Raw genomic sequence first — 57671 nt, 5'->3', positions numbered from 1 at the left:
AAAGCTTTGCGGTCGCCAATGCATTGGGTTACAGCCATTACCGGCTGAATATCACTAAAAACAAAGGTGATAGCGCCTTAATGCAGGTAGCAGAAATTGAGCTGATAGGCCCGCAGGTACAGGCGCAGGATCACAGTGATAATGGTGCAGCACAGGTTACTGAGCGTGCGGCTATCAGTGATGGCGAAGCGGGCACTATGGCGTTTGATAATGACCCGGCAAGCAAATGGCTGGATAACGGCGGTGTACCGTCGGTTGAAGTGCCATCCTGGTTGGAAATCAGCCTGCCAGAACCGGTGATCGTGAATACCTTTGCTATGACCAGTGCAAACGATGCGCCGGAGCGCGATCCGGAGAACTTCCGTCTGCTGGGTTCAAACGATGGTGAAAGCTGGCAGCTATTGGGAGGCTGGGCAGGTGAAAGTTTTGCCGCCCGTGCTGAGCGGCGCAGCTTCAGCCTGTTAAATGGCCGCAGCTTCAGCCACTACCGCATTGAGATCACAAAAAACAAAGGTGATACCAATTTAATGCAGGTGGCAGAATTTGAGCTGATTGGGCCGGTGCTATAAGCTAAAACATTGTTGTTATATAAAAGGCGCAGCTAAGTCTGCGCCTTTATCATAAAGGTAATCTGATCGATGTTAACTCTAAGCTCTGCACTGTTTGCCGGTATCGATGCCGGCGGCAGCCATTGCCGGGTGCGGCTGGAAGATGAAAGCCGCAATCTGCTCGGCGAAGGCCACGCCGGCGCCGCAAACCTGGGACTGGGCTGGGCACAGGTTGAAGCCAATGTTTGGCAGGCGCTAAATGCCGCTTTGCTGCAGGCCGGGCTGGATAACCGTGCATACACGCGCTTGCATGTGGGGGCCGGTTTTGCCGGTGCCCATCTGGTTGGCTTAAAAGCTAAGGCGCTGCAGTGGCAGCACCCTTTTGCCAGCTGGCACGTTACCACCGATTTACACGCCGCCTGCTACGGAGCTCACAGTGGCGAGCCAGGCAGTGTCATTATCCTTGGTACCGGCTTTAGTGCGATCGGGCTGACGGAGCAGGGCGAGACGCTGCTTGGTGGCTACGGCTTTCCCATTAATGCGGTGTGCAGTGGTTCCGGTTTGGGTTTACAGGCGGTACAGGCAGTATTGCTGGCACTGGATGAACTGGCACCAAAAACCAAGCTGACTGCCTTACTGCAGCAACATTTTAATGGTGGTGCGGCACAAATAGCAGAGCAACTGCTGCAAGCTACACCGCAGCACTATGCTGAGCTGGCGCCGCTGGTGTTTCAGGCGGCAGACAACGGCGATAACGTTGCGCTAAATATGCTGCAACAGGCATTCGATTTTATAACAACGCTTAACCAGCAGCTACCGCCAGGTCGTTGTTGCCTGCTAGGTGGCGTCGGCCAGCGCTTGCTAACTTATTTGCCGCCGGTGCAGCGCAGCCGCTTTAGTGCGCCGCTGGCCCCAGCAACGGTAGGGGCTATTTATTATGCCCGCCGCCATCTGGCCGTTGCAGCGCAGGAGGCTAAGCCGTATGGCGCAAATTGAAGTTTGTCTTGATAGCGACAGCCGTTACCTGACGCAGAATATCCGCACGGTTTGCGCCGCCGGTATTGACAGCATTGAGCTGTGCAGTCAAATGGCGCAGCAGGGCTTATCTGTCAGTGCGGACGCTCTGCGTCAGGCGCGTGCGGCCTGTAATTCGCATACGCAGCTGCGGGTTATGCTCAGGCCCAGAGCTGGTAATTTTGTCTATTCGGTTACAGAGCAGCAGCAAATACAAGTGCAGTTACTGCAAGCAGCAGAAATGGGCGCTGATGGCATAGTGGTAGGTGCATTAACAACAGATGCGCAGCCGGATCTGCCATTTTTAACTCAGTTGCTGCGACAGTGCCGCCAACTGGGCCTGACTTGCACTTTTCACCGCGCTTTTGACGCCTGCGCCAGTCCGGCAGAAACGGTAGAGCAACTGTTGGCATTAGGCGTACAGCGGCTACTCAGCAACGGCACACCCTGGCAGCAACAGCAAAGCATAACGCAGGGTGTACGCCAGTTAGCGACGCTACAGCAGTATATTGCCGGGCGCCTGGTGCTGGTGGCCGGCGGCGGGGTTACGCTGGCTAATTTGCCACAGCTGCAACAAACACTGCACGGCAATACGCAGCTGTGCTGGCATGTGCATTCGGCGGTGCTTACCGAAGGTAAAGTCGATAGCGCTAAGCTGGAGCAACTACAACATTGCCTGACTGAACAGGCTGGGTCAAACCCGCAACAAGGAGAGCCACATGCTTAAGCGCCGGTATTTTTTAAAACTCAGCGCTATGCTTGGCGCCGGAGCAACAGCTTCAGCCTTGTTGCCGGGGTGTGCGGCTGTGGCTGCGCCGGCACGTAAACCTGTGGTGATCAGCACCTGGGATTTTGGCTTACAGGCGAATAAGGTGGCGTTTAATTTACTGCAGCAAGGCAAGCGCGCCGTCGATGCGGTGCAGCAAGGCGTAATGCTGACTGAAGCCGACCCGACCGAGCGCAGTGTCGGCTATGGCGGCCGGCCGGATCGTGACGGCAAAGTCACGCTGGACGCCTGCATTATGGATGAATTTGCCAATATCGGCGCGGTGGCGGCGCTGCAGCAGATTAAACACCCGGTGGCAGTAGCGCGGGCGGTAATGGAGCAGACACCGCATGTAATGCTGGTTGGCCAGGGCGCGCTCGATTTTGCGCTGGCGCAGGGCTTTGTCGCCGAAAACTTACTCACCGCAGAATCACAGCAGGAATGGCGGCAGTGGTTAAAAGATGCTAACTACCGGCCAGTCGTTAATATCGAAAATCATGACACCATAGGTATGTTGGCGCTGGACAGCCACGGCAATTTAGCCGGTGCCTGCACCACCAGTGGCATGGCGTTTAAACTGCACGGCCGGGTCGGTGATTCGCCGATTATCGGCGCGGGGCTTTATGTCGATAACGAAGTGGGCGCGGCCACCGCCACCGGCCATGGCGAAGAAGTGATCCGCGTAACGGGATCTTTTCTGGTGGTAGAGCTGATGCGGCAGGGCTACAGCCCACAACAGGCGTGCGAACAGGCGGTGCAGCGTATTTATCACAAACTGCAACTGCGCAAAGGTAATATAGCCGACACCCAAATTGGTTTTATTGCGCTTAATAAGCAAGGCGAGCATGGCAGCTACTGCCTGCAACCTGGGTTTAACTTTGCTGTGCAGCATCAGGGCGAAAGCAAGCTGCACGCTGCGGCAGCATTGCTACGCCGGTAAAGCCGCCTGTGCCAGAGCCTGCCGGCATAAAACTGCCAACTGTTGCAGCGCAGCAGCTAATTCCGGCTGGCTGCTGTTGGCAATACCCAGCACCAGGCCATAACGTGGCTCACCGGCAAACAAATAACGGCTTAGCGGCTGAACTTTAAACTGCTGCTGCGCCAATAGCTGTTGCAGCGCCACCTCATCCACTGCATGTGAAAATTCCAGCACTAAATGCAGCCCGGCATCTAAGGCATGCAAACGACATTGTGGCAGTTCCTCTTGCAACAGCTTTACGGCAAACTGCTTATTTTGCTGATAGTGGCGGCGCATTTTACGCAAATGCCGGCCAAAATGGCCCTCAGTGATAAAATCGGCCAGTGCCGCCTGTGGCAACAACGCCACATCGCCATGCAGTGCCTGTAGTATGGCCGCCGCCTGCGCTATTACCCGCCGCGGCGCCACCAGATAACCGAGGCGCAGCGCCGGAAACAGCGTTTTACTGAACGAGCCGGCAAATAATACGCCCTCGCCGCCAGCCAAACCCTGTAAGCTGGCAACCGGGCGGTGACGGTATTGAAACTCGCTGTCATAGTCATCTTCTACCAGCCATACCCCTTGTTGCCGTGCCCAGTCCAGTACAGCCATTCGCTGTGGCAGTGGCATAATGCCGCCCAGCGGGTATTGATGGCCCGGCGTTAAAAACAGCGCTTTTGCTGCTGTGTTGTCGGGCAGTGCGCTGATATCCAGGCCATCAGCACCGCCGGCATCCAGATGCTGCACTTGCAGTTCGCACAGCTGCAATGCCTGTTTTAAGCGCGGGTAGCCCGGACTCTCCATCAGTACCTGTTCACCGCAGCGGGCGACTAACTTAGCTGCAATAAACAGCGCCTGCTGGGCACCGGCAGTGATCAGAATGCTTTGCTCATCACACACCACCTGCCGTGCCTGGCGCAGGTACTGCACCAGCGCCTGGCGTAGCGGCAAATAACCCTGTGGATCAGCAAAACCGCCCAGCGCCGCCCGCTGACAATGGCGTTGCAACATGCGCTGCCAAATCGCATAAGGAAACTGCTGCAGTGCAGACACGCCGGGTTGCAATAAGCCATTTACCGCCCCGGTTTTATTGGCCAGGCCATACTGTTGCGTAGCCAGCTCAGGTAAGCGGCTGGCGCTGGCAGCTGCAGGTTGAAAATGCTGCTCGGGTAAGGCGGCTACCCGGTAACCCTTGCCGGGCAGGCCTTCAATGTAGCCTTCGGCGACCAACTGCTGCAGTACCTGATTGACGGTATTGCGGCTAAGGTTTAAATCGCTGGCCAGCATCCGGCTGGATGGTAACAAAGCACCGCTGGGCCAGACCGCCGTTAATAGTTGCTGTTGTAACAGCAAATACAGCTGCTGGCGCAAACTGCCTGTGCCACTAAGTTGCAAGCCATCAGTCACTAAGCGCAACTGGATCTCCTTATTTGTTAAAACCGGTACTTTTTATGATACCAGTTTAGCCGCTATGCTAACGGCAACACAACAGGAGGCCAGGCAATGACGATAGTGTATCAACAGGAAAGCAGTTTTAAGCTGGACGAAATGCTGGCGCTGTACCGCGCATCCGGCATTAACCGGCCAACGGACGACAGTGCGCGCATGGCAATTATGTTGGCCAGCAGCAATTTGCTGATCAGCGCCAGATTGGATGGCAACCTAGTCGGGTTGGCGCGCTGTTTAAACGATAAAGCTTATGTGGTGTATATCTGTGATTTATTAGTCGATAAAGCTTACCAGCAACAGGGCATTGGCAAGGCGCTGCTGACCGCGGTGCAACAGGCTACCGGACCGCAGGTGCAGCAGCTATTACGCAGCGCTCCGTCTGCTATGCAGTATTATCCGGCAGTGGGTTTTACCGCGATAGATAATGCTTTTCATATTCAGCGTCAGTGCTGATAAGGAGGCTGCAGTGTATCCACCACCGTATTATCACACAACAAACCGTGCGCAATTACAGAGGTTTTTACAACAGCATTACTTTGGCCTGCTGCTAAGCAATAATGCCAGCTTAAGCTATACACCACTGCCGTTTTTATTTGCCTGGCACAGCAGCGGCGATAAGGCGTACTGCCATCTGGCACGCAATAACCCGCAGCTTAAGCAACTGGATGGGGCAGAGGTGAGCCTTATTATTCAGGGGCCGCATGCTTTTGTTGCCGCCAGCTGCTACAGCAAGCAACCGGCCGTATCAACCTGGAACTTCGCCATGGTTGAACTTAAAGGTATAGCTCGTGTGCTGGATAACGAACAAACTTTGGCGCTGGTGAGAAAACAGGAGGCACACAGCGCACCCGCTATGCTGCAATCTGAGATCTATCAGCAACAGCTGGTCAAGGCGATTGCGGGCATAGAGATAAGGCTGAGCAATGTAAGCGGCCGCTTTAAGCTGTCACAAAATAAAGCGCCGGCAGAGCAGCAAGCGGTAATCGACTATTTGCAGCAAACCGAACAGCCCGCCACAGTGTGGCAGATGATGCAGAATTAAGCGGGAAAAAAGCCCGGCAAAGCCGGGCATCTTTATTACATCACGCTGGTAATAGCGTCACGTGCACTGCGATACAGCGCACCAACGGTTTTTTCAAATACCCAGCGGATAAACTTAAAGGTCAATTCGGTTACGGTAGTTACTGCTTGTCTGGCAAAAGCCAGCATATGGCCTAACAAGCCTTTTGCTTGTTCTGCAAATTTTGCTGATGCTTTGGCAATACTTTCCAGTGATCGCGCAAGCATGTCATAAAATGTCAGCCCGGTGCCAATAGCCGCTTGTGCCATAACAGCCGTGTAGTAACCGGCATCTTTGAGCAAGGTAATTAATGCACCACTGATTTTATCCGCCCAGTAGGAGGAAAATGATGCTTGATTCCGGTTCTCATACTTTAATCGTATCTGCTCCAAATTAGCTGAAGAGCGCTGATTTAGCGCTTGCCAGCTACGCGTATTAGCAGTATTCAGATAACCCGGTGATTTATTTTCAGCCATACCGTGCGCTTCAACACTGATGCCAGAACCAGAGTCCAAACGGTATTCAGTGCCTTCATAGGGTGCATGAATAAAAGGCCACAATGGGATCATTGGTACAGGATCCGCGCCATGAGTGCAGCGGTAAATCGCATTTAAGGTACCGGTATGCTTCTTCGAAAAAGCATACATACCTACCCGGGGGGCGCCGAACGTATATAAATTTACATTGCACTTGTACTTATTTTTTAGCCAATCAGCGGTGAGAGATGCCAATGCACCTCCTAAGCTGTGGCCGACACAATGCACTGTTGCGCCGGCATTGCCGGATAACAGTGGTGCTAAGATCTTTTCCAGTGCGATCTTCATTGAACCAAATGTCTTGTTAAAACCAGCATGCACCATAGTGCCATTGTCGCCGCCGGTAACGCCAATGTTGCCGTTGGTGAGCCAATCCCGATTAATATGAGTACCGCGTATAGTCACAACATAATCTTTAGCAAACTGGTTAATACCTTTACCCACCAGTGCAAAGCCGGTTGTTTTGTTAAACAGGCTAAATAAGCTACCGCCGGAAACACCTTTAACCGGGCCTTGCGACAAATCAAAATTAAAGCAGTTACGGGCTTCATAATTGCCCATATTCAAGCGATAAATACCAGAAGCAGATGGGCGTTCGATCTGATAAACGATATCTGCCAATTCGGCAGCCACGCGAGGGGTTAGTGCAGACACAATTAATCTCCTTATTCGGATACGCTAGTAAGCGGTTAGTCAGTCCAGCGACAAATGCTAAATGTGCTGTGTGGAAAGTCAGGTTTTTCTATATTTGGGAATACGTGTTCAAGTTCTTCATTACTAAGGTCACAATGCAGTGCAGAAAGCTTTTTCACTACGGCTTGTTGTGGCGTAATGCTTGAGGTTGTTAAATACCACAACAGGTACTGCTTATTGTCGTAACGTGCGCTGATCACCTGGCGCGTGCGCATCTCCGCCAGGCTACCGGGTTTGCCGGAGCGAATACTTTTTGCTGAGAACATAAAACTACCATCCGCAGCAGTAGTTGTTTTATCAATAAAGTCATCGTCGTAAGTGAGTTCGCGTGATACTTCAATACCTGCAACAGGCTTACCATCCAGAGTAATAGTACCCTGTACTGCGGGTGATAAATGCACATCGTATTTTTTAAACCAACTAAACATATCTGCCATAACCTGTTGTGAGAAAACAATAAATACCAGAAAACTCAGTGCTGCTGTCAGTAGCAACAACGGCTTTCGCCTGAACATAGATGATTGCATTTGCGGCTCAGCTGAAATGACGTTGCTAAAAGATATATAAATAATGCAATTTTGTAAATTAATTATTTATGAATGTAGGGTGGAAAAGCGGAGGGAATTGGCGCTGCCGCTGGTGACAGCGCCGGGAGTGAGTAATGTTAATAGTCGAACTTATGCGCACTAAACAGCTGTTGCACGGCCAGCCAGACATCGCCAACTTCGCCGTTGCCAACCGGTTTGTCATTAACATACAGCACCGGAGCAATTTCTTTGCTGGAGCTGGTAAGCCAAATTTCATCGGCGGCCAACACTTCGGCTTCGCTGATATCGCGCTCTTCTACTTTGATGCTGCTGTGTTTGGCCAAAATGGCCAGCAGCAGTTGCCGGGTAATGCCGGGTAGCAGCTTATGGCTTAGCGGCGGCGTGGCGATAACGCCGTCTTTTACCACAAACACATTGACTGCGGCGCCTTCGGTTAAGTTGTTGTCTTTATCAAACAGCAGTATTTCCTGGGCGCCCTGGCTGTAGCTTTGCTGGTAATGCAGCACGTTGCCAAGCAGCGAGGTGGATTTAATATGGCAACGCTGCCAGCGTAAGTCCTGACCGGTAACTACGGCATAGCTGGTGGCTTTGCTTTTGTCGGCTATCGGCTCAGGCGGTATAGCAAAAGCAAAACCGAATACGGTAGGGCTGATATTGGCCGGAAAAGCATGGCCGCGTTTGGTGTCGGTGCCACGGCTTACCTGAAAGTACACGCCGAGGTTGTCGCCCAGCTCTGCACGGTTATCAGCCAGCAGTTTATCAGCAATATGCTGCCAGTCAGCCTGGTTTAGTTTGGGGTCAATTGACAGCTGGGCCAGGCCGCTGTGCATCCGCTCAATATGCGGGCCAAAACCAACAAAGTGACCGCCGTAGCTGGGGATCACTTCATAAATGCCGTCGCCGAATAAAAAGCCGCGGTCCATCGGCGATATCTTAGCTTCGCTGGCCGGTACAAAGGCGCCGTTTAAATATACTGTTGTCATAGCACTTCTCTCATCAAAGCTACTCAGATGTATGTTGAGCGGAATCGATATGCTNGGTACAAAGGCGCCGTTTAAATATACTGTTGTCATAGCACTTCTCTCATCAAAGCTACTCAGATGTATGTTGAGCGGAATCGATATGCTCTAAACCAACCGTTGAAGGCATGGATGCTGACAAATTCGTCAGGAACGAATTTGAACAGCTCCGCTGGCCCGCCAGGGTGAACTTCATGGATGAAGTTCATAACCGAGCCTACAGGGACGTATTCACGGCGTGTTGGTGTGGGCATACCGGTTCTGCGATTAGTCTGCACCCTGTATTAAGGTGGATAAATCATCAATAAGTTGCTGGCCTTCAGTATGCGCCAGGCCATCTTCGGTTAAGGTATTTAACCGGGTTACGCCATCGACACTGCCTTTGGCCGATAAATACTGCAAAATAGTCAGCGGTTCTGCCCCCGCCAGCAGGTTTTCGCCGCGCAATAGCGACACCATGGCAGCTATACCCCAGGCTGCCCAGTTTGAAACATCGGCGACAATCAGCTCATCGCACTCTGTCACGCAGGGCGTAATATTCAGCGCACTGACCGCCTGCAACAGATTTCCCATACCAATTTCATTGCCGCCATCGCCAATGCCAATGGTCGGGCAGGGGGCTTGCGTTAAAAAGTAGTCAAAGCTGGCGCAGCGCGCAGAAATATCCTCGCCGCGCATATTGGCGTAACGCTGCTGCGCATTAAAGCCAGGCCGTTCAATTGAGATAACCAATTGCGGTTTAAGCTGTGCCAGCGCCGCTTCGGCAATGGCCGGCAGGGCGTCAAACTGGTTTACGCTGATTTGATAGCATTGATAATCGGCTTTTAACGCGCTGTACAGCGGATCGCCACACACAATAACCGGCGCTGCGCCAAGGCATTTAAGTAACTGATACAAGCCAATGGCACCAACCGGGCCGTCGGTTTCAAAGGTATTCAGTACCGGAAAGCCGGTACCGATTAACACCGTACCGCGGCACTGATTAATAACACGGGCGGCGCGCAGTATATAACCCGGCCGTAAATGCGGCTTAAGGCTTGCCATGCCGCGCAGGTTTTGCCGCACTAATAACTGCTCTATCTGCTGGCTTAGTGCCAGATAATCTTGTTGCTGTGCGCTCATTTACAGGCTCACCAGTTGGCTGCTGATTGCAGCAGTGCGTACTTTGGCCAAACATAGCGCATTGTGCGCCTGCTCGGGACTGATGGGCGTAAAATATACCTCGGTACCCGCGCTGGCTTGTGCCAGCAAGGCGCAGTCGAGCGACAATACACTGCCTATTTTCGGGTAGCCACCTAAGGTTTGCCGGTCATTTAACAGCACTATCGGCTGGCCGTCGGGTGGAATTTGCACCGCGCCATAGCAGATGCCTTCAGATAGCAGCTGTGTTTGCTGGCAGCTAATGGCGCTGCCGCTGAGTTTATAACCCATACGATCGGCTTGTGGCGTCACTTTATAGCTGTTGAGGTATAAGCGCTGGCGCTCGGTAGCGGTAAAACTTTGCGCCTGATACCCCTCTATCAGGCGCAGGGTCAGCACGCGATTAAACTGTGGCCGGTAGCGTGCCGGTAATTGCAGCCTTGGCAGCTGGTTTACCACCGCAGCGGCTAAGTTGTCGCTGGTCTGCAGTTTATTACCGTTTATGCCGCCAATAGCTTCGCGTAGCACGGTAGAGCTGCTGCCAAACTGCGGCGTGACAGTAAAGCCGCCGGCCACCGCGATATAGGCGCGCAGGCCCGCAGTTACCATACCCAACTCAAGCAGATCGCCGGCTTGCACCTTAAGTACCGTCCATTGCTCCGCTGCTTTGCCGTTAATGGTCAGCGGCAGCGTCGCGCCGGTTACCGCGAGATAGCTGTGGGTATCAGCGCGCAGTTGCAGGCCGCCAACACTGCACTCTATTAACGTGGCATTGCTGTGGTTGCCCAGCAAGCGGTTAGCCCAGGCTGCAGATGGGGCGTCCATAGGCCCACCGTTGGTTAAACCCAGTGCGCCCTGACCAAAGCGGCCGCTGTCCTGCAGTAAACTCAGTACGCCGGGCGCTATTACAGTAAAACCGCTCATGGTTTATGCCCCGCACGCTCAATATCTGGCAGTCCAAGCTCCGGCAGCTCACCGCCTAAACGCAAAAACTCGGCTTTACCGATGGCGACAAAGCGTACTTCATCACCTACCGCCACCGGCATGGCCGGCTCTGCCGCGGGGTTAAACATTCTGGTCGGACACAGGCCAATTAAATTCCAGCCACCAGGAGAAGGCGCCGGATACACCGCGGTTTGCCTATCGGCAATAGCCACCGCGCCGCGTGGTACTTTGGCGCGTGGTGTGGCTAAACGCGGCATTTGCAGCACGGGGTCAACTTCGCCTAAATAGGCAAAACCGGGTGCAAAGCCAATGGCGTAAACGCGGTAACTGATAGCCTGATGCCGCTTTATCACTTCATCGATGCTGATGTTTTTTGTTTGGGCAATAAGCGCCAGATCAGGCCCGCTTTCTGCACTGTAATACACCGGCAGCTCAACCAGCTTACCGCTGTGCTGATTGGCACTTTGCAGTTGCGCCAGACAATGCTGCAATTGTGCCTTTACACGATACAGATCGGTGCGAAGCGGATTAAACAGCAGCAATACAGAAGCGTAAGAGGGTAACAAGTCGATAATATCATCGGCCAGTTCAGCGCGGATAAGCACACAGGCTTGTTGCACTAAGGCAGAAATAGCCGGGTCGATGCGCTGGTCAAAATACAGCATCAGCGCGTTTTCACCGGCAACAGTCAGATGATATTGCGGCTTACTTATGCTAACAGAGCTGTTGCCATCAGAGCTCATGCCAACAGCGCCCGGATTTGTTGCACCTGAGCAATAGCGGCCTGGTTGTCACCATGCACGCACAGCGTATCAGCGTTAAGTGCCAGCTGTTTGCCGGATACTGTGGTGACACTGCCGTGCTTAACCAACTGTCTGACCTGAGAGAGCATCTCATCGCCATGTAACACAGCGCCGGCCTGGCTGCGTGGCGTAAGCGTGCCTTCGTCGGTGTAGCGCCTGTCGGCAAAGGCTTCAAACAACAGTGCTACGCTCTGTGCCTTGGCTTGCTCTGCAAACGTCTGTTGCTGTGCCGTGGCTAAAATCATCAGCTGTAGCGGTTTGTAAAAACCGGCGACGGCCTCAAGCACGGCAGCAAACACCGCCGGTTTGGCCATCATATCGTTGTACAGGGCGCCATGCGGTTTAACATAGCTCAGCTGTGCACCGGCACTTAGCGCCATGCCATCCAGCGCGGCGATTTGATAACGCATACAGTTAACAATTTCACTGTGCGACAGCGCCATACTGCGCCGGCCAAAGCCTTGTAAGTCGGGGTAAGACGGGTGGGCACCAACGGCCACACCATGTTGTTTTGCCTGGGCTAAAGTGCGCGCCATCACATCGGCATCACCGGCGTGAAAACCACAGGCGATATTGGCCATATCAATATGCGGCATCACTTTAGTGTCCAGCCCCATCTGCCAGCTGCCAAAGCTTTCACCTAAGTCGCAATTCAGTTTCATCTTTCCTCCATACCGGAAAAATAATTTATTCATACTGCGTGGGTTTTCAGTAATAGTCTAGTCGGATGCGACCAGTCGCAGCTATAAACTGGTCGCGTTAAATCTGCGTACCCTGGCATAAGTCCGGGCTAACCAATGCCCAATAGCCGGTGTTGCATTTCATGCAGCCGCGAGCCGCAGCGGGCAAAAGCGAATGCCAGTTGTTTGGCCAGGTACAGTTCGTTCACTGCTACGTCAGCGCTAAGCAGTAACAAGGTGCCTCTGTCGTAGCATTCGTCGACCAGGGCGATAAAACGCCGCGCCTCGTTATCCAGTTTGCTAACGTAGTATTCTTTGTGTTCACGCTGGTAGCTGTCTTCAATGCCGTGCACTATTGGTTTATCAGCGAGATAGCTGAATTGCGGTACGCCGTGCACGGCGATAGCGGCGTATTGATCACACAGTGCCATATAATCCAGTTGGCTGCGCGGCCCGGCGCACAGGGCGTTAAAGTTAAAACCAATGAGTAGCCGGTTATGCCATAGCGCCGGTATATCACGCTGCAGGATACTTATCTTAGGCAGCGCTGCTACAGGGCCGCTTAGCTGTTCGGCCTTTTGCTGCAAGGCTGCTTCGCTTGCGCCTTGCAGATAATACGGCCAGTTTTGCTGCTGGCACAGACGGTAATCTTTGCCGCTGTCCAGGGTTATGACCTCACAGTACTGTTGCAGTAAGTCGATAGCAGGCAAAAAGCGCTGGCGCTGCAAGCCGTTGGCGTACAGTTGCTCCGGCAAGGCATTCGAGGTGGTAACCAAAACCACACCGGCGTTAAACAGGTAGCGCCACAGTGTACCGAGTAACATGGCATCGCCGATATCGTTGACAAAAAACTCATCGAAACACAGCACCCGGTAACGGGCGGCCCACTGCATGGCGATAAGTTGTAGCGGGTCTTTCTGCCCGCTTAGCTGATGCAACTCGCGGTGAACACGCGCCATAAAATGATGGAAATGCAGGCGGATTTTCTGCGGCGTTTGCAGTTGCTGGTAAAACAAATCCATCAGCAGGGTTTTACCACGGCCCACCGGGCCCTGAATATATAAGCCACGCAGCGACTGCTGTCCGGCGCTTAACTGCTGTGCCAACTGCGTCAGGCGTTGCAGCAGCTGATACTGGTTTTCGTCGTAGCTTAGTGCAGCAGTAGCTACCTGTTGTTGGTAGTGTGTAAGCAGAATAGCTGCCTCTCTTCGTCGGTTAGCCGGCGCAACAGGGTGCGCAATTATTGCCGTAAGGTCCGGCACTGTGGCGCATTAAAGTATGCCGGGGGCGAATACACAAGTGCTGTGCTACAGTCTTTAACATTAACGGTATAACGTTAACCACATAGCATTAGCTTAAACAGGAGAATAACATGTCAGTTCAACGTAACGGCCGTTGTCTGTGCGGCAAGGTGGGGATTAGTGTGGCAGTATCTGCGGATAAGGTCGGCGCCTGCCACTGTGACATGTGCCGGCGCTGGGGCGGTGGCCCGCTGTTGGCGCTCGACTGTGGCACTGATGTAAAGTTTAGCGGTGAGCAGCATGTGCGCGCCTTTCGCTCGTCCGACTGGGCCTCGCGCGGCTTTTGTGCTGAATGCGGTACGCATTTGTTTTATCGTTTAAGCCAGAACGGCCAGTATATTATCCCGGTTGGCTTGTTCGATAACGCTGACGATGTGGTGTTCGATCATCAGGTGTGTATTGACAGTAAGCCGGCATACTACAGCTTTGCCGAATACACCCATAATATGACCTGCGAAGAGATGTTTGCTGCCTTTGCCCCGCCGCAGTAGGGGCAGTTAACAGCCTGCGTTTAATCCGTTGCAGATAAGGTTGTACCGCTGCTTTTGGCCAGCGCAATAAAGCGTTGAATATGTTGATTCAGCTGCTCTTGCTTACGGTAACCGACATAAATATGTTTATGAATACCGCTGTCGCCGAAGCGCAGCACGTCAATCGGCAGACTGTCTGCGTATTCCAGTGCCAGCCATTTCGGCATCGCAGCTACGCCGCGGTTAGCCGCCACCATTTGTAAAATAATGTCAGTCGCTTCAAGCGTTTTATGGTGCTTAGGCATGCACTGCGCCGGCAGTAAAAACTGCTGAAAAATATCCAGCCGTGCTGTTTCTACCGGATAGGTCAGCAATACCTGATCGCTTAGCTGCGCCGGTGTCACCTCGCACAGGCCACTGAGTTTGCTGTGTTGGCTAACCACCAGTACCAGTTCATACGGAAACACCGGCTCAAACACGATGCGCTCTTTTTGGATCGGATCCGGGGTGATCAGTAAATCAATATCGTAATTAAACAGCGCTGCCATGCCGCCGAACTGAAAACGTTGTTTTACATCGATATCTACCCCGGGCGATTGCGCTAAAAACGGTTGCACCACTTTTAGCAACCACTGATAACAAGGGTGGCATTCCATACCTACCCGCAGGCTGCCTTTCTCATTGTTGGCAAATTGGCGTAAGGTGTCGTCGATGCGTTCAAACTGCGGCAGCAGCCGGTTGGCTTGCTCCAACAAGTAGCTGCCGGCTTCCGTCAGCCGGATTTGCCGGCCGTCTTTTAACCACAGGCTGGTGCCGGCCTGTTGCTCCAGTTTTTTAATGCTGTGACTTAGCGCCGATTGTGTTAGGTTTAAGCTGCTTGCGGCCGCCGTTAACGAGCCATGGCGGTCTATTTCACGCAAAATACTCAGGTGGACTTTTTCAATCACGCTATTACCTATGCCGCTATCTATGAACAGTATTCATTTATATGTGAAAATATACCATTTTAAATCATATGTGTAGCTTACGGATGCTGGGCCATAAAGTCGCGTATGGCTTGCACAAAGGCTTTTGATGCAGGCTCGCGCCCCAACAGTAAGTGCCCGTTGCTCTCTAAGCCGACAAACTCGGCATTGGGAATAGTTGCGGCAAGTTCGCGGCCAATGCTTACCGGGATTCGTTGGTCGCCCAGTGCATGAATCACCAACGTAGGCACCTTTACCTGTGCCAGCCGGTGGCGCACGTCGATATCGGCAAACACCGATAAAAACCTTACTGCGTTTTCGGCTGAGGTGGTTAAGCGCTGAAAATCATTAAACCAGTTGAACTCCGCCTCATTAGCATCCGGCATAAAGGTGGAAGAGAAGATCTGTCGGTACGCCGGGTTGTCGGTACCCCAGCCTATCGAGGTGAGCGTCATCACTGCTTCACGTTCTTTGGTTAAGGCTTCTGAAGCGCCGATGCGCCAGCCGGCAGCATAGCCGCCAAACAAAATAAGCTGTGACACCTTTTCCGGATAGCGGATAGCATACTCGATAGATACCGCTGCGCCTTGTGATATACCCAGCAGTGCAAATTTATCTAACTTATTTGCCGCTACTACTGTTTCGAGGTCGGTAACAAAGGCGTCAAATGAAATATCCGCCACGTCCCAGTCAGATAAGCCATTGCCGCGCTCGTCGTAACGGACAAAATGATGATCCGCTGCTAAATCGCGGAACAACGGGCTCCAGATCGGCGCATTCCAATCATGCTCCAAATGGCTAAGCCAATTCGCGGCTTTAACAATGGTAGGGCCCTTGCCTACAGAGGCATAAGCAATACGGACGCCATCTTGCGCGGTGCAAAACTGTACTTTTTGTCGTGCGAGCAGCTCGCGGCTGCCGGGGGCCTCTGCGGCATGCAGTTTATCCGGGCTGCTGAGCGTGGCATGTGAGGCTATACGAGACTGCAGCTTGCCGGTGAGTTGCTGCAGTGCATTGCGCTCTGCCGTCAACCAATCTTGAAACAGACTCTGATCGGGTAAATCCAGCCCTTGCAAAAACGGTTGTTGGCTTTGCAGCAGCAGCTCTTCAAGTTCAGCAATGGATAAATCGCTTTGCTGACTCTTAGCTATCAGCTGCTGCAGGTCAATGCAGATGTCGCTGCTGACCAGCGACACCCGCTCGCGGTCTGCTTGCAGCCGTTCTGCGGTGGCATCATTTACCAGTGGCCTGATCTTACTTAGCGACCAGCGTAATGCGCCCTTAGGGTCATCCGGAATTTCCCAGAATACTTCACATAACCTGTCGCGGCGGTGTGGCCTGGCGGTAAGTGCCAGATACGCCAGCAGGGCGCGGCTGCGCTTGGAGGCCGGCATTGCTATTACCATGCCATTGCGACGTAATTCCAGTTTACCCAGCATGTTAATCGCTATAGTCATTTGCACCTCCCTGATTATCCGTTTGTTATTTTAGCTGGCTGCGCTTAAGCGGCAAGCACCTTTACACAACACTTTTTTGATGGCGTGATATGAAATCATGAATTATATCAATAAATTGCTGTGCTGACGGCTCGTACTCCAGCAGCAAGTGCGATGTACTGTCCAGGCCAATAAATTCGGCACCGGGAATAGTTGCAGCAATTTCACGGCCGGATAGCGCCGGCACCGCTTTATCGCCCAGTGAATGAATAACCAGCGTAGGTACCTTTATCTGCGTCAGTTTGCTGCGAACATCCCAATCTGCAAAAGCCGACATTAACGCTGCCGCGTTTTTGGCGTTGGCTGCCAGCAGCAAATATTCGTTAAACCAGTCCAACTCGTGCTGGCTGGCGTCCGGCACAAAGGTCATGGAGAAAAACTGCCGGAACGCTGTGTTGTCCTGTTCCCAACCTGTTTCTGCCAGGGCAATGATAGCTTGCATTTTTTCCCGTAGCTGAGGGTCGCCATCTGCACACCAGCCGGCAGCGTAGCCGTTAAACAGAATCAAATGTGATACCTGCTCAGGGTGGCGCGCTGCATAGTCTATGCATAGAGCCACGCTATTTGATATGCCGAGTAACGCGAATTGACTCAGATTATTGGCAGTAACAACGGTTGCCAAATCCTGCGCTAAATCATCGACACTTACGCCGTCAATATTGCGCTCTGACATACCACTGCCGCGGTCATCATAGCGGATAAGCTGATAGTCGCCGGCGAGTTGATGAAAAATTCGCCCCCATAGCGGCGCATGCCAATCGTATTGCAGATGGTTTAACAAGGCGGGGGGTTTTAGCAGCGGCAATCCCCAGCCTGTTGATACATAGGCAATTTTTACGCCGTCGTCGCCGGCACAATAACGGATATCTGCTTGATATTGCAGTTGTAACGCCTGCCGTGGCCTGGCAGGCAAGGGAGCCGTTTTTGCTGCGTCAGTTACACTGCACTTCGCCGAAGCTGCAATTTGGCTCAGCAGTTTGCTGCGCAGCTGTATCAGTTGTTGCCGCTGTGCAATTAGCCAGTGTTGAAAGTCCGGGTGGTTATGCAAATCCAGCCCGTCCAGTAGCGGCATGGCCAGTTGTTTTGCCAACTCAGTCAATTCACCGGCGTAGTGCTGTTGTTGTGCGGCACGGCTGCACAGGTTAACCAGATCGATATCAATGTCGGTTTTATTAATGCTGACATAGTCCTTGTCTGCCACAACACGTTCAATGTTTTGTTCAGCACCGCTTTCGCTGGCATTATTGTTCAGAATGGCCCTGAGTTTACTTAATGACCAACGCAACGACCCTCGGGCATCTTTGGCCTCAGGCCAAAACAGCGTACATAAATAATCCCGGCGTTGTGGCCGGTTATTCAGCAACAAATAAACCAGTAAGGCGCGGGTTAATTTTGAGGAGGGCAGCGGGGTAAGCAGGTTGTTATGAAAAACCTGTAGTTCGCCCAGCATTTTTATCGCAATTTGCACAACACTTCACCTGACAGTTTTAACGTAATCTTGCCTAACCTTATGATGTCTATACTGGTCTAACTCATGTTCTGCAGGTTGTTGTGAAATGCTGCTCTTATTTGGCGGCAGTTTTTTTGTATTAGGTTTGCATAAAATACTTATGCATTTATGCAGCATAATTATTTTGTTTCCATTTTAATGTGCAAATTGTGCAACGGGAATGCTTTAAAATCAACAATTCAAATTGAAACTGCATTAACAACTAAAAAATACCACGCTTCAAATGTGCAAATTCCACGCTTATTACCATGTTAACTACTACGGTAGCCAGCGATGATGCCACCAATGTCTAATGTCACCATGGGAGGCGCAATCCTATGCAAGCCTTGCAATACGCTCAGAATGTTGCAGATGTTTTCGTTTTGCCGGAATGCTGTTTACATGTCAAACAACTGCTGGACTCTGACATCGTCAGTCTTGATGAGGTGGCCCAAGCTATTTTGCTGGATCCTGTGCTTACATCAAAGCTGCTAAAGCTGGCCAACAGTGCCATTTATAGTTTGCCGTACCAGCTGGAAAGTGTCAGAAAAGTATTATTAGTATTAGGTAAAACTCAGGTATATCACCTGGTGCTTAGTCTTGGTATTGCCTCTGCCTGTAGCACAGTAGATACTTCGGCTATTGATTTAGAGCGGTTTTGGGAGCAAACCGTCAATGCGGCCTTAATTGCACAGTTTCTGGCGCAAAGCTGTGGCTTACAACCGTCAGATCGGTTTTTTGTAGCCGGCTTGTTGCATAATATCGGCGAGATGGTGGTATTACACAACAACGCCAGGCAAGCAAATCAGTGCCAAAATTACACTATCGAAGAGCTGCCGTGGCAATTGCAGCAACGTGTGCTGGGGTTTACTTATGCCCGGTGTGGTGCAGAGCTGTTACATTTATGGCAGTTGCCCGACAGCATCGTTGAACCGGTAGCACTGCAACACAGCCACAATTTAAATCAGAAAAACAAAGCGCAATTGGTGCTGCATTTAGCCGCGAGACTGGCGCTGGCAAACCAGCACCCGGAAATGTATTCCAGCAGGCAACTGATTGATCCCGGCATTTTAGCGTCGCTGGAATTAAGTCAGCCTGACATTATCCGTGCTATCGATTTCTGCAACACCGAAGGTTTACTTATTCTGTCTGTTTTAAATCCACACATCTGTTCTGTTTATTAATGTTCTGCTTCGCTTGCAGTGATGTGCCGGCCCGCTGGTTAAGCCGGCACAACTGGTAATACCTCAACATTGCCATGCATTTTTGCCGCAAATTCCACGCTTATTACCACGCTTATTACCACGGTAGCTGGTTAACCTGACAACTGGTTTGATTTTTGTTAGGGAAGATTTGTAATGTTTACCATAAAAACACCTTTGTTGGCGTTGGTAGTGCTGGCAACCTTAACCGCTTGCGGTGGCAGCGACTCTGCAGTTGAAGAGCCGGTTGTTGTTGATTTTGATATCGAAATGTCTGATTTTTCAATGGATTTTGATACCAGCCAGGCCTTTGCACTTAATCACCGTATCCCGGTATCATTTACCATTCGTGGTACTGATACCAGCATAACGGAAGTAACCAACATTCCGGTTAGTTTTAGTTTTGTCGAGAAGAACCCTGCCGACCCGGCGGCGCCGATAGTGTGTAGCTCTAATGCTATTGATGTCGAGTTACCGGCGAACGGTGCGCCGGTAGTGGTAGAAAACGAGTTTATCTGGCCTGTCAGTGAATGCCAAATTCTGGCTGAAGCCGGACGTGAAGTAGAGCTGCAAGTTGGTTTTTTCCGCGATGAAACAGAGTTAAAAGGTAACGTGACAGCCACCTTGCCAACCCTGACGTTACGCGAAGGTGGCACCGATGTAGAGTACGAATTAACCACAGAATCGTCTGTAGCCTTGCTGGCTATCACCGAAGCAGAAGAATCACCAACACCGGTGTTGTCGGTAAAGTCCGGTTTTGTATTTAACGGTGCCGACCCTTACTTTTCTAAAATTGATGCTTCTGAAATTCCGGCAGATTTACAAGTGGTAGATGCTGAAACCGGCCTGAGTATCCAGCAGGAACTAACCTATGGCATGACCGAAGCGCAATTAAACCAATTAGGTAAATTGCCGGCGTCGGTTACACTGACTTATGTATTAATTCCTGAAAGTGCGCCGGGTATTATCTTGCCGTTAATGATTGGTCAGCAAGATGGCAGCACGGTAGCATCATTCAGTTTTAATGAAATTCAACCGGGCATTGCTGATGAGGCACACCATGACCTGTATCTGGAAGGCGCGGATCTGGCTGCAGTACAAGACGGAGAGCTGGCAAACGAAACGCATTTTATTTTGCGTGGCTGTGTGGTAACCAGTTTCTCTCAGAATGGTAACGACGGCGATCTTGCTAACGACTGTAAAGATGTAGACGTTAACCTGGAGCGTGAAAGCGCAACCGCCGTTACAGCGGCAAGTAATTCGTCTTTTAAAAAGAACCAAAAGCGTAACGCCGGCAACGCCCGCATTGCCATTGAATCTGAAATGGATGTCGACAACACCTTAAGCCGCAACGGTATTTTAAGCCGTGCCACCGGCGAAGTTGCACTACGCGGCAATATTGGCAAAAGTTTTGATTTTACAATTGCTGAAGCCATAGCTGAAGCCATAGTAACGAAAGATAAGTCGTCCTATTTTCATCAAATTAAAGCTTTCAATGTCGTAGTGGCCGGCGATACCAAAGAAGGCAAAGAGCACCTGAAGCTGAAGAATGAATTCGAGCAGGACAAAGCGCAGGAAGTAGCCGGTTTAGGTTTTGGTTTTGGCCCTGTACGGCTGGGTTTTAAAATCAGTGCCGGTGGCCGGGTAGGTATTGACGTTGACGATGACATGGACTTACTAACGGACTTGTCTGAGTGCCAGCTATTGCTGGTATCTGCAGAAGTGGTTAATACTTGCGGTTACCTAACCCGTTCGGTTGAACCAAACTTCAGTTTTACCGGCCGTATCTTTGGTGGCCTGGATTTACGCATCGTTAAAGCGGGTGTTGATGCCAACTTGCACTTTTTGGAAAATAGGTTTCCATTAACGGGGGTATTAAGTTTTGGCCTGACCGACGATGACCGTATTTTGGTACGTGGTGATGTTACGCTGGACCATACTCTGCAAACCATCAGTGGCAAAGTTAAGCTGGTTGGCACCATTAAAGTATTCCGCTTTCGCCGCAGCAAATCCGTTACGCTGGTGAGTTTCTCTTCTAAACCTGTTACGCAAAATCTGCTAAGACGCAGTACCGAAGGTACGCTGGAATTACTTTAGTACAAGATAGTGGTTTTTATACGAGAGGCGTGCACATGCCAGGTTTGAACATTAAGAAATTATCGTTATTAGCCGCTGCGGCTACTGCTGTTGTCGGTGTGATAGCGTTCAATCCATGGAGCCGCTCTGACTCTGTGCAGGTAGAGGTTTCGGCAAGCGCGCAGCCGGCTGCGCGTTGCCAGCTGGCTGTGGGTCAAACTGCGGCGTTCCGCTTTAGCTCAACGGTTACGGCAGAAGGGCAAAGCGATACGTTTGAAGGTGTGATGAGCTGGCAGGTTGAAGCGCTTAACGCTGGTGTTGCGCGGGTGCGGGCAAGCTTTAGCAAGGTTAACCTTAGCCAGGATATGACACTGGCGGCAGAGCGCGCGGCATCACCGCAAGGCTTACCGTTTTTTCTGCAAGTGGACAGCAACTGTGCCATTAGCAGTACCGCCTTTGCACCACAATGGCAGCCGAAAAGCCGCTTGTTGGTGGCTACCCAACTGGATAATTTCACCTTTTTGTTGCCGCCGGCCGGCACAACGCAATGGCACAGTGCAGCACTGGATGGCCTGGGCGATTACACCGCGCACTTTAGTATGCTTAGCCAGACGCCGCTGCAAATTCAGCGCCACAAAGCTGACCATCTGATACGCGGTGCCGCCGACAGTTTTGGTATTAAGATTGCGGTGCAGAAATCGCAAGCCACTGCCATATTTAACCCGTCACAACCGCTGTGGTGGCAAGCTATCAGCGGTGAAGAAATCGTTAGTTTACAAGTCGCTGGTCAGCCTGAAGTGATTATGCAGCAACGTTTTTCATTGCAACGCGATGATCAGCTGTTTGCTGCCATAGCGCAAACGGATTGGGCGTTGGCTGAAAAATCTGTTCCTTATGATTTGGCGCCGGAATTCGACGAGTTTACAACGCAGCAGCAAAGTTACACGGAAACCTATGTTGCCTTTATCAGTGCTATCACTGACACGCCGCCACGGTATTTTGATGCCGCGCTGGAAATGGCCGCCTGGTTGAAAAAACACCCGGAAGATGTCGACTTGTTAGTGGCAGAGCTGCGCGGGCAGATGGATGATGATGCCAGGCCGACGGCTTTTTTAGCCTTGCAGTTATCCGGCCTGAACAACGCCCGCGAAGCACTGTCAGACATGGTGTTTGACACTACGATGAGCCAGGGTGATCAATCCAGAGCCGCCTCTGCACTGGCAGACCTTGGCACGCCGCGACAGGATGTCGCCGAGCTGTTGCTGTCACGCGCAATGATTAAGGATATCGGCGGCAATGCCAGTTTGTTAGGGGCAGGCAGTATGGTTGCCCGTTCAGATGACCCGGCTTTACGCCAGTACATTATGCAATCGTTGCAACAACAGCTTGTCGACACAAGCGACCAAAGTGAGCGGTTGATCTTAATTGACAGCATGGGCAATACCGGTGACGCCAGCTTTGTTGAAGTATTAAGCCATGAGCTTAGCGCAGAGTCGGAAGCTACCCGGCGTCGTGCTGCCGATGCCATATCACGTTTACCGGCAGAGCAGGCGCGGCCTGCGTTGCTGGATGCGCTGGTGCAGGAAAGCGATCCGCAAGTAAGCACTGCTTTGATAGATGCGTTAAAACATTCCGGTGCCAGCTCACCGGAGCTGTTGGATGTGCTGGAAAAACGCGTCAGCTCGCCGGATGCCAATCAGCGCGCTGCAACTATTGATTTGCTGGGCGCGCAACAAACTGAAAGGGCACAACAGCTGTTGATTGCGCAATACAAACGCGAAACCGATGCGCGGATTAAAATGCAGATTGGCCGTTATGTGCCGGCCAAGGCATTAAGGTGAAAACGTCGTCAGTATTTTTGTGCGCAGCTATTGCAGCCGGTATTGCCGGCTGCAATAGCGAACACGGCGTTGAGCAACAGTTTTGGACGCCGCTGGCATCGGTCACTGTAGATAGCGGCTCGGGTACTACTTCGGCAGTAGCAGTGCCGCTGGATAACTTGCGCCGCGCTCTTAAGGTAAGCGCGCAGCCGCAAGGCTGTTTACGGGTGTCTTCTGCTATCAATATTGCCGGAGAGCAGCTTATTGCCAACCTGGCAGTATCTGACGCCAATATCTGGCGTACTGCTAAACTGCATCAGGCCGGTTTATTGGTGTTAGAAGGTGCAGCCGCAGAGCTAACCCATATCAGCTTTGATGCTGTAGCGTGCGATGCATCAGCCGGTGGCACGCTGCCAACCGGTGTTATGGTCGAATCTCATTTGTCCGCACAGCCAACTCACCCGGGCCTTAAACTACGGCTGGTATTAAGCCCTGCGATAAGCGCAGAGCTGGATACAGAATTGCTGGCGCAATTAATTGGCGTTGAATTGCAGCTGGACATTGCTATTACAGCGGTGCAAGCCACTGCTGATAGCGAAGTTGTTATGCAACATCAGGCGGACTTTTCATCTTTAGCCTCAATATTGGCTGTGTTGCCGACAAAAGCGCAAGACACTATTGATCTGGTTATCGGGCCCTGCCTGCTGCAGCAAACGCCGTTTGGCCGGCAACAGTTAGCCGGTTTTACCCCAAGAATTCCCGGCGGCGCAGGGCCTGCCGACGGTGTTTTTGTTGCCCGCACTAATTGTGGTTTTGCCGATGCCGCCCCCGGCACGGTTAACGAAATCGCGCGCCTGGCCGCCCATGAAATCGGCCATTATCTCGGGTTAGCGCATCCGGAAGAAGCGGATGGCAGCGAAGATGATTTAGCCAGTACCAACAGCCACAATTTAATGCACCGCATTCCGTTAACCGCCACGGCAACCGGGCTTACCTTTGAGCAGCGTGAGCGAATGCTGGCGCATCCTTTTGTGACAGAGCTGTAGCTTGTTGAAGCTAGTGCAACCGAATATTCTTTTGCTACCTGCTACTATATTATTAGAAAAAAATTGGTTTTATCTTATATAGTTGAATATAAGATTTAGCAAAGGATGCAGGGCAATGTCAGATAATCGCTTAAAAATAGTGTTTTGCTTTTTTTTATTCTCAATACTGGCCGGATGCGCATCGGCTCCGGTGGGAAGCCGAATAACTAAGCCGATTGTGACGCCGAAAGAGGGGCAGGCTATAGTCGTAGTCTACCGTTTAGATGAAGGTGAAGATGCAAGTTATAATTACGCGTTTAATGTTAATGGCTTTGAGAAAATCATTTATGATGGATACTATTATGTGTACGAGTTTTATCCCGGGGTTTATCCGGTTCAGGGACTGACTTACGGTAGCGGTTCATATTATCTTGGTAAATACCCGTCAATCGTAATAAATGAAGATGATGTAGGTAAAGTATTTACCTATTGGATAGATGAGTCATCAAATCTTGGCAGCACGGCCTGGACCCGCAGTTTCGCAGAGTGGCCGGTGAATACAGAATATTTTGACAACAGAAAGTACAGTACTACTTTTAACGCTTATGAAACTTCTGATCTGAAAGAGCTTTTCGGAGCAGATTACTTCGGTCGCGTAAAAGATGGCAAACCGGCAGGCTCAGGGCGTTTGCAATGGTCTGATGGCAGAGCTTACGAGGGAGCCTTTAAAGATGGCCGACCCACAGCGGAAGGAGTCTTTTATCTGCCAAATGGTCGCTACTACAAAGGTCAGTATGATAGTAATGCCATGCCATTAAGTCCTGCCTTGATTTATCATGACAACGGTCGTTTAGCTTACAATGGAGAAGTGAGGAGCGGTATACCTAATGGTATGGGTATTTCATACAGTGCCGATCATGCTGACATCATTTCAGGTAAATTTAAAGATGATAGACCGGATGGTGTGGTCATAAAAAACTCTGCCGGAGAAGTATCTTTAGAAACGTTTGAAAATGGTCGCGTTGTGACAGTAAGTCCGGTTGAAAGAGCAAAAACTTTTGTTAAAAGTGCCGATGAAACTCAGCTGCATCGATTCTTAACGCCCATTAAAAACGAAGAAAAGGTGCTCATTAATGACAAACTGGAAAAGAGTGCTCAATTAAAAGAACTAAGGCAGGCCAGAAGTAGCTGTCACTGCGCTTTTAACTTGTGTTTAACCAGCTATCGTGACGGTTTATCTTACGAGCAAAAGAAAAGGCAGGATGAAAGAACCGAGGCTTTTCATGCAGAGTGCAGAAGAAAAGTTACATCGGGTGGCGAATTAGATCCTGCCAAAAGTGCAAATTTGCAGGCAGAGTTAGATAAGATTGACAGAAAATACGAAAATTTGATGTTAAAAAAGCAAAAAGCGGAAGCAGATAAAGCAAAACTGAACCGTGAGCTGGATCAGTCCAGAGAGGCAAGAATTAAGAAGCTGGCAGCTGAGCAACAACAAAAAATACAAGCTGAGATTCAAGCACATAAAAAGTCCTGTGTGGCAGCTTTTGAATCAGGCCGATACCCTTGTTCTTGTGGCGGCGTGCTTCCTCAGCGTAACAATGCAAAAACGTGTTCAAAATAATGGCAGGTGCTATACCAATCAAAATTTTGTCAGCGGGGCGGCAGGTAAGACTATTAAGTTCGCCTGCTTAGCTGCCGATTCCGTTGGATAGCATAACTGCACGGTATTTTAAAATGGCAGGTTAGCCAACCAAAGTTATAACACCGACAATTTACTGTTAGTTAAGTCAGTGACCAACATATGGCCAGGGCTGTGGGCAATGCAAAAATCCACGCCCGCATTGGCTATTGCCACCTGCGGTGTTACGCCGCAGGCCCAGAATACCGGCACTTCGCCCGGTTTTATGCTTACCGCATCACCAAAATCCGGTTTAGTAATATCATTAATGCCAATAGCGGCCGGGTCGCCAAAATGCACCGGCGCGCCATGCACCTGCGGAAAGCGTGAGCAGATCTGAATAGCGCGTATCGCATCAGCCGGTAGCATCGGCCGCATACTCACCACCATACCGCCATGGAAAACCCCGGCCGGGGTGCAAGCGATGTTGGTGCGGTACATCGGCACGTTTACTTTTTCTGTGATATTACGAATTTCCAGACCATCAGCCAGCAAGGACTCTTCAAACGAGAACGAGCAGCCAATTAAAAAGGTGACTAAATCATCGCGCCAGATCTCCCGCACGTCGGTGACTTCGTCTGTCAGTTTGCCGTCTTTAAATACACGATACTTCGGCAAATCGCTGCGGATATCCAGATCTTTTGCCAAAGACGGCATATCAATAGCGCCCGGTGTGGCTGCCATACCCAGCAACGGGCAGGGCTTGGGATTAAAGTGGCAGAATTGCAGAAAATCAGCAGCGTATTGTTTGGGCAATATCGCCATATTGGCCTGGACAAAACCCGGCGCAAACCCTGAGGTATTGTCGCTAAAGGCACCACTGCGACACTGTTGGCGTATCTGGTAAGGGGTTAGCACTGACATAAATCACTCCGAGCAGATTAACTAATTAAGCCAGTGTACTGCAGTGCCGGCGGATGCAACAGAGGGCAGCTATAGGCTAAAGCGATAATGCGCCTTTTAGCAAAAAGTTAACTACACACTTATTTCCTTTTGGTATACCCAATCGTAATTGGCTATTTATTGGTTATTTATAATTGCGTTTATTATATCGATAACCTCGTGCCGTTAAGGTGCAGATCATGCCGGGTGGCCATGCAGCGCGGATACACAACAGGATTAACAGGCTATGAGTATTAGCATTGAGCAGGTCAGCAAGCGTTTTGGTGACTTTGTTGCGGTAGATAATGTCAACCTGGCGATAAAAACCGGTGAATTGACGGCATTACTGGGCCCGTCCGGTTCAGGCAAAACCACCTTGCTGCGTATTATTGCCGGGCTGGAACAGGCCGATAGCGGCCGCATTCATTTTAATAATCAGGATATTACCGGCCAGCATGTGTCGGAGCGCGGTGTGGGCTTTGTGTTTCAGCACTATGCGCTGTTTAAACATATGACAGTATTTGAAAATGTCGCCTATGGTTTAACGGTAAAGCCGAAAAAACTACGGCCAAATAAGGCCGAAATAGCGAAAAAAGTGCATAACTTGCTGCAACTGGTGCAGCTGGACTGGACGGCAGATCGCTATCCGGCGCAGTTATCCGGTGGCCAGCGCCAACGTATTGCGCTGGCTCGCGCCTTAGCGGTAGAGCCCAAAGTACTGCTGCTGGATGAACCCTTCGGCGCGCTGGACGCCAAGGTACGTGCCGAGCTGCGCCGCTGGCTGCGCCGTTTGCATGACGAAATTCATGTTACCAGTGTGTTTGTGACCCATGATCAGGAAGAAGCACTGGAAGTAGCCGACCGCATAGTGGTAATGAACAAGGGCGCCATAGAGCAGGATGGCACACCGGAGCAGGTATACGACCACCCGGCTAACCCTTTCGTGTATGAGTTTTTGGGTAATGTAAACTTGTTCCACGCCCGGGTAAAACAGGGCCAGAGTACTATCGGCAACGTTAAGCTGGCGTCGCCGGAGCATAGCAATGGCGACGAGCAGGCTGGTTTTGCTTATGTGCGGCCGCATGAAATTGACGTCTTTAAAGCACCGCTAAGTGATAGTTTAAAAGTGACGCTGGATTTAGTCACCATAGTCGGGCCGGTGGCACGGTTAGAGGTGCTCAGTGATACCGACCAACAACTTATTCATATTGAATTACCCAAAGAGCAGTTTAAACAATTACAACTGGCACAGGGCGACATTGCCTGGATCCAGCCGCGTTACAGCAAAGTCTTCCTTGGTGAAGGCATTTAAGTAAAAGGAATATACATGATGCAGAACACAAAAAAGTTTACCCTGCTGCTGTTAGCGGCAGTGCTGGCGGCACCGGTAACGGCAAAAGAGTTGTTAAACAGCAGCTATGATATCGCCCGCGAGTTGTTTGCCGAGATAAACCCGCTGTTTATCGAACACTACAAACAGCAAACCGGCGAAACCCTGGAAATAAAGCAGTCGCATGGTGGTTCATCGCGTCAGGCGCAGGCGATTATTCAGGGCTTACGGGCTGATGTGGTGACATTTAACCAAAGCACCGACATTGATATTTTGCACCAGCGCGGTAACTTACTGCCGGCTGACTGGCGCGACCGTCTGGCTAATAACAGCTCGCCGTATTATTCCACCATGGCATTTTTGGTGCGTAAAGGTAACCCTAAGCAAATCAGTAGCTGGGCAGATTTAACCAAAGACGGCGTGGGTCTGGTATTTCCAAACCCGAAAACGTCCGGCAATGCGCGTTATACATACTTGGGTGCGTACGGTGATGCGCTGGCACGTTTTGATAACGATGAGCAAAAAGCGCAACAGTGGCTGCAAACCTTCTTAAGCCGCGTAGTGGTGTTTGATACCGGCGGCCGCGGTGCTACCACCTCTTTTGTCGACCGTGAATTGGGTGATGTGCTCATTACCTTTGAATCGGAAGTAAACAATATTATTGCGCAGTACCCGGAGCAGCAGTTCGAACGTGTGGTACCGCCAACCAACGTGCTGGCCGAGTTTCCGGTGGCTTGGATTGACAAAAATATTCAGCGTAATGGCACCGAACAGCAAGCGAAAGCTTATTTAACCTACCTGTACAGCAAAGAAGCACAGCAGGTGTTGGCGCGCTATTTCTACCGGGTGCACAACCCAGACGTTATTGAAGCCACCAAAGCGCAGTTCCCGCCAACCAGCTTGTTTACTGTAGAGCAGGTATTCGGCAGCTGGGAGCAGGTGCAGCAACAGCACTTTGCCAGTGGCGCACTGCTGGATAAACTGCTGGCACAGGGCAAGCGTTAACCGTGACCTTTTATCGCAGTAATAACAGCAAACGCGTGCTGCCGGGCTTCGGTATCAGCCTTGGCAGCAGCTTGTTTTTTATCAGTCTGGTGATCTTGCTGCCGATCACCGGTTTAGTGGTGCAAACCGCAGAGTTAAGCTGGGCGCAGTATTGGGCGATTATCAGCGACCCCCGCGTGGTAGCCTCATACAAAGTTACTGCCTCAGCGGCTGCCGTGGCCAGTATGTTTAATTTGTTTTTCGGCCTGTTAATGGCGTGGATTTTAACCCGTTACCGCTTCCCGGGCAGGGTACTGCTGGATGGCTTAATGGACTTGCCCTTTGCGCTGCCTACTGCGGTAGCGGGCTTAACTCTGGCGGCGGTGTTTTCAACCCAGGGCTGGTTTGGTCAGTATCTGGCGCTGTGGGATATTAAAGTGTCCTATGCCTGGCTGGGTATTGTGGTGGCGATGACCTTCACCAGTGTGCCTTTTGTAGTGCGCACCGTACAACCGGTACTGGAAGAGTTTGGCCCGGAATATGAAGAAGCCTCGGCGACTCTGGGGGCCAGCCCGCTGCAAACGTTTTTTAAGGTGATACTGCCGGAAATAAAGCCGGCGCTGTTTACCGGTACCGCTTTGGCGTTCACCCGCAGTCTGGGCGAATTTGGTGCGGTGATTTTTATTGCCGGTAATTTGCCGTGGCAAACTGAAGTGACGTCACTGATGATTTTTGTCCGGTTACAGGAGTTTGACTATGCCGCAGCCGCAGCGATAGCCAGCGTGGTGTTGCTGGTGTCCTTAGTGCTGTTGTTTGTCATTAACGGCATGCAACAGCGTTATCAACATATTACCGGTGGGCCCAAATGAGCCAAACATCATTAAATAGCCGCCAGCGCTGGTTGCGGCCGCTGTTAATCAGCAGCGGGGTGGTGTTAACGCTGCTGTTGTTAGTGGTGCCGCTGATTTTTATTTTTGTGGCGGCGTTTTCAGCCGGTATTGGCGGCGTGTGGCGTAACCTCGCCGAGCCGGACATGCTGCATGCTATTGGCCTGACCTTGCTGGTGGCCGGTTTAACGGTGCCGATAAACCTGATTTTTGGCACCCTTATCGCCTGGTGTGTTACGCGGTTTAGCTTCCCTGGCCGGCGCTTATTACTGACCCTGATTGATATTCCGTTTGCCGTGTCGCCGGTAGTGGCCGGTTTACTGTATCTGTTGCTGTATGGCAGCAATGGCCCTTTTGCCAGTTTGCTGGATCAACACGATGTGCAGCTGATGTTTGCCTGGCCGGGCCTGGTGATGGTAACCGTATTTGTGTCTTGTCCCTTTGTGGTAAGGGAGTTGGTGCCGCTGATGTCAACCCTGGGCACCGAACAGGAAGAGGCCGCCGTGCTGCTGGGCGCCAGTGGCTGGCAGGTGTTTTGGCACATTACCTTACCTAACATTCGCTGGGCGTTGTTGTACGGCGTTATTTTAACCAATGCCCGCGCTGTGGGTGAATTTGGCGCTGTGTCGGTAGTATCCGGTACTATTCGCGGCCAAACTAACACCCTGCCACTGCATATCGAGTTGTTGCAGCAAGATTACAATACCGCCGGCGCTTTTATCGCCGCGGCCTTGCTGACGTTAATTGCCATTGCCACTCTGGTGGTAAAAGCATTTTTACAGTGGAAGCTGGCGCGGCAGGAATAAACAGCTGCGTGTGCGTGTATGCTGAGGTAGCATACGCCACCATGCAGACAACACAGCGGTTCGACGGACTTTAGCAATGAAATTTAAAACCCGATTACTCCACAGTGGCGCCGGTGCTGATGCGCATACCGGCGCCTTAACCACGCCCATTTATCAAAGCAGTACCTTTACTTATGGCACGGCAGCAGAGGGCAAAGCCCGCTTTGCCGGCGAGCAACCCGGCTTTATTTATAGCCGCATGGGTAATCCAACCGTACAAGCGTTGGAGCAGCAATTGGCAGAGCTGGAAGGGGCCGACGACGCGCTGGTGGTGGCCAGTGGCATGGCGGCGGTTAGCAGTATTTTTTATGCGTTGGTGAGCAGCGGCGACGAAGTGGCTTTTATCGACCCGGTATACGGTGGCACAGCGGCGTTTTTAATTAATACCTTAAGCCGCGCCGGTATTACTGTTAGCCGTTATGCCAGTGATGATGACTTACTGGCCAATATTAACCCGGGCACTAAGTTGGTGTTGTTTGAGCCCATAACCAACCCTAACCTTAAAGTCAGCGATTATCGCAAGGTCAAGGCGGCAGCGGCGAAAACCGGCGCCATTACCGTATGCGACAACACCTTTTTAACGCCGTACTTATTTAAACCGCTGGAGCATGGCATCGATTTGGTGATGCACAGCGGCACTAAATATTTAAGCGGCCACGGCGATATTATTGCCGGCGTGGTAGCGGGCCGCACAGAACTGATGCAGCCGGTGCGTACTATAGCGCTAAAACATATCGGTGCACCTATAGGCCCGCAAGAAGCCTATTTACTACAGCGCGGTATGCGCACACTGGCACTGAGGATGGATGCACACCTGGCCGGTGCGGCCAAGGTGGCGGCGTTTTTAGCGCAGCACCCGGCGGTGAACAAAGTGATTTATCCAGGCCTTGTCACTGACGCCGGTCACCCGGTACTGGCAGAAACTGTTGGCGCTTTTGGCGGTATGGTTAGCATTGAGTTGGCTGGCGGCTTTGAACGCGCTGCCCGGTTTTTAGACCAATTACAGCTGTTTACCCAAGCCGTGAGTTTAGGTGATTTAGAAAGCCTTGCCTGCCACCCGGCCAGCACTACCCATGCTGCGATGGATGCAGCCAGCCGCTTAGCTGCTGGTGTTACCGACGATCTGATCCGGCTGAGTATTGGCGTAGAAGACCCGGATGATTTGATTGCCGATCTGCAACAGGCGCTGCTGAGCTGAGTGACAAACTCAGGCGTTGCCGTAAATCTCTTTATTCGCCAGCCAGCGTTTAATTAACTGCTCGCTGGCAATTTTATTTTGCTGCCATAGCGTGGTGGCAATTTGCTGTGCTTGTGGCAGCAGGTCGGCGTCGCGGCTTAAATCGGCAATTTTAAATTGCAGCACACCGGTCTGCCGGGTGCCGAGCAATTCGCCCGGGCCACGTATTTCCAAATCACGCTGGGCAATAACAAAGCCGTCGTTACTGTCGCGCAGCACGCCAAGCCGCGATTGCGCGGTGCGGGACAGCGGCGCATGGTACAGCAATACGCAGTGCGAGGCGGTGCTGCCACGCCCTACGCGACCGCGCAGCTGGTGCAGCTGAGCTAAACCTAACCGCTCCGGGTTTTCAATAATCATTAAACTGGCATTAGGCACGTCTACGCCCACTTCTATTACTGTGGTGGCAACCAGTAAGTCCAGCTCGCCGCTGCTGAATTGTTGCATTACCTGCTGTTTTTCTGCCGCTTTTAACCTGCCATGCACCAGGCCGATTTTTAATTCCGGCAACGCTTGTTGTAAGTTCAACATGCTGTCTTCGGCGGCCTGACATTGCAGGGTTTCTGACTCTTCAATCAGTGTACAAACCCAATACGCCTGACGTTGCTCACTTTGCACGGCACTGCGTACCCGTTCAATAATGTCATCGCGTCGTGTATCCGGTATTGCTACGGTAGTTACCGGCGTACGCCCCGGTGGTAGCTCATCAATAATTGAGGTGTCCAGATCGGCATAGGCCGTCATGGCCAGGGTGCGCGGTATCGGTGTGGCAGTCATCACCAGTTGGTGCGGATACTTACCTTCGATGCCACCTTTTTCGCGCAGGGCAAGGCGTTGATGCACGCCAAAGCGGTGTTGCTCGTCGATAATAATCAAGGTTAAGGCATTAAATTCAACTTGCTGCTGAAACAAGGCATGAGTGCCCACCACCATTTGTGCACTGCCGTCGCTAATAGCGCTAAGCGTGGCTTGCCGTGCTTTGCCTTTGGTTTTACCACCCAGCCAGGCCACGCTGATATCCAACGGTGTAAACCAGCGGGCAAAGTTGGCGGCGTGCTGCTCGGCCAGCAATTCTGTCGGTGCCATTAGCGCCACCTGATAACCGCTGCCAATGGCTGTCAGTGCTGCCAGTGCCGCTACCAGGGTTTTACCCGAGCCGACATCGCCTTGCACCAGCCGCAGCATCGGTAGCGTTTGGCTTAAGTCATGACGTATTTCGCCGGTTACCCGCTGCTGGGCTTGTGTTGGCGAAAATGGCAGCGCGGCCAGAAAGCGTTGCTCCAGTACCTTATTGGTTTGTAGCGCGACGGCCTGTTGCTGCTGACTTTGGCTGCGCAGTTTATACATGCTCAGCTGCTGTGCTACCAGCTCCTCCATTATCAGCCGCTGTTGTGCCGGGTGTTTGCCCAGCTCGAGTAATTGCAGGCTGGCATCCGGTGGCGGCCGGTGGATATAGGTTAAGGCTTCGGTCAACGACCAGGGTTGGCGCAGCAGGTCGGTGCTGAGGTATTCATCCGGCGGGCTACGCTGTAAATATTGCAAGGCGGCATCAGTAAGATTGCGCCAGGTGGCCTGGCGCAGGCCTTCGGTAGTGGGGTAAATTGGGGTTAAAGTTTCGCTGACTTCGGTCAGCAACTCGTCGTTATGCACGCGGTATTCCGGGTGCAGCATTTCCAGCCCGCGTGGGCCGCGTTTGGCTTCACCAAAGCAGCGCAGTAACACACCCGGCGTGACAGCGTTTTTTTGGGCGGCGCTAAAATGGAAAAATCGCAGGGTTAAATAGCCGCTGCCATCTTTAATTTTAACCAACCAACTGCGCCTTTTACCCAGTTGGATTTCGCTGCTGACCACTTCGCCCAGCACAGTGCCGTGCATTAGCGGCATTAAATCGGCGATGGCGTAAATTCGGGTGCGGTCTTCGTAGCGCAGCGGCAAATGAAACAAAATATCCTGCAAGCTGAAAATACCCAACTTGTGCAAGCGTTCGGTAACTTTGGCGCCAACGCCTTTAATTGAGGTGACAGCCTGAGTGGCCAGTGGCGCGAAATTGCTCATCAGGGCTGCTGTCGTAACGGCGGTAATAGCAGGCTTTGGGCAATGGCTTGATCATACAGCCGTGACACCGTGCCGTCGGCCACCATATCGGCCAGATGTTTGCGTAGCAGTGGCTCCAGAGCCGCATTAGTGCTGGCGCGTGACAGTGCAATATGAATAGAGCCGCTGCTGTTGCGGCTGAGATCCAGCTCGGCAATACGAAAACGGTGACGGTAGCTGCCGGTAGAGTTTATCGCATCAGACGTACTGACAGTAGGAGATACCAGCGCATCAACCCTGCCGCGCAGCAGCATTTCCAGCCCGGCTTCGATTGAATCCACCGTGACGGTTTGGCGCGGGTTTTGTTGCAAAAACGTCATTACGCCGGGTGAGTATAAATAACTGCGGATACTGACCAGGGTTAGATGCCGCAGTTGGGCTTCATTATCAATATTACGGTTATCGTTGTAACGTAAAAACAGGCTTTCCGGCACGCCTTTGTTGTACGGCAACATAAACATGCTGTTGTTGCGCTCGTCGCTGAATTTCAGGTTCGACATTAAGTCGACTTTGCCGTCGGCCATCAGCCGCAGGCAGCGTGCCGTGGGGGTGCGCGGTGTAAAACGCAAAGCAAAACCGGCACGTTTGGCCAATTCGCGCATCAGATCAACAGAGGGGCCGTAAGGTTCGCTTACGTCTTCATAATGATGAAAACGCGAAAAATGGTCCAGGCACCAAACTAATTCAGGTTGTTGCGTCGGCCCGGCTGCTACCGGCTCTTCTGCCAGCGCCGCACCGGCCATGAGCACGGCGGCAGCTAAGAAATACTGAAAACGATGCAACAACCCGGTAAATTTCATTTTAATCTCAGTGTGTTGACGGTACTTCCATTACGCCGTCAATTTCTATCTGGCTGGCGCGCGGCAGCGCCGACACTTGTACTGCAGCACGTGCCGGATAAGGTTCGGCAAAGTATTGGCTCATAATTTCATTCACCACAGCGAACTGGCCAAGGTCGGTAAGGAAGATATTTACTTTTACCATATCATTTAAACTGCCACCGGCTGCATCACACACTGCAGCCAGGTTTTTGAACACCTGATGGGTTTGTGCGGCAAAATCTTCTGACACCAGTTGCATGGTAGCCGGCACCAGCGGAATTTGGCCGGATAAATACACTGTGGTACCAATTTTCACTGCCTGGCTGTAAGTGCCGATAGCGGCGGGGGCATCATTGGTACGGATAATCACTTTAGACATCTTACTTATTTCCTTCTGTAGACTTTTTGTACATCCGGCATCACGCGGATTTTACGCATCACGTTGGCCAGCTGTATTCTGTCGCGTACCGACAGGGTAATTTTAATCACATATTCACCGGTGTCGCGGTCGTCGGTGGCCAAATCCTGAATATTAGAATCCTGCGAGGCTATCAGCGTGGTGAGCTTTGCCAATACGCCCTGACGGTTAACAATAAACACGCGGATATCGCACAAGAACTGCTTGTCACCGGTTTTATCCCAGCGTACAGGGAAAAATTTACCCGGCTCTTTATCCCAGCCTTTGATATTGCGGCAATCGGCACGGTGTACATTCAAACCCTTACCTGGCGTGGCGTTAGCCACAATATCATCGCCCGGAATGGGCCGGCAACACTTGGCAAAGGTCAGCAGCATACCTTCAGAGCCGATAATAAAGGCTTTGCTTTTCGGCATTGGCCCGGCATCGTCTTTATGGCTGCTTTCATCGGAGTCAAATTCACCCAGTAAGCGCCGCGCTACGGCTATAGCCAGCTGATTACCCAGGCCAATTTCGCTACACAGCTCGTCCAACGATTTTTGTTTGGTATTTTGCAGCACCTGCTCGATGCTCTCCGGCGCAATATCTTCCAGTTTTACCTCACCCAGTGCAGAGCTCAGCAGGCGTTTACCTAAACCGATAGATTCATTTTGCTGTTGTTTTTTCAGGTAGTTACGAATACCCAAAATGGCACGACTGGTGACAACATAGTTTAACCAGTTGGCGTTGGGCTTACCGCCCGGGCTGGTAACAATTTCGACTGTTTGGCCGGTTTCCAGCGGTTTATTTAACGGATAAGGCCGCCGGTCTACCCGTGCACCGACACAGCGGTTGCCGATATCGGTGTGCACAGCGTAAGCAAAATCTACTGCGGTGGCGCCAATCGGCAGTTCAACAATTTTACCTTTGGGTGAGAACACATACAGCTCGTCCGGGTACAGCTCGGATTTTACATTTTCGACAAACTCAGCACTGTTACCGGCATTTTGTTGTAACTCAAGCAGGCTTTGCATCCAGCGTCTGGCGCGAATTTGCGCCGTGGTATCCTGGTGTTGGCCATTGGCTTTGTACATCCAGTGTGCGGCAATACCTTTGTCGGCCATTTCATCCATTTCCCGGGTGCGCATTTGTATTTCTACCGGAATACCGTGCGGGCCAATTAATGAGGTGTGTAGCGACTGGTAACCGTTTTGTTTCGGAATGGCGATATAGTCTTTAAAGCGGATTTCAATCGGCTTATACAGGTTGTGCACCACACCCAGGGTGCGGTAGCAGTGATCAGTGCTGTCTACCACTACACGAAAGGCATAAATGTCCATCACATCGTTGAACATCAGCTCTTTGTTTTTCATCTTGCGGTAGATGCTGTACAGATGTTTTTCGCGGCCGCTCACGTCGGCATTAATACCGGCTTGCTCCAGCCGGCCCAAAATTTCATGCTGAATTTTTTCCAGCAATTCACGCCGGTTACCGCGGGCTTGTTTTACGGCGGTGGATAGGGCGCGATAGCGCATTGGGTACAGCGCCTGAAAACCCCAGTCTTCCAGCTCATTTTTAATATTATGAATACCGAGGCGGTTAGCGATTGGCGCGTACAGTTCAAGGGTTTCTTTTGCAATGCGGCGGCGTTTTTCCGGCCGCAGGGCGCCTAAGGTACGCATATTGTGCGTGCGATCAGCCAGTTTAATTAAAATAACGCGGATATCCTGCGTCATTGCCATAAACATTTTTTGCAGGTTGGTAACTTCAAATTCCTGATAGTCTTTGAATTTTACCTTGTCTAGTTTACTGACACCCTGCACCAGCTCGGCTACGGTAGCGCCAAACAGAGCAGTCAAATCTTCTTTGCTAACCGGGGTGTCTTCTATTACATCATGCAGCAGCGCGGCCATTAAGGTTTCATGGTCCATGTGCATATCGGCCAGAATACTGCTTACCGCTACCGGATGGGTAATGTAGGGCTCGCCGCTGGAACGGGTTTGCGGCGCGTGCGCGTCCCTTGCCACTACATAAGCTTGCTGCACTAAGGCAACCTGCTCCGGCGGCAAATAAGCACTGATTTGATTTTTCAGACCTTCAAATAAATACACCTGTGCTCCCAAACTGCGACAGCAAACAAAACACGCCGTTAAGCGCGGGATTTATTATGAATATACGTCTATTTGTTACAGTTGCCAACGGCTAAAACGCCGCTGGCCTGTGCAGAGCGGGGGTTTTTAGTGGTCTGAGCCGATAATCGCAGCTACGGCAGCCATTTCTGACGCTTCTTGCTGGATTTGGTCACGACGTTCCTGCTCGTCCAGAACGGAATTAGTGATAAAGCCTTTTTCAATTTCGCGCAGGGCAACAACGGTAGGCTTATCGTTTTCGATATCAACCAACGGTTCTTTGCCTTCAACAGCTAACTGACGGGCACGGCGTGCGGCCACCAGAATTAAGTCAAAACGGTTACCAATTTTATCTACTGCATCTTGAACAGTTACGCGTGCCATTTACCACTCCAGTGTTCGGGCCATCACAAGACCGCATAGTTTACGCTAATTTGCTGTTGTCGCCAACAGTTGCTTCAGCAACGAATTATGTTTGCTGGCCTGGCTGCCATATCCGTTTCGCTGTGCCAGTACAATACGCTCAAACTCGTTTAAGGCGCTGTCGAAGTTATCGTTAATAATCAGGTATTCGTATTCATCGGCATGGCTCATTTCGCTGTGAGCTTGCGCCATACGTTTGGCTATTACTTCAGCTGAGTCCTGGCCACGGTTGTTTAAGCGTTGCTCCAGTTCAGTCAGGCTGGGTGGCAGAATAAAAATGCCTTTGGCCGATGGTGCCTGCCGGCGGATTTGACGTGCGCCTTGCCAGTCAATATCTAAAAATACGTCGATACCGCGGCTTAAACTGTCCCGAATTGTGCTTTTAGACGTACCGTAGTAGTTGCCGAACACTTCGGCCCATTCTAAAAATTCATCTTGCGCAATCAACGCTTTAAACTGCTCCACACTGATAAAGTGGTAATGCACGCCGTCTTGTTCACCCGGCCTTGGTGCGCGGGTGGTGTGCGATACGCTAACCTGCATATCAGTATGGCGTTTCAGCAGCGCCTGGATCAGGCTGGATTTACCGGCGCCGCTTGGCGCCGAGATAATAAACAGATTGCCGGCAAGTTCCTGCATAAGGTTAACGCCCGAAAATAAAAGAATGCGGATTTTAGACGCTGTTGGTCGTTGCTGCAAATCCCGTTACTTTTTCGCTTTAGCTTTCACCGATAACGTCAGCGTAAAAGTGGCCATCGGCTCGTCACCATGCAAGTTTGGGCAGGTTACCACCACCGATACCGGCTTGTTAATGCGCTCACCGCTGGCCAGCGATTCGTCAATCATAGCGTCGATAACAGCGCCGTCGTGGCTGGTAAAATGTACTGTCGCTTCCGGCCGTTTTAAAAACCGGCCCTGTACATCTTTAAAAGCAAAATTGGCATTAACGCCACGGGCTTTAGCTTTACTAAACACCAGAAAGGCTCCGGCTAAGTCGGCGCCTATTGCCAAAGCGCCAAAGTAAATGCTGCCCAAATGGTTTTTAGTACGCCAGCTGTGCGGCATGGTTACTTCCAGCGTATTGCTGTCCATGCGGATAATTTTTGGCTTACAAAAGCCAATCAGCGGAATGTAGCGCCAGGCGAAAAATTTTAAGCCCCAGTTGGCTTTACCTAATGACATGGCCATAACGTGGCTCCGGTTTAAAGGTTTTGCCTGAGCTTACACTGGTAGGACCATGGCAGCAAGCTGACCGTTAACGCAAGAAAAACAACCATGCGTCCGGTTTACGCTGTTTTGATGAAAGCGGGCTATAGTAATGTAAACATACTGTTTATATTGCGGGGTTGTTCCTGGTCGTGTGCAGACAAATATTGCTATTGTTGTTAGCGCTGTTATTTGCAGGCTGCGGCTTCCATCTGCAAGCTATGGTGCTGTCACAACCTGACTATTTATACCGGATATGGTCTGTCGAAGCCGGCTTGCCGCAAATATCTGTTACCGCCATAGTGCAGGATCAGCAAGGTTTTCTCTGGCTGGGTACACAAAATGGCTTAGCCCGGTTTGATGGCGTGCAGTTTACGGTGTTTAACACCGCCAATACCGCGGCTTTGTCATCTAATCTTATTAGCGCCTTACATTTCGACGCACAGCAGCGGCTGTGGATAGGCACTGCCAACGGGCTAATATTGCACGATGACGGGCAGTTCAACCGGCTGGATCTGGCCAGTCCGCTGCAAGGGGCTGTATCAGGCTTTGCTGAGCGTGCTGATGGCAGCATGCTGGTGGGCGCCGACAGGTTGTATCAGTGGCAACAACAGCAGTTGCAGCCGGTGGCAGAACATAAGGGGCCGGTATTTCAGTTGTATCAGCAACAGGACCAGGTGTGGATTGGCGGCCAGCATGGCTTTGCCGTGTTATCCGGTGAGAGCTATCAGTGGATGGCGGCGCCGAAGGAGCTGCCGACGCTGCAAATGACCGAAATTGCCCGTGTTGGCAGCACCTTGTATTTGGGCACTAATCAGGGGTTGTACAGCTGGAAAAATGGCGTATGGCAAGTGTTAAGCTTGCCCGGCCAGCCGGCAGACAGCCGCATTGAATTATTGTACCAGGACCCGCAGCAGCAACTTTGGGTAGCAACCTATGGAAAAGTCTACCGGTTGGAGCATGGGCAATTGCTGGAAGCTGATGTTATCCAAGCCGCTGATGACTTTGTCTGGATTGAAAGTATGCTGCAGGACCAGCACCAAAACCTGTGGTTGGGCAGCCGGACCCACGGTTTAAAGCGGCTGCGCAAAGCCGTAACCCAGCGCTTCAGTACTGAAGCCGGCTTACCTGATCCTTACACTTGGGCGGTGCAACCCTGGCGCCAGCATATGTTGGTGGGCACCAGTAAGGGTTTGGCGCTGCTGCAGCATGGGCAATATCAGGTATTGCAGGCTAATCAGCAGTTGCCCGACCTTTTTGTCTACAGTATGTTACCGGACAGCCGGCAGCACTTATGGGTAGGCACCCGCGCGGGCTTGAGCCGGTTGGATGCGGACAGCCTGGCTTGGCAGCGTAACTACGACAGTATTTCATCCTTGCTGGTAACTACCCTGGCCGAAGAGGGAGAGCGTATTTGGGTTGGCACCAACGGTGGCCTGTACTATATACAGCAGGACGGGCCACAACAAAGTGAGCTGCAACAACAGGGACTGCCGCAGGCGTTGTTACAAGCCCGGGTGCGGATTGTGTTGCCGGACAGTGCCGGTCGTTTATGGGTAGGTACAGAAAACGGCTTGTATTTACGCACAGAACACGGCTTTAACCGGCTGGATAATATGCCACTGTCGGGCAGTTTTATCAGTGCTGTTACAGAATTTGCCGACGGCAATATTTTGGTAGGCAGCTTTGATCAGGGTTTTGTGCTGGGGCAGCCCGGCAACTGGCGCTGGTTTAGCCAAAAAAATGGTTTACCGGGCAATGGTGTTATGCATGCAGTGAAGGTTGAGCAGCATTTACTGATCAGTAATTTCCAGGGGTTTTATCGTGTCGATTATGCGGCGTTAGCGCGTGGTAAAGTAGACAAGTTATATATGTTGGTGGACGACAGAAGGCCGGAAGCCGCCAGCGACTCGCATCGCTGTTGCAACGGGGCCGGCAGCAACAAGGGTGCTGTACATCAGGGCCGGATCTGGTACCCGACATTAGATGGTGTGGTTAGCTTGCCGTTGCAGCAATTGCTGCATCACGCACCGGTGCCGGCAGCGGTGGTAAAAAACCTGACCACGCAACAACAGCAATACAGCGGCAGCGACGTGGTAGTGGCCGCCGCGCAACGAGATTGGCACTTTCGCTTTACCGCGCCTTATTATGTGCAATCTTCCTCACTACAGTTGCGTTATCAGTTGCAGGGTTATGAGAGTGACTGGGTAGAGGGCGGCAACCGGCGTGAGGCGTTTTACACCAACTTACCGCCGGGCAAATATCAGTTTCGCGTGCAGGCACGCCAATCGGCAGATTATCGCTGGAGTGAGGCGGCAGTGATGTCGGTTCGCTTGCCGCCACACTGGTACGAAACCTGGTTAGCCAAAACGCTGTTGGCGGTGTTGATATTGTTGTCACTTCGGGCGCTGTATCGCTGGCGTTTATCTGCGCTGGCTCATGCCGGCCATGAACTGGAGCTGCAGGTTGCTCAACGCACAGCAGAGCTGCATCTGGCGAATGAGAAACTGCAGCAAATGAGTATGCAGGATGCGCTTACCGGCTTGTATAACCGGCATTATCTCGACAGTAATATTGAACAGATTTTATCACGTACCGCCCGTAGCGGCGGATTACTGACGCTGGCCTTGCTGGATTTGGACCACTTTAAAAGTATTAATGATAAGTTAGGGCATCAGGCCGGCGACGTTATATTAAAGCAGGTGGCGGAGATTGTCAGACAAAGCAGCCGCAGTGCCGACCATTTAATTCGTTGGGGCGGTGAAGAGTTTCTGCTGATCCTGGAGCACAGCGATGATGTGCCTCGTGCCTTACAGCGTGTGTTGCAGGCTATTAAGCAATATGACTGGCAGCAGTTGCAGTTAACTCAGAGCCTGACGTGCTCTGTCGGTGCAGTCAGCTTTAGTGCTACTGCCAATTGGCAACAGCAACTGCAATGGGCTGATCAGGCACTGTACTGGGTTAAACAGCACGGCCGTGATGGTTATTTACTGCTGCTGCAAGGACAAACATTGCCGGATAATACCGGGCTGGCGGCACTGTTAAGTGATGGATCGGCGCAAGTTCACAGCGACAAACTGCCGGTGGCCGGTTGAATGCATTTTGCGGCACATCACGGATTTGGGTATAGTCCGCTTTCAGATGAACAGGGCCGGAGAGTAAAATGGATACACTGGGTGCAGTCACACTAGTCAGAAGTGTGTCAGAGCAGCGCTGTGCGGTAACCCTGGTAACCACCCTGGTGAATTGGCTCAGTTACAATGGCTTAGGTGTAGACCATGCCCAGCGCCCGGCAAAATTACGTGATGCTCTGGAGACTAACCCCAAGCACGCTGCCGCGATCAGCGAGGTGTTGTTTAACTGGCTGGGCGAGGTAAATATTTACCCCGCGTTGGTGAATTTGGGTATTTTTTCCCGCCGAGGCTTTTTTCGTGAAACGGCGTCACGCGTTTATGAGCGGTTAAACCCGGCACCGCGCGATCAAAACGATTTTAAAGATGTGTTGGTGCAAATTTTTAACGGCAAACCGGAAGCCATATGGTTGCAGGATGGCGGTAGCGAAGCCATGCTGGGTTGTTTTGATGCGTTGGCCGCCAATTGTGACGCTGCGACGCTGCGTAAAATGCAGGGCCATTTCCGCGAAGAAAGCCTGTATGCGCTGGAAATGCTGGCTATTTGGGTTGCAGCTGAAGAAATTGAACCGGATCTGATGCGTCTCGACCGGCGTTTAACCAGCCTGGACTCGCCCTTTATTGCCCTTAGCCGTGAAATGAACTTGTTTGTTGAAAGCGGCAAGCAGCAATTGGCAAATCCGGAGTTGGCGCTGCTGGACACCGCGCATTTAGATGTGATGATGCAGCAATCACGCGAGCAGGTAGAGCGTTTGCGTCGTCGTGGTGCCGGGGTGGGTAGCTCGGTGGCGGTGGCACATTTGCTGGAGCGGTTAGAGCAAACGCTGGACCGGATAGACTTGCTGGTCGATATGCTAATTAGTGAGCCGGCCGTGCAGCGGCAAAAGCTATTCAGTTTATTCAGCACCCTTATTCAGGCCAGCACCGAACAAAACAGTATCAGTGCGCTGTGGCGCAGCAGCACCCAGATGCTGTCAAAAAGCATTACGGTGAATAAAAGCGGCCACGGCGAGCACTATATTACCCGCGACAAAAGCCAGTTTTTCGCGCTGATGCGCTCGGCTGCCGGTGCCGGAGTGATTATTGCCTTAATGGCGCTGCTGAAAATTTATATCGACAGTCTGGCGCTCAGCCCGTTTCATCGCGCGGTGTTGTTTAGTTTAAATTACGGCCTGGGTTTTGTGTTGGTGCATATGCTGCACTTTACTATTGCCACCAAGCAACCGGCGATGACCGCTGCCAGCTTCGCTCAGGAAGTTGAGCGTGGTGAAAACGGCCGCGCGGTAAACCGCAAACTGGCCGCGTTGTTAATTGACGTAAACCGCTCGCAGTGGGCAGCGGTGTGGGGCAACGTCAGCAGTGCAATTTTGCTGGCTGCCTGCATTGCTGTGGCGGCCTTACTTATCCGCGGTGAGCCGTTGTTAAGTGCAAAAATAGTGGCGTACCAGCTTAACGCTATCTCACCATTGGCCGGTTTGGCGTTGATGTATGCGGCTATTGCCGGGCTTTGGCTGTTTTGCGCCGGTATTATCGCCGGTTTTTTTGACAACCGCGCTAACTGCCTTGAACTACGCCTGCGCCTGTTGCATCACCCGTTGCTGAAAAAGCTGCTGCGTGACGCACCACGGCAAAAGCTGGCCGACTATGTGCACGATAACTATGGCGCTCTGGCCGGCAATTTCTTCTTTGGTGTGCTGCTGGGTATGACCGGCTATATCGGCTACTTAACCGGCTTGCCGCTGGATATCCGCCATGTGGCGTTCTCATCCGCTAACCTTGGCTACAGCGCGGTCAGCGGTGAAATTGGCGTGCTCAGTTTCTTGCTGCATCTGCTGTTTGTGCTGCTAATCGGCTTTGTTAACCTGTGGGTGAGTTTTACCCTGGCGCTAACCGTAGCGCTGCGTGCCCGCGGTACCAGCATCAGCCGTTTGCCGTTGCTGCTGAAAAGCCTGTGGGAGCAAGCGAAACAACAGCCGTTAAACCTGTTCTTTCCGGTTAATGCCATTAAGCAGACAATGGCGGAAGAGGGCGTAAAAGCGGAAACAAAAGCTGACAAGGCCATAGCACAAGACAAGTAGCGTAGGGTGGTATTACGCCATTGGTGGCCTGTGGTAAAATGGCCGCCTTTATCTGCGTAATCCGGAGTACTTAGTGTCAGCATTAGCCAGTTTATATCCGCAGCCGTTATGGCAATGGTTCGCGCAAATTTGTGCCATTCCCCACCCATCCAAACACGAGCAAGCGTTAAGCCAACATATTCAAGCCTGGGCGCGTGACAAAGGCTTAAGTGTACTGGAAGACAAAGTGGGCAACCTGATCATTAAAAAGCCCGCCACAGCCGGTTTTGAAAACCGCAAAACCGTGGTTATTCAGGCGCACCTGGATATGGTGCCGCAGAAAAATTCCGACAAAGTGCATGATTTCACTAAAGATCCGATTGAAGCCTATGTTGACGGCGACTGGGTAACCGCTAATGGCACTACCCTGGGCGCTGACAACGGCATTGGTATGGCGTCGGCGCTGGCTATATTAGGCAGCAGTGAGATTAAACACGGCCCGTTGGAAGTATTGTTGACCATTGATGAAGAAGCCGGCATGACCGGTGCCTTCGGCGTCGAGCCGGGTATGCTGGAAGCGGAAATTCTGATCAATACCGACTCCGAGCAGGAAGGCGAAATCTATATGGGCTGCGCCGGTGGTGTCGATGCCGAATTTAGCGTAGCAGCACAGTGGCAGGCTCCTTCTGACGGAGTAACAGCATTTACGTTAAGCTTAACCGGCTTAAAAGGCGGCCATTCCGGGGTAAATATTCACCTGGGCCGTGGTAATGCCAATAAGCTGCTGGCGCGGTTTTTAGCCGACAACGCCACAGCACTGCAACTAGCGGTAGCGGCGTTTAACGGCGGCTCATTACGCAATGCTATTCCGCGTGAAGCCAGCGTAATCTTAACGGTACCGGCGGTAAAATTGGCGCAGTTGCAGCAGCAGGTTGCTGAGTTTGAAGCGTTATTAAAGCTGGAATTAGCAGCGGTAGAACCGGCCTTAAAGTTAAGCCTGAGCGAAACCACGTTACCGGCACAGGTCCTCAGCGCCAACGCACAGAGCACCTTAGTTAACCTGCTAAATGTATGCCCCAACGGTGTAATGCGGATGAGCGACGAAATCGCCGGTGTGACCGAAACCTCACTCAATATGGGCGTGATCAGTACCAACGCTAACAGCATTCAGGTGCTGTGCTTAATCCGCTCGTTAATCGACAGCGGCCGTGAGCAAATCGAAAGCATGCTGAGTTCACTGGCGCAGTTAGCCGGGGCAGAGGTAAAGTTCAGCGGTGCTTACCCGGGCTGGAAACCCAACCCGGACTCGCCGGTAATGGCGATAGTAAACCAGACTTACCGCGATATTTACCAGAAAGAGCCGGTGGTGATGGTTATTCACGCCGGTTTAGAGTGCGGCCTGTTTAAAAAGCCGTATCCGGAGATGGATATGGTATCGATAGGCCCTACTATCCGCTTCCCGCATGGCCCGGATGAAATGGTGAATATCAAAACCGTTGGCCAATATTGGGAGTTGCTGTTAGCGGTGCTGGAGCGGATACCGCAGCGCGGTTAAGTTCTGCTGGGGAGGATACGCACTGTCTTTTCAGTGCGTACTTCGAAGGGCTTTCTAAGAGCAGGCGATGTGTGAATCGATTTTTAAGTAGTGGTGTTGAAAATACCTAAAGGTACGAAGTCATTAAGTCAGCTACCGTTAGAGTTGACTTAGTTTTCTTCTGCAGTGTAACGTCATCGATGGATAATTCATGCTCTATAATGCTCTCGGAACGGAGGTTTCTTGCCTGATAAAAAATGGATTCTTGATCTCGATGACATCCACAATCGTGCAAACGAGATAAAAAACAGCAAAGCGGAAAATTTTATCTCGGATGGACTTGAGTATGTTCTGCGTTTCTATGACATCATTAACTTTGATTTTCGCTATGAAAGGGCATTTTTACGTGCCAGACATGTAGAAAATGGGCAACCTTATACACACACCTCAGAAATCTATTATCCACCTCCGCATCGCACCAAACCTGGCAGGTTAAATGAGGCGGGTTTTCCTTTTTTATATCTGAGTCTTACATTAGATACTGCTTTAACAGAAATTGGTGCTCAAACTGGGGATATTCTGCAAATTAGTGCATACAGACCCAAAGACAGGCCAATAAAAGTTGGCGTTATTGGTGAGAAGTATAGGGCTTCAAGAGGGGCAAGCGGATTCTTACCTCGAGAAGTTACAAAAAAGCTGTTAGATATCGTTAATGAACTGGAGAGAGAAGACAGAAAAAAAGCTTTCGCCTACTTATATCCAGATTTATTTTTTGATGAAATTTTGAGAGATCCTGAAGCCAAACAATCTGAATATCTTCATTCCAGGATACTGACCAAGCTAATCTTCGAAAAACAGAAAGATTTAGATGGAATTGCTTACCATAGCGTTGCCAGCTATGGAAACAAGAATATCGCGCTTCCCGCCTGCAAAGCTGATGAGTTATTGGGGCTTGAAAACACAGTACTTGTTAAAGTAAAGAAATCATATTCTTATGGTCTACACGATGTGGCTTTCTTGAAAGCGCCGAAGGATATTCGTCTAAATGGCGACATCATTTGGTAGCTACCAAAGCTGATGTCCAGAATATGCCCTGTTATATGTTGTGCATTAACTACCGATAGTGCTGACATTATTCACCTTCTGTGTAATACGTTGCCTGCTATTTTGTACATGTTCTGTCTTCTGTACAAGTTCAATGCTTAAGCCTATACTTGTGCTGTTTAAAGTACATGTTGAGGCGCTATGAAAGTTGTATCTTTTACCGAAGCCAGAAATAGCTTAAAAGCCGTGCTGGATGCTGTGGTTAATGACGCTGATACCACCGTGATTACGCGGCGTGACGCTGAAGATGCGGTGGTTATGTCATTAGATTACTACAACAGCCTGATGGAGACAGTGCATTTGCTGCGATCGCCTGCCAATGCTGAGCATTTGCAGCGCTCTATTGCGCAGTTCAAAGCGGGCAAAGTGAAACAGCAAGAGTTAGTGGATGAGTAGTAGGCTATTGTCATGGACAGATGAAGCCTGGCACGACTACCTGTATTGGCAGAGCCAGGATAAAAAGACGCTGAAACGCATTAATAAACTGATTAACGATGCGAAGCGCAGCCCCTTTGACTGCATTGGTAAACCCGAGCCGTTAAAAGAGAATTTATCCGGCTTCTGGTCGCGCCGCATTGATGACACCAACCGGCTGGTCTATGCGGTTGACGATGCTGCATTAACCGTTATTTCCTGCCGTTATCATTACTAGAGTCCGCTGAAGCAAATCAAAGGTCGTAACCCTGATGTGCTCACCGCAGCAACTCCCTCGCCGCTGGCGCGCTCAGTCAGACACTCTGCGGTTGCGCTAACAGGGTTGCAACCTTTAGCGGTCTGGTTGTGTGTAGCTTGCAGTGACTCAGATTTGCCAAGACGAGGGATTTCGGATCCTGGCTAATCGTTAACGCTCAGCCAATCATAGCAATATGCGACCAGAACCCTTTTGCACAGCCACAGAGTGTCTGAGTCGGCACGAAAGTGCCGGCGAGTTGCTGTGGCGAGCACAAAAGGTGTTGTGGTGAAAGCATCTTGCGGTGTCGTTAACTCCGGCTTAAATCAGCCTTTTTGTGCCAGCAAATAATCCAAGGCGCCTACCACAGCCGCTACCTGCGCCTGAATACATTGCTCCGGCGTGGCGCTTGGGCTATCCGGGTATACTTCTGTAGTGCTAACCAAGGGCGCATCGGTTACGCTGGCGCATAAACCCAGACTGGCTTTGGCGTAGTTAATTACACCCGGTTGCTGCATCGGCTCGCCAATTAACTTACCGTCCTCGTCCGCTTCAGCAATATGGGTTACTTTGGCCACGCTGTCGATAATGGCTTTTTGCAAGGCCGGGCAGGGGTGTTCGGCATCATCTACCGTGTAGTAACCATCAGGGATATTCCAGTTTTTGTTCACCGTGCCATCGCGTGCGGCTTTGGCCGGGCGAAACTCGCTGTTATCCGAGTCTGTGGTTTCATGTAAATCGATATGCAGCGCAAAGTGGGTACTCAGGCCGGCTAAGTACTGTCGCACCTGCTGTGCTTCAGTGGCTTTGCCGTTAGCGTCAAAGCTGCGGTTAGGGTCTATCGCCTTAGGGTTCCAGCGATTTATTGTCTCGTAACCCCAGGGGCTGATACAGGGCAGCACCAATACGTTAACTTTATTGCTGTAAGCCTGTGCCTTGGTTTGCAGAAAACGCAGCGCACCATGTACGCCGCTGGTTTCATAGCCATGTACACCACCGCTCACTAAAATGGTCGGTTTATCGCTTTGCCAGTTACGGCTTTTTACCGCAAACAACGGGTAGGTTTTACCGCAAACCGCTTGATAGGGCAGCTCGCCGTATTGTTCAACATCAAAATCGTTTTTAAGCGCTGTTATAGCCGGTAATACTTCGTCAAAAAAACTGCGCTTAAGTTGTTGTTCGCTGAGCCACTGTGTTTTTTCGGCTTCACCCCAGGGCTTACCGACAGTGCCGATATGGTAAATTTTTTCCATTGTTGTTCCAGTAATAAAGGCTGCCGGCAGCAGCGTAAAATATAATGTCACTATAACATTGAACCCGCAGTGACAGCCATGTTACTGCGTTTAACGCAACTGATAAGCAGTTTAACGCGACAGTAATTTAGTTAGCTTGCTAAGTATTTTTGCGGGTGTACAATACTTAGCAAGCTAACTAATTTATAGGCATGTAATGACCGATATAACAAACCTGACAGAAATGAAAGCCATGCTTAAAGTGCCGCTGGGTAACCAGATTGGGCGGGTGCATCGCCTGTGGCGCAGTGCTATAACCGCGGCAGTGCAATCACTGGATATGACAGAATCACGCTGGACAGCAATGTTACACCTGAAAATGTTGGGCGAAGGTGCTACCCAGCAAGCGCTGGCGCAGGAGTTAGGGATTGAGATGCCGTCGTTAACCCGCACGCTTGGCCAACTGGTTGAACTGAATATGCTGGAACGGCGGCCACACCCGACCGACAAAAGAGCACACTGCCTTTATTTTACTCCTGCCGGCCAACAAACACTGACTAAACTGATTGAATGCACGATGCAGATCAGGCAGGCGTTGTATCGGGATTTAACACCGGCTGCCGTACAGCAGCTGATGCAGACGCTGGACCTGATGGAGCGCAACGCCCGAACTTTACTGGCCACAACATCAGCGGCCACCGCAGTGGAGGATAGCCTATGACACCGGATCAGGTTTTTAAACGCTGGGTGCACGGCGCAATCGTCGTCTTTGTTGTCGCCTTTGTGTATTTTATTGTCGCCGATATTTGGCTACCACTCAGTGCCCAGGCCAGGGTGATGCACCCGGTCGTGGGTATTGCGCCGGACGTGAGTGGTCAGGTAACACAGGTGCTGGTGCAGAATAATCAGCAGGTTAAAGCCGGTGACATTTTATTTAGTCTGGACAAGCAAAGCTACCAGTTAGCGGTGGATAAAGCTGAACTGGCGCTGGAGGCCGCGCAGCAGGAAAATACTCAGCTGGACGCCTCAATTGCCTCGGCTCAGGCCAGTGTGGCGGCGTATCAGGCTCAGGCCGATGAACTGGGGCTGGAGGTTAAGCGGCTGCAGCAGTTAATTGGTTCACGTAACGTGTCGCAGCAGCAACTGGATAAAGCGGCGGCCAATTATCAGGCGGCGCTGGCACAGGTTGACGCGGCTAAAGCGCAGGCTAATGAGCTGGTGGTACGCCGGGGCGAGCCGGGCGAGGCTAACTTACTGTTACGCCAGGCCGCTAATACACTGGCGAATGGGCGGCTAAACCTGCAGTACACCGATGTGCGCGCTAAGGTAGACGGTGTGATGACCAACCTGCAGTTGGTACCGGGCAATTACGCGACAGCCGGTAAAACGCTGGCTGCACTGGTGGCAAATGATGCCGACATTATTGCTGATTTTCGGGAGAAATCGCTGACTAGAGTTAAAGCCGGCACAGCAGCCAGTGTGATATTTGATGGCTTGCCGGGGCAGGTATTTGCCGCGACGGTGCGAGCTATCGATGCCGGTGTAAAAGATGGTCAGCTCAGTGCTGACGGCAGCCTGGCGAACCCGGAAAGTTCGGATCGCTGGGTGCGTGATGCGCAGTATTTACGCTTACACCTGACACTGGATGACAACGACGCGGTGTTGGCCGCGTTGCCTACCGGTGCCCGCGCGACTGTGCAGCTTTACCCTGCCGCAGGCCCGGCGCGTTGGTTGGGGCAGGCGCAGGCACGCTTTATCAGCCTGTTGCATTACATCTATTAAGGGGCAAAGCATGTCTTCGCCCGCCAGTGTTACTCACCCAAAACTGCAGCTGAGCAGCAATGATGTCAGGCAGTGTCTGCGCATTGCCTTTGGCGGCACACTGGGTTTTGTCGTGTGCAAACTGATGGACTGGAACTACGGCACCTTTTTTGCCGTGAACCCGATGCTGCTACTCGGGCTGGTGCCGGTATTAAATGCGCATGTGGTCCGTCAGTTTATTGCCGGTATTTTGTTTGTCAGTGTCAGTGTGTTACTGGTGCAGGGGCTGTTTGGCGACAAACCGGGCCTGATGACATTGCTGGTGGTTCTGCAGTTTGGTTTTTTATTTCGTTGTATGACACAAGGCGTATATTTTTTGTTTGGTGCCACCACCCTGGTAGGCTTGTCGATGCAGCTGCATTTTGCCAGTTATCCGGCACCGCTGACCCATGTTGGCGATATCGTGATGTCGAATCTGGTGGCCGGCATTTTTACGTTATTGGTCACGTTTTTAATGTACACGCTGTTTCCGGATACCTCAGCGCGCGCTGCTCGCCAGATGCCGGCTAAACCGCTGAGCAACCAACGCCATGAAGTGATCCTGGCAACAACGGTGGCAACCCTGTCGTTTCTCGTATTTCAAAGCTTTGATCTGATTGATTCGCTGTCGGCGCAGGTCGCCTCGGTACTGGTGTTGTTTCCGCTAAACTGGCACGGCGCCGGCAAAGCCGGCTGGAACCGGGCTATTGGCACCCTGGTCGGCTGCAACGTCGGGCTGGCCATTCAGCTTTTGCTGTATAGCCATTCGAATATTTTGCTGTTTGTCACTCTGGCGATGTGGATCAGTATTATGCTGTTTGCCCGGCACCATATGTTTGAAGGCGGCCAGTCTGGCGCGGGTTTTGGCGCCATGACAACGATGGGGATTTTATTCGGCCAGTACCTGACGCCACAAAGTGATCTGGTGTACAGCGCTTTGTACCGTTTCAGTTCAGTCGCTATTTCGGTGGTTTGTACGCTGATTGCGGTGTATCTGATGCATCAGTTGTTAAACCGTTTTGCGGCCACACGCTTGCAGTTATCCTAACCTGTTATGCTAAACAAAAAAGCCCCATTCAGGGGCTTTAGCCGGCTCTGCGGCTTATTGCAGGTGGTCTTTTAACTCACGACCGGCCTGGTCCAGTGCGTCTTGCACTGCCGGCACATCGCTTAGCACGTTCAGCAAGCCAAAGTCATGGATCATACCGTTGTAACGCACTGTGGTAACGGTTACACCCGCATCGTTCAGGTGGCGGCCATAGGCTTCACCTTCATCACGCAACACGTCCATTTCGGCCGTCTGAATTAATGCCGGTGGCAAGCCCTGCAACTGGGTTTTGGTTGCACGCAGGGGTGAAGCATAAATCTCGTTACGCTGCTCCTGCGACGTGGTGTAGTTATCCCAAAACCACTGCATCATATTGCGGGTTAAGAAATGGCCATCGGCATAAGTATGGTACGAGCTATTGTTAAAGCCGGCATCGGTGACCGGCCACAGCAGCAGCTGGAATTTCAGCTTTGGTGTGCCTGCTTCTTTTGCTTTCAATGCCACTACCGCCGCCATATTGCCACCCACACTGTTACCGGCTACCGCTAAACGGCTGCCATCAACGCCAATTTCTTTACCATGCTTTGCCACCCATTGGGTTGCGGCATACGCCTGGTTAATTGCGGTTGGGTATTTCGCTTCCGGTGACGGGGTGTAATCAACATACACTGCCGCTGCACCAGAGCGCTGCACTAAATCACGGATTAAACGCTCATGCGTTGGGAAATCTCCCAGTACCCAGCCACCACCGTGGAAGAACATAAAGGCCGGTAAGGTGACGGTGCTGCCTTGTGGTTTTACAATCACCAGTTTAATGCTCTGGCCGTCAACATTTATGGTTTTTTCGCTGACATCGGCTGCCGGCAAAACCGCACCTTGCTGAGCACCCGCCAGCACAGCTCGGGCATCTTTAGCTGATAACTGCTCCAGAGGTTTACCGCCACCCTGAGCTAAGGCAGTTAAAAAGCCCTGTGTTTTCGTTTCAACACCCGGTGAGCCGGCCGCCATGGCGTTACCGATACTTAATGCTAACAGGCTGGCAGTGATTACAGTGTTTAGTGTTTTCATGATGGTTTCCTCAATAATTCAGTTAATTTAGCTTCAGTTAGGTTTGCTGTTTACACAGCTGTTATTTGTTAGTCGCAGTTGCGGCTTCGGCTATTAGTGCGGCGACTTTGTCCGGGTGTGATGTCATCACCACATGGGAAGCGCCCGGTACTTCAACGATGTTTTTTGCTTTAGCCCGCTGTGCCATAAATTTCATTGCCGCCGGCGGAATATTCTTGTCGGCGCTACCATAAATGCTCCATGACGGTACGGTATGCCAGGCCGGCAGGCCAGCGGGCTCAGTTAAGGCCAGCTCAGTGACCGGGCGTTGTGTCGCGGCCATCAGCGAGGCTTCTGCGGTTGGTACATCGGCTGCAAACTGTTCGCCGAATTTGTCTTGCTGGATATACAGGTCTTTATCACCGTCTTTTAATATCACCGGCGTGGCCAGTGTCGGGCCTAAAGTGCTGCCCGGGTAACGGCCGGATAATTCCAGCACTGTCTCACCCTGTTCCGGTGCGAATGCGGCAACATAGACCAAAGCAGTAACATTGGTGTTGTTCTGCACGGCGTTGCTGATTACCGCACCGCCGTAGGAATGGCCAACCAATACAACCGGGCCGCTGGTTTGTTTTACCACGCTGGCAACATAATCAGCATCGGCGCTTAAACTGCGTAGCGGGTTAGCAACGGCTACCACCGGGTAGCCTTGTTGCTGCAGATTAGCGGCTACGCCGTTCCAGCTGGATGATTCGGCGAAAGCACCATGTACCAGCACCACTGTTGGTTTTTCAGCAGCAAAAACAGCGCTGCTTAACGTTAATGCTGTGGTAGCAACAACAGCGGCGATATGGCGAAATTTAAACTTAGTCATCATGTATTCCTTTTCAGTTAATAATGTTTTGTTGGTTAACGTAATGCCTCAAGTGGCTTACTACTCAGCTGCAGTTCAGTTGCAAGCGTTAGGAGTATATTAAGGGGTCTGTTTTGACTTTTGGCGTCAAATTGTCTAAATTATGCTGCAGATAGTCTAATTGAGGTGATTATGGACAGGCTTTCAACCTTATTGGCGCAGTTTGGTATGCACGCTACAACTTTTTATGCCGGCACTTTTAGTGGTGAACTGGCGTATGATTCACAGGACCACAGTGGCAAGCTGTATTTGTTTAATACCGGTAAAGCCAGGTTGCATATAGCAAAGCAGGAGATTGTTATCAGCCGGCCCAGCCTGCTGTTTATTCCCCGGCCGTGCAAACACAGCCTAACTGCGGTGGCGGCCGACAATACTCAGTTGGTTAGTGCGGCGGTAAGTTTCGATGGCGGGCTGGATAACCCGCTAACCACAGCCTTACCTGACTATATGTTGCTGCCCGTTAGTGAGTTACCCATTTTGGGCGACAGCGTATTGTGGTTATTCAGCGAAGCTGCTGAACAAAACTGCGGTAAAAATGCGGTGTTAAACCGGTTGTTTGAGCTGGTGATGATTCAGTTGCTGCGTCATGTGATGAACAACCGCGTCGTTGCAAGCGGTATGATGGCGGGGTTGGCCGATTGGCGCCTGGCGCGGGCCGTAACGCTAATGCATGACCAGCCGCAAAAAAGCTGGTCGGTGGCAGAGCTTGCCAGTGCTGCCAGTATGTCGCGGGCCAGCTTTGCGGCGCAGTTTCATAAAGTGGTGGGTAAAACACCGGCGGACTACCTGCTAAGCTGGCGGGTAAGCCTGACGCAAAAACGGCTGCGTGAAGGTAAACCCATAGCACTGATTGCCGACGAAGTGGGTTATGACAGCCCGTCAGCACTGGCGCGGGCGTTCCGGCGTAAAACCGGCACCAGCCCCAGAGAATGGCTGCAACAGCAGTAGCGTCTGCTGCGTTATACCGGTTTGGGGCTATAGCCCACAGCCAGTTTATCCAGCGTTACTTCGCCAAAGCGTTGTAGCACCAGATTTTCAGCCTCTTGCAACACGTCATCAATGGCCAGGTTTACTGCTTTTTCTATCGGGCAGTGGTTGTGCTCGTCGGTTAAACCAATGGTAAATAACGTGCCTTCGCTCAGTGAGCGGTGAATGTCCAGCAAAGTGATGCTATGCAGCGGTTTGGCTAAGGTCCAGCCCCCGCCATGACCTTTTACCGCACTGACATAACCTTGCTCGCGCAACAGTGCCATAGTGCGGCGCACCACGACCGGATTAGTGTGCAGCATCAGCGCCAATTGGTCTGATGTAATGGCTTTCTGCAGCTGGTGCAAATGCACCAGCACGTGCAGCATGCGCGATAAACGGCTGTCTTTTCTCATGTTTTACTCTGTCAGCGCTGTATTGCAGACTATTCTACCGCAGTTTTAAGATACTTTTAGTGTTACAAGAGTTGTTTTCGCTTTTTATGTAACTTATGATGTTATTTAAGTTGGCTGTTTAACAGAGAAAGTGAGGAACTCAGATGATATGGGATGCAATAGTAGTGGGCGGCAGTTTTGCCGGTTTGTCTGCGGCAATGCAGTTAGCGCGAGGCCAGCGCCAGGTGTTGCTGATTGATGCCGGTGAACCGCGCAACCGTTTTGCGGCGCAGTCGCATGGTTTTTTTGCTGCCGATGGCGCAGAGCCTGGCGAGTTGCGCGGTCGCGCCTGGCAACAGCTTATGGCGTATCCGACAGTGCAGTTCAGGCAAAGCCGCGTTAACAGTGCAGAGAAGCTGGCCGATGGTAACTTCTTCCTCAGCGATGAAACCGGCACGCAATATCAGGGCAAAGCGTTAATTCTGGCAACCGGGCTTACCGACACCTTGCCAACTATACCGGGCCTGGCACAGCGCTGGGGCAAGTCGGTGATCCATTGCCCGTATTGCCACGGCTATGAGTTTCGTAATCAGCCGATAGCGGTAATTGCCACCGGTGAGGCGTCGGTACATCAGGCGGCAATTCTGCCGGACTGGGGCCCGGTAACCTATTTCAGCCAGGGACAGTTTATGCCGGATGCAGAGCAACTGGCGTTGCTTAAGCGCCGTGGCGTAACACTGGAGCATAGCGCCGTAACCGCGGTGGAAGGCGAAGGTTTTGATATCAACCATATGCTGCTGGCAGATGGCCGGCGAGTGCCGGCAAAGGTGGTGTATGTGGCACCGAAAACCGCCTTCGGCCACACTTTGGCGCAGCAACTGGGCTGTGAGCTGGAGCAAGGGCCGCTTGGCGCATACATTAAAACCGATGCCATGCAGCAAAGTTCAATCAGCGGTTTGTTTGCCGCCGGCGATATGGCCAGCCCGATGCATAACGGCATGTTGGCGGCGGCTGCCGGAGTTAAAGCCGGTGCCGCAGCTCACCGCGTGCTGATGTTGGGCTGAGTTACTGCAAGGTCCGCTTTGTATCCGGCGGATATACGCCTATGCTTATTCTGTCTATAAAAACAACAGGATGACGTAGTTATGTTAAGAAAGCTTAAGATTGGTAAGCGGCTGGCGGTAGTTTTTACGTTAATGGTGTCACTCAGCGTTATAGTGGGTGGTGTGGCAATGTATCGTTTTTCTGAAACGGAAGCTAATTTACACAACATTGCCGATCGCCGCCTGCCGGCCTCCTTGCTGGTAGGTAATATGAATCGTGAGTTTTTATTAATGCGCTTGTACACGCTGAATGTGCTGTATGCCAACTCTGCGGCCGACCGGCAACAGGCGCAGGCAACTTTGCAAAGTGCGATGAAAAAATACAGCGAAGCTGAAGATAGCGCCGCGGCGTTCCATAAAACAGCAGCCGGTAGTGCTGTGTTTAATCAGGCCGTAACGGCTAAACAACAATATGATCAGTTGCACCGGCAGTTGCTGGCCTTCATGGAGCAAGGCCAGATAGAGCAGGCAGAACAATTTCGCCACCAGGGTATTGATGAGGTAGCGCGCAAAGTAACTGAAGCGCTGAGTGAGGTAGCCGCTTATCAGCAAACTACGGCACATCAGCAAGCAGAAAGTGCCAAGCACAGCATAGAACTTGCGACCAGCAATATGATTGCCATATTGGTGCTGGCAGTAGTGCTTGCGGTTGCACTGGGCTTGATGTTAAGCCGCAGTTTGGTGCGGCCAATGTCGGCGGCAGTGTCAATCAGTCAGCGAATTGCCGCCGGCGAACTTAACCAAAGCTTTGCTGATGATGAACCGGACGAAGCAGGAGAAATGATCCGCGCCATGGCGCAAATGCAGCAACAGTTACGCAAGACAGTGCATGAAATTAACCATTCGTCATCGCAATTGGCCGCCACCTCTGAAGAGCTGAGCGTGGTAACCGAGCAATCAAGCCGTATTTTGCATCAACAAAGTGAAGAGCTGGAGCAGGGCGCGACAGCGGTTACTGAGTTAACCACCGCCATAGAAGAAGTGGCACGCAGTGCAGCCTCTACATCGCGGGATTCCGAAATTGCCAATGATAAAGCCCGGCAGGGGCAAGAGCGGGTCAACCATACTATTCATACTATCCGCGCGTTGGATGGCGAGCTGCAATCGTCGCGTCATGGCATAGAAAAACTGGCTGACAGGGTTAAGGACATTGGCTCTGTATTGGATGTTATCCGCGCCATTGCCGAGCAAACTAACTTGTTGGCGTTAAATGCAGCAATAGAGGCAGCACGGGCGGGCGACAGTGGTCGTGGCTTTGCCGTGGTAGCCGATGAAGTGCGTGCTTTGGCCCATCGTACCCAGGAGTCGACTAAAGAGATTGAGCGCATGATGCATGCCGTTCAGGCTGAAACCCATAACACGGTAGAAAGTATGAGCAGCTGCAGTGGTAAAGCAACCGAAACATTACAGATTGCGCAGCAGGCCGGCGAGGCACTGCAGCTGATTGCTGAGGCTATCAGCCAAATCAGTGACCAAAACCTGACCATTGCCAGTGCAGCAGAGCAACAGGCTACCGTGGCACGTGAAGTGGATCGTAATTTGGTGAATATTCGCGATTTGTCGGTGCAAACTTCAGCCGGCGCCAACGAAACCCAGGCATCCAGCGCCGAGTTGGCGCGTTTGGCACAAAGCCTGAGCGAATTAATTAACCATTTCCGCGTCTAGTCACAAGCACGACGCAGTAAGAATAAACCGCAGTTGGCGTTGGCCGGCTGCGGTTTTTGTTGTCGGCCTTAAACCACCTCCTATGGAGGT

Annotated in this window: 53 protein-coding genes (1 of these 53 running past the window's edge); 29 read left to right on the top strand and 24 right to left on the bottom strand. The window is 51.6% G+C overall.

Translation table 11 applies throughout. The annotated features are described in order from the left end of the window. From HRH59_RS09890 to HRH59_RS09875, 4 genes are all read left to right on the top strand, one after another. On the top strand, positions 1 to 569 hold the 3' portion of the coding sequence (locus tag HRH59_RS09890) for a discoidin domain-containing protein (RefSeq protein WP_173501106.1). The gene continues 2161 nt to the left of window position 1, outside the view; 569 of the gene's 2730 nt are visible here — the last part of the coding sequence; the start codon falls outside the window, past its left edge; it ends in the stop codon at positions 567 to 569. A gap of 69 nt (positions 570 to 638) precedes the next feature. Further along, entirely contained in the window at positions 639 to 1544 is a 906-nt protein-coding gene (locus tag HRH59_RS09885; protein ID WP_173501105.1) for a BadF/BadG/BcrA/BcrD ATPase family protein, read from the top strand. Beyond that, the gene (locus HRH59_RS09880; RefSeq protein ID WP_173501104.1) at positions 1531 to 2289 is read left to right on the top strand and encodes a copper homeostasis protein CutC; all 759 of its coding nucleotides are present in this window, start codon (positions 1531 to 1533) and stop codon (positions 2287 to 2289) included. The genes HRH59_RS09885 and HRH59_RS09880 overlap by 14 nt, the downstream gene beginning before the upstream one ends. After that, on the top strand, positions 2282 to 3268 hold the full coding sequence (locus HRH59_RS09875) for an isoaspartyl peptidase/L-asparaginase family protein (protein ID WP_173501103.1): 987 nt from the start codon (positions 2282 to 2284) through the stop codon (positions 3266 to 3268). Before HRH59_RS09880 ends, HRH59_RS09875 begins: the two co-directional genes overlap by 8 nt. Here HRH59_RS09875 and pdxR read toward each other — a convergent pair. Beyond that, positions 3257 to 4693 (bottom strand): MocR-like pyridoxine biosynthesis transcription factor PdxR, encoded by a 1437-nt coding sequence (pdxR, locus tag HRH59_RS09870; RefSeq protein ID WP_331460168.1) that lies wholly within the window; start codon positions 4691 to 4693, stop codon positions 3257 to 3259. The two genes, HRH59_RS09875 and pdxR, sit on opposite strands and share 12 nt — an antisense overlap. Positions 4694 to 4789: 96 nt before the next feature. Here pdxR and HRH59_RS09865 point away from each other — a divergent pair, with 96 nt between their 5' ends. Then, positions 4790 to 5188: a GNAT family N-acetyltransferase gene (locus HRH59_RS09865; RefSeq protein WP_173501101.1), complete on the top strand. Its 399-nt coding sequence runs from the start codon at positions 4790 to 4792 to the stop codon at positions 5186 to 5188. Between the two features lie 13 nt (positions 5189 to 5201). Beyond that, the gene (locus tag HRH59_RS09860; RefSeq protein WP_173501100.1) at positions 5202 to 5777 is read left to right on the top strand and encodes an FMN-binding negative transcriptional regulator; all 576 of its coding nucleotides are present in this window, start codon (positions 5202 to 5204) and stop codon (positions 5775 to 5777) included. A gap of 35 nt (positions 5778 to 5812) precedes the next feature. Here HRH59_RS09860 and HRH59_RS09855 read toward each other — a convergent pair whose 3' ends face one another. From HRH59_RS09855 to zapE, 8 genes are all read right to left on the bottom strand, one after another. After that, a complete protein-coding gene (locus tag HRH59_RS09855; protein ID WP_173501099.1) occupies positions 5813 to 6985 on the bottom strand; it encodes a lipase family protein in 1173 nt (390 codons plus the stop codon). 35 nt (positions 6986 to 7020) lie between these two features. Then, complete coding sequence (locus tag HRH59_RS09850) at positions 7021 to 7551, bottom strand: DUF6795 domain-containing protein (protein WP_231702449.1); 531 nt, start codon at positions 7549 to 7551, stop codon at positions 7021 to 7023. A gap of 137 nt (positions 7552 to 7688) precedes the next feature. Next, complete coding sequence (locus HRH59_RS09845; RefSeq protein ID WP_173501098.1) at positions 7689 to 8555, bottom strand: aminotransferase class IV; 867 nt, start codon at positions 8553 to 8555, stop codon at positions 7689 to 7691. Positions 8556 to 8858: 303 nt separating this feature from the next. Then, a complete protein-coding gene (locus tag HRH59_RS09840) occupies positions 8859 to 9713 on the bottom strand; it encodes a DUF4392 domain-containing protein (protein ID WP_173501097.1) in 855 nt (284 codons plus the stop codon). Further along, a complete protein-coding gene (locus HRH59_RS09835) occupies positions 9714 to 10655 on the bottom strand; it encodes a 5-oxoprolinase subunit C family protein (RefSeq protein WP_173501096.1) in 942 nt (313 codons plus the stop codon). After that, positions 10652 to 11419 carry a 5-oxoprolinase subunit PxpB gene (gene pxpB / locus HRH59_RS09830; RefSeq protein WP_173501095.1) on the bottom strand — a complete coding sequence of 256 codons (768 nt, stop codon included), beginning with the start codon at positions 11417 to 11419 and terminating at the stop codon, positions 10652 to 10654. Before pxpB ends, HRH59_RS09835 begins: the two co-directional genes overlap by 4 nt. Then, a complete protein-coding gene (locus tag HRH59_RS09825; protein ID WP_173501094.1) occupies positions 11416 to 12141 on the bottom strand; it encodes a 5-oxoprolinase subunit PxpA in 726 nt (241 codons plus the stop codon). Before HRH59_RS09825 ends, pxpB begins: the two co-directional genes overlap by 4 nt. Positions 12142 to 12269: 128 nt before the next feature. Next, positions 12270 to 13421, bottom strand: a complete 1152-nt coding sequence (zapE, locus tag HRH59_RS09820; RefSeq protein ID WP_331460166.1) for a cell division protein ZapE — start codon at positions 13419 to 13421, stop codon at positions 12270 to 12272. Between the two features lie 110 nt (positions 13422 to 13531). On the opposite strand from zapE, the gene HRH59_RS09815 reads away from it, so the two are divergent. Continuing rightward, positions 13532 to 13951: a GFA family protein gene (locus tag HRH59_RS09815; RefSeq protein ID WP_173501093.1), complete on the top strand. Its 420-nt coding sequence runs from the start codon at positions 13532 to 13534 to the stop codon at positions 13949 to 13951. 20 nt (positions 13952 to 13971) lie between these two features. Here HRH59_RS09815 and HRH59_RS09810 read toward each other — a convergent pair whose 3' ends face one another. The 3 genes from HRH59_RS09810 to HRH59_RS09800 form a co-directional block, all read right to left on the bottom strand. Next, positions 13972 to 14877 carry a LysR family transcriptional regulator gene (locus HRH59_RS09810; RefSeq protein WP_173501092.1) on the bottom strand — a complete coding sequence of 302 codons (906 nt, stop codon included), beginning with the start codon at positions 14875 to 14877 and terminating at the stop codon, positions 13972 to 13974. A gap of 77 nt (positions 14878 to 14954) precedes the next feature. After that, entirely contained in the window at positions 14955 to 16352 is a 1398-nt protein-coding gene (locus HRH59_RS09805; RefSeq protein ID WP_218573493.1) for an alpha/beta hydrolase, read from the bottom strand. A 61-nt stretch (positions 16353 to 16413) separates the two neighbouring features. Further along, on the bottom strand, positions 16414 to 17859 hold the full coding sequence (locus HRH59_RS09800) for an alpha/beta fold hydrolase (RefSeq protein WP_173501091.1): 1446 nt from the start codon (positions 17857 to 17859) through the stop codon (positions 16414 to 16416). A 359-nt stretch (positions 17860 to 18218) separates the two neighbouring features. Between HRH59_RS09800 and HRH59_RS09795 the strand changes: the two genes are divergently transcribed. The 5 genes from HRH59_RS09795 to HRH59_RS09775 all read left to right on the top strand — a co-directional run bounded on the left by HRH59_RS09795 (position 18219) and on the right by HRH59_RS09775 (position 25624). Next, on the top strand, positions 18219 to 19064 hold the full coding sequence (locus HRH59_RS09795) for an HDOD domain-containing protein (RefSeq protein ID WP_173501090.1): 846 nt from the start codon (positions 18219 to 18221) through the stop codon (positions 19062 to 19064). Positions 19065 to 19238: 174 nt separating this feature from the next. Then, on the top strand, positions 19239 to 21179 hold the full coding sequence (locus HRH59_RS09790; protein WP_173501089.1) for a hypothetical protein: 1941 nt from the start codon (positions 19239 to 19241) through the stop codon (positions 21177 to 21179). 35 nt (positions 21180 to 21214) lie between these two features. Further along, entirely contained in the window at positions 21215 to 22999 is a 1785-nt protein-coding gene (locus HRH59_RS09785; RefSeq protein ID WP_173501088.1) for a HEAT repeat domain-containing protein, read from the top strand. Further along, entirely contained in the window at positions 22996 to 24024 is a 1029-nt protein-coding gene (locus tag HRH59_RS09780) for a hypothetical protein (protein ID WP_173501087.1), read from the top strand. The genes HRH59_RS09785 and HRH59_RS09780 overlap by 4 nt, the downstream gene beginning before the upstream one ends. A gap of 115 nt (positions 24025 to 24139) precedes the next feature. Continuing rightward, on the top strand, positions 24140 to 25624 hold the full coding sequence (locus tag HRH59_RS09775) for a hypothetical protein (protein ID WP_173501086.1): 1485 nt from the start codon (positions 24140 to 24142) through the stop codon (positions 25622 to 25624). Positions 25625 to 25759: 135 nt separating this feature from the next. Here HRH59_RS09775 and HRH59_RS09770 read toward each other — a convergent pair whose 3' ends face one another. Continuing rightward, positions 25760 to 26545, bottom strand: coding sequence for a putative hydro-lyase (locus HRH59_RS09770; RefSeq protein WP_173501085.1), 786 nt, complete (start codon positions 26543 to 26545; stop codon positions 25760 to 25762). Positions 26546 to 26810: 265 nt separating this feature from the next. On the opposite strand from HRH59_RS09770, the gene HRH59_RS09765 reads away from it, so the two are divergent. From HRH59_RS09765 to HRH59_RS09745, 5 genes are all read left to right on the top strand, one after another. Continuing rightward, positions 26811 to 27875, top strand: a complete 1065-nt coding sequence (locus HRH59_RS09765; protein WP_173501084.1) for a sulfate/molybdate ABC transporter ATP-binding protein — start codon at positions 26811 to 26813, stop codon at positions 27873 to 27875. A gap of 15 nt (positions 27876 to 27890) precedes the next feature. Continuing rightward, a complete protein-coding gene (gene cysP / locus HRH59_RS09760) occupies positions 27891 to 28898 on the top strand; it encodes a thiosulfate ABC transporter substrate-binding protein CysP (protein WP_173501083.1) in 1008 nt (335 codons plus the stop codon). Positions 28899 to 28900: 2 nt separating this feature from the next. After that, a complete protein-coding gene (gene cysT, locus HRH59_RS09755) occupies positions 28901 to 29746 on the top strand; it encodes a sulfate/thiosulfate ABC transporter permease CysT (protein WP_173501082.1) in 846 nt (281 codons plus the stop codon). Then, positions 29743 to 30570: a sulfate/thiosulfate ABC transporter permease CysW gene (cysW, locus tag HRH59_RS09750; protein WP_173501081.1), complete on the top strand. Its 828-nt coding sequence runs from the start codon at positions 29743 to 29745 to the stop codon at positions 30568 to 30570. The genes cysT and cysW overlap by 4 nt, the downstream gene beginning before the upstream one ends. 76 nt (positions 30571 to 30646) lie before the next feature. Further along, positions 30647 to 31807 (top strand): trans-sulfuration enzyme family protein, encoded by a 1161-nt coding sequence (locus HRH59_RS09745; RefSeq protein ID WP_173501080.1) that lies wholly within the window; start codon positions 30647 to 30649, stop codon positions 31805 to 31807. Positions 31808 to 31816: 9 nt separating this feature from the next. On the opposite strand, the gene recG is transcribed toward HRH59_RS09745, so the two are convergent. The 7 genes from recG to HRH59_RS09710 all read right to left on the bottom strand — a co-directional run bounded on the left by recG (position 31817) and on the right by HRH59_RS09710 (position 38898). After that, positions 31817 to 33901 (bottom strand): ATP-dependent DNA helicase RecG, encoded by a 2085-nt coding sequence (gene recG / locus HRH59_RS09740; RefSeq protein ID WP_173501079.1) that lies wholly within the window; start codon positions 33899 to 33901, stop codon positions 31817 to 31819. Beyond that, entirely contained in the window at positions 33901 to 34740 is an 840-nt protein-coding gene (locus HRH59_RS09735) for a substrate-binding periplasmic protein (protein ID WP_231702448.1), read from the bottom strand. The genes recG and HRH59_RS09735 overlap by 1 nt, the downstream gene beginning before the upstream one ends. Before the next feature lie 7 nt (positions 34741 to 34747). Continuing rightward, a complete protein-coding gene (locus HRH59_RS09730) occupies positions 34748 to 35140 on the bottom strand; it encodes a RidA family protein (RefSeq protein WP_173501078.1) in 393 nt (130 codons plus the stop codon). A 5-nt stretch (positions 35141 to 35145) separates the two neighbouring features. Further along, entirely contained in the window at positions 35146 to 37269 is a 2124-nt protein-coding gene (spoT, locus tag HRH59_RS09725; RefSeq protein WP_173501077.1) for a bifunctional GTP diphosphokinase/guanosine-3',5'-bis pyrophosphate 3'-pyrophosphohydrolase, read from the bottom strand. A 126-nt stretch (positions 37270 to 37395) separates the two neighbouring features. Then, positions 37396 to 37671 (bottom strand): DNA-directed RNA polymerase subunit omega, encoded by a 276-nt coding sequence (rpoZ, locus tag HRH59_RS09720; protein ID WP_173501076.1) that lies wholly within the window; start codon positions 37669 to 37671, stop codon positions 37396 to 37398. Between the two features lie 45 nt (positions 37672 to 37716). Next, complete coding sequence (gene gmk / locus HRH59_RS09715) at positions 37717 to 38349, bottom strand: guanylate kinase (protein WP_173501075.1); 633 nt, start codon at positions 38347 to 38349, stop codon at positions 37717 to 37719. Positions 38350 to 38415: 66 nt separating this feature from the next. Further along, complete coding sequence (locus HRH59_RS09710; RefSeq protein WP_173501074.1) at positions 38416 to 38898, bottom strand: DUF4442 domain-containing protein; 483 nt, start codon at positions 38896 to 38898, stop codon at positions 38416 to 38418. Between the two features lie 239 nt (positions 38899 to 39137). Between HRH59_RS09710 and HRH59_RS09705 the strand changes: the two genes are divergently transcribed. The 6 genes from HRH59_RS09705 to HRH59_RS09680 all read left to right on the top strand — a co-directional run bounded on the left by HRH59_RS09705 (position 39138) and on the right by HRH59_RS09680 (position 47394). Beyond that, complete coding sequence (locus HRH59_RS09705) at positions 39138 to 42011, top strand: ligand-binding sensor domain-containing diguanylate cyclase (RefSeq protein ID WP_173501073.1); 2874 nt, start codon at positions 39138 to 39140, stop codon at positions 42009 to 42011. A 68-nt stretch (positions 42012 to 42079) separates the two neighbouring features. Beyond that, on the top strand, positions 42080 to 44125 hold the full coding sequence (locus tag HRH59_RS09700; RefSeq protein ID WP_173501072.1) for a site-specific recombinase: 2046 nt from the start codon (positions 42080 to 42082) through the stop codon (positions 44123 to 44125). 73 nt (positions 44126 to 44198) lie between these two features. Then, on the top strand, positions 44199 to 45659 hold the full coding sequence (locus tag HRH59_RS09695; RefSeq protein WP_173501071.1) for an aminoacyl-histidine dipeptidase: 1461 nt from the start codon (positions 44199 to 44201) through the stop codon (positions 45657 to 45659). A 222-nt stretch (positions 45660 to 45881) separates the two neighbouring features. After that, positions 45882 to 46703 (top strand): RES family NAD+ phosphorylase, encoded by an 822-nt coding sequence (locus HRH59_RS09690; protein ID WP_173501070.1) that lies wholly within the window; start codon positions 45882 to 45884, stop codon positions 46701 to 46703. 180 nt (positions 46704 to 46883) lie between these two features. After that, positions 46884 to 47138 (top strand): type II toxin-antitoxin system Phd/YefM family antitoxin, encoded by a 255-nt coding sequence (locus HRH59_RS09685; RefSeq protein ID WP_173501069.1) that lies wholly within the window; start codon positions 46884 to 46886, stop codon positions 47136 to 47138. Next, complete coding sequence (locus tag HRH59_RS09680) at positions 47131 to 47394, top strand: Txe/YoeB family addiction module toxin (protein ID WP_173501068.1); 264 nt, start codon at positions 47131 to 47133, stop codon at positions 47392 to 47394. Before HRH59_RS09685 ends, HRH59_RS09680 begins: the two co-directional genes overlap by 8 nt. A gap of 344 nt (positions 47395 to 47738) precedes the next feature. On the opposite strand, the gene HRH59_RS09675 is transcribed toward HRH59_RS09680, so the two are convergent. Beyond that, positions 47739 to 48665, bottom strand: coding sequence for a M14 family metallopeptidase (locus tag HRH59_RS09675; RefSeq protein WP_173501067.1), 927 nt, complete (start codon positions 48663 to 48665; stop codon positions 47739 to 47741). A 196-nt stretch (positions 48666 to 48861) separates the two neighbouring features. Here HRH59_RS09675 and HRH59_RS09670 point away from each other — a divergent pair, with 196 nt between their 5' ends. The 3 genes from HRH59_RS09670 to HRH59_RS09660 are packed head-to-tail and all read left to right on the top strand — an operon-like array spanning position 48862 to position 51492. Further along, entirely contained in the window at positions 48862 to 49365 is a 504-nt protein-coding gene (locus tag HRH59_RS09670; protein ID WP_218573492.1) for a MarR family winged helix-turn-helix transcriptional regulator, read from the top strand. Continuing rightward, positions 49362 to 50426 carry an HlyD family secretion protein gene (locus HRH59_RS09665; protein ID WP_173501066.1) on the top strand — a complete coding sequence of 355 codons (1065 nt, stop codon included), beginning with the start codon at positions 49362 to 49364 and terminating at the stop codon, positions 50424 to 50426. The genes HRH59_RS09670 and HRH59_RS09665 overlap by 4 nt, the downstream gene beginning before the upstream one ends. Before the next feature lie 10 nt (positions 50427 to 50436). After that, positions 50437 to 51492 carry a DUF2955 domain-containing protein gene (locus HRH59_RS09660; protein ID WP_173501065.1) on the top strand — a complete coding sequence of 352 codons (1056 nt, stop codon included), beginning with the start codon at positions 50437 to 50439 and terminating at the stop codon, positions 51490 to 51492. A gap of 54 nt (positions 51493 to 51546) precedes the next feature. Here HRH59_RS09660 and HRH59_RS09655 read toward each other — a convergent pair whose 3' ends face one another. Next, positions 51547 to 52560, bottom strand: coding sequence for an alpha/beta hydrolase (locus tag HRH59_RS09655; protein ID WP_173501064.1), 1014 nt, complete (start codon positions 52558 to 52560; stop codon positions 51547 to 51549). A gap of 61 nt (positions 52561 to 52621) precedes the next feature. Next, positions 52622 to 53413, bottom strand: a complete 792-nt coding sequence (locus HRH59_RS09650) for an alpha/beta fold hydrolase (protein WP_173501063.1) — start codon at positions 53411 to 53413, stop codon at positions 52622 to 52624. Positions 53414 to 53584: 171 nt separating this feature from the next. On the opposite strand from HRH59_RS09650, the gene HRH59_RS09645 reads away from it, so the two are divergent. Then, complete coding sequence (locus HRH59_RS09645; protein WP_173501062.1) at positions 53585 to 54400, top strand: AraC family transcriptional regulator; 816 nt, start codon at positions 53585 to 53587, stop codon at positions 54398 to 54400. An 11-nt stretch (positions 54401 to 54411) separates the two neighbouring features. Here the strand turns inward: HRH59_RS09645 and HRH59_RS09640 are convergent, their stop codons facing one another. Next, a complete protein-coding gene (locus HRH59_RS09640) occupies positions 54412 to 54834 on the bottom strand; it encodes an Rrf2 family transcriptional regulator (RefSeq protein ID WP_173501061.1) in 423 nt (140 codons plus the stop codon). A gap of 143 nt (positions 54835 to 54977) precedes the next feature. On the opposite strand from HRH59_RS09640, the gene HRH59_RS09635 reads away from it, so the two are divergent. Both HRH59_RS09635 and HRH59_RS09630 read left to right on the top strand, forming a co-directional pair. Next, complete coding sequence (locus HRH59_RS09635) at positions 54978 to 55877, top strand: NAD(P)/FAD-dependent oxidoreductase (protein WP_173501060.1); 900 nt, start codon at positions 54978 to 54980, stop codon at positions 55875 to 55877. Positions 55878 to 55958: 81 nt separating this feature from the next. Continuing rightward, positions 55959 to 57581 carry a methyl-accepting chemotaxis protein gene (locus HRH59_RS09630; protein WP_173501059.1) on the top strand — a complete coding sequence of 541 codons (1623 nt, stop codon included), beginning with the start codon at positions 55959 to 55961 and terminating at the stop codon, positions 57579 to 57581. Positions 57582 to 57671: the final 90 nt, after the last annotated feature.

The organism is Rheinheimera lutimaris, assembly GCF_013283795.1.
GTDB classification, from domain to species: Bacteria; Pseudomonadota; Gammaproteobacteria; order Enterobacterales; family Alteromonadaceae; genus Alishewanella; species Alishewanella lutimaris.
The sequence above is the reverse complement of the archived record's forward strand: the minus strand, read 5'-3'. Positions and strand labels throughout refer to the sequence as shown.

What these genes read in the sequence shown, in the direction of transcription:
- HRH59_RS09885 (WP_173501105.1), top strand. Translation starts at nt 639, where the DNA reads ATGTTAACTCTAAGCTCTGCACTGTTTGCCGGTATCGATGCCGGCGGC.
- HRH59_RS09880 (WP_173501104.1), top strand. Translation starts at nt 1,531, where the DNA reads ATGGCGCAAATTGAAGTTTGTCTTGATAGCGACAGCCGTTACCTGACG.
- HRH59_RS09875 (WP_173501103.1), top strand. Translation starts at nt 2,282, where the DNA reads ATGCTTAAGCGCCGGTATTTTTTAAAACTCAGCGCTATGCTTGGCGCC.
- HRH59_RS09865 (WP_173501101.1), top strand. Translation starts at nt 4,790, where the DNA reads ATGACGATAGTGTATCAACAGGAAAGCAGTTTTAAGCTGGACGAAATG.
- HRH59_RS09850 (WP_231702449.1), bottom strand. Translation starts at nt 7,551, where the DNA reads ATGCAATCATCTATGTTCAGGCGAAAGCCGTTGTTGCTACTGACAGCA.
- HRH59_RS09845 (WP_173501098.1), bottom strand. Translation starts at nt 8,555, where the DNA reads ATGACAACAGTATATTTAAACGGCGCCTTTGTACCGGCCAGCGAAGCT.
- HRH59_RS09840 (WP_173501097.1), bottom strand. Translation starts at nt 9,713, where the DNA reads ATGAGCGCACAGCAACAAGATTATCTGGCACTAAGCCAGCAGATAGAG.
- HRH59_RS09835 (WP_173501096.1), bottom strand. Translation starts at nt 10,655, where the DNA reads ATGAGCGGTTTTACTGTAATAGCGCCCGGCGTACTGAGTTTACTGCAG.
- pxpB (WP_173501095.1), bottom strand. Translation starts at nt 11,419, where the DNA reads ATGAGCTCTGATGGCAACAGCTCTGTTAGCATAAGTAAGCCGCAATAT.
- HRH59_RS09825 (WP_173501094.1), bottom strand. Translation starts at nt 12,141, where the DNA reads ATGAAACTGAATTGCGACTTAGGTGAAAGCTTTGGCAGCTGGCAGATG.
- HRH59_RS09815 (WP_173501093.1), top strand. Translation starts at nt 13,532, where the DNA reads ATGTCAGTTCAACGTAACGGCCGTTGTCTGTGCGGCAAGGTGGGGATT.
- HRH59_RS09805 (WP_218573493.1), bottom strand. Translation starts at nt 16,352, where the DNA reads ATGACTATAGCGATTAACATGCTGGGTAAACTGGAATTACGTCGCAAT.
- HRH59_RS09795 (WP_173501090.1), top strand. Translation starts at nt 18,219, where the DNA reads ATGCAAGCCTTGCAATACGCTCAGAATGTTGCAGATGTTTTCGTTTTG.
- HRH59_RS09790 (WP_173501089.1), top strand. Translation starts at nt 19,239, where the DNA reads ATGTTTACCATAAAAACACCTTTGTTGGCGTTGGTAGTGCTGGCAACC.
- HRH59_RS09785 (WP_173501088.1), top strand. Translation starts at nt 21,215, where the DNA reads ATGCCAGGTTTGAACATTAAGAAATTATCGTTATTAGCCGCTGCGGCT.
- HRH59_RS09775 (WP_173501086.1), top strand. Translation starts at nt 24,140, where the DNA reads ATGTCAGATAATCGCTTAAAAATAGTGTTTTGCTTTTTTTTATTCTCA.
- HRH59_RS09770 (WP_173501085.1), bottom strand. Translation starts at nt 26,545, where the DNA reads ATGTCAGTGCTAACCCCTTACCAGATACGCCAACAGTGTCGCAGTGGT.
- HRH59_RS09765 (WP_173501084.1), top strand. Translation starts at nt 26,811, where the DNA reads ATGAGTATTAGCATTGAGCAGGTCAGCAAGCGTTTTGGTGACTTTGTT.
- cysP (WP_173501083.1), top strand. Translation starts at nt 27,891, where the DNA reads ATGATGCAGAACACAAAAAAGTTTACCCTGCTGCTGTTAGCGGCAGTG.
- cysW (WP_173501081.1), top strand. Translation starts at nt 29,743, where the DNA reads ATGAGCCAAACATCATTAAATAGCCGCCAGCGCTGGTTGCGGCCGCTG.
- HRH59_RS09745 (WP_173501080.1), top strand. Translation starts at nt 30,647, where the DNA reads ATGAAATTTAAAACCCGATTACTCCACAGTGGCGCCGGTGCTGATGCG.
- recG (WP_173501079.1), bottom strand. Translation starts at nt 33,901, where the DNA reads ATGAGCAATTTCGCGCCACTGGCCACTCAGGCTGTCACCTCAATTAAA.
- HRH59_RS09735 (WP_231702448.1), bottom strand. Translation starts at nt 34,740, where the DNA reads ATGAAATTTACCGGGTTGTTGCATCGTTTTCAGTATTTCTTAGCTGCC.
- HRH59_RS09730 (WP_173501078.1), bottom strand. Translation starts at nt 35,140, where the DNA reads ATGTCTAAAGTGATTATCCGTACCAATGATGCCCCCGCCGCTATCGGC.
- rpoZ (WP_173501076.1), bottom strand. Translation starts at nt 37,671, where the DNA reads ATGGCACGCGTAACTGTTCAAGATGCAGTAGATAAAATTGGTAACCGT.
- gmk (WP_173501075.1), bottom strand. Translation starts at nt 38,349, where the DNA reads ATGCAGGAACTTGCCGGCAATCTGTTTATTATCTCGGCGCCAAGCGGC.
- HRH59_RS09710 (WP_173501074.1), bottom strand. Translation starts at nt 38,898, where the DNA reads ATGGCCATGTCATTAGGTAAAGCCAACTGGGGCTTAAAATTTTTCGCC.
- HRH59_RS09705 (WP_173501073.1), top strand. Translation starts at nt 39,138, where the DNA reads ATGGTGCTGTCACAACCTGACTATTTATACCGGATATGGTCTGTCGAA.
- HRH59_RS09700 (WP_173501072.1), top strand. Translation starts at nt 42,080, where the DNA reads ATGGATACACTGGGTGCAGTCACACTAGTCAGAAGTGTGTCAGAGCAG.
- HRH59_RS09685 (WP_173501069.1), top strand. Translation starts at nt 46,884, where the DNA reads ATGAAAGTTGTATCTTTTACCGAAGCCAGAAATAGCTTAAAAGCCGTG.
- HRH59_RS09680 (WP_173501068.1), top strand. Translation starts at nt 47,131, where the DNA reads ATGAGTAGTAGGCTATTGTCATGGACAGATGAAGCCTGGCACGACTAC.
- HRH59_RS09675 (WP_173501067.1), bottom strand. Translation starts at nt 48,665, where the DNA reads ATGGAAAAAATTTACCATATCGGCACTGTCGGTAAGCCCTGGGGTGAA.
- HRH59_RS09670 (WP_218573492.1), top strand. Translation starts at nt 48,862, where the DNA reads ATGACCGATATAACAAACCTGACAGAAATGAAAGCCATGCTTAAAGTG.
- HRH59_RS09665 (WP_173501066.1), top strand. Translation starts at nt 49,362, where the DNA reads ATGACACCGGATCAGGTTTTTAAACGCTGGGTGCACGGCGCAATCGTC.
- HRH59_RS09660 (WP_173501065.1), top strand. Translation starts at nt 50,437, where the DNA reads ATGTCTTCGCCCGCCAGTGTTACTCACCCAAAACTGCAGCTGAGCAGC.
- HRH59_RS09655 (WP_173501064.1), bottom strand. Translation starts at nt 52,560, where the DNA reads ATGAAAACACTAAACACTGTAATCACTGCCAGCCTGTTAGCATTAAGT.
- HRH59_RS09650 (WP_173501063.1), bottom strand. Translation starts at nt 53,413, where the DNA reads ATGACTAAGTTTAAATTTCGCCATATCGCCGCTGTTGTTGCTACCACA.
- HRH59_RS09645 (WP_173501062.1), top strand. Translation starts at nt 53,585, where the DNA reads ATGGACAGGCTTTCAACCTTATTGGCGCAGTTTGGTATGCACGCTACA.
- HRH59_RS09640 (WP_173501061.1), bottom strand. Translation starts at nt 54,834, where the DNA reads ATGAGAAAAGACAGCCGTTTATCGCGCATGCTGCACGTGCTGGTGCAT.
- HRH59_RS09635 (WP_173501060.1), top strand. Translation starts at nt 54,978, where the DNA reads ATGATATGGGATGCAATAGTAGTGGGCGGCAGTTTTGCCGGTTTGTCT.
- HRH59_RS09630 (WP_173501059.1), top strand. Translation starts at nt 55,959, where the DNA reads ATGTTAAGAAAGCTTAAGATTGGTAAGCGGCTGGCGGTAGTTTTTACG.